Annotated in this window: 48 protein-coding genes; 21 read left to right on the forward strand and 27 right to left on the reverse strand. The window is 64.7% G+C overall.

What is annotated here, in order from left to right:
- Both FNJ47_RS14485 and FNJ47_RS14490 read right to left on the reverse strand, forming a co-directional pair.
- Positions 1-684 (reverse strand): response regulator (locus FNJ47_RS14485; RefSeq protein WP_163154096.1); only part of this gene is annotated, 684 nt, incomplete at its 3' end.
- 15 nt (positions 685-699) lie between these two features.
- Positions 700-1,065 (reverse strand): response regulator, encoded by a 366-nt coding sequence (locus FNJ47_RS14490; protein WP_016845968.1) that lies wholly within the window; start codon positions 1,063-1,065, stop codon positions 700-702.
- 228 nt (positions 1,066-1,293) lie between these two features.
- On the opposite strand from FNJ47_RS14490, the gene FNJ47_RS14495 reads away from it, so the two are divergent.
- Positions 1,294-1,593, forward strand: coding sequence for a DUF3572 domain-containing protein (locus FNJ47_RS14495; RefSeq protein ID WP_163154172.1), 300 nt, complete (start codon positions 1,294-1,296; stop codon positions 1,591-1,593).
- Positions 1,572-2,888: a DNA polymerase IV gene (locus tag FNJ47_RS14500; protein WP_163154098.1), complete on the forward strand. Its 1,317-nt coding sequence runs from the start codon at positions 1,572-1,574 to the stop codon at positions 2,886-2,888. The genes FNJ47_RS14495 and FNJ47_RS14500 overlap by 22 nt, the downstream gene beginning before the upstream one ends.
- 103 nt (positions 2,889-2,991) lie before the next feature.
- On the opposite strand, the gene FNJ47_RS14505 is transcribed toward FNJ47_RS14500, so the two are convergent.
- Positions 2,992-3,393, reverse strand: coding sequence for a RidA family protein (locus FNJ47_RS14505; protein ID WP_163154100.1), 402 nt, complete (start codon positions 3,391-3,393; stop codon positions 2,992-2,994).
- 254 nt (positions 3,394-3,647) lie between these two features.
- The gene (locus tag FNJ47_RS14510; protein WP_163154101.1) at positions 3,648-4,514 is read right to left on the reverse strand and encodes a cell envelope integrity EipB family protein; all 867 of its coding nucleotides are present in this window, start codon (positions 4,512-4,514) and stop codon (positions 3,648-3,650) included.
- Positions 4,515-4,778: 264 nt separating this feature from the next.
- Between FNJ47_RS14510 and FNJ47_RS14515 the strand changes: the two genes are divergently transcribed.
- The 5 genes from FNJ47_RS14515 to FNJ47_RS14535 are packed head-to-tail and all read left to right on the forward strand — an operon-like array spanning position 4,779 to position 7,911.
- Positions 4,779-5,246, forward strand: coding sequence for a RidA family protein (locus FNJ47_RS14515; RefSeq protein ID WP_163154103.1), 468 nt, complete (start codon positions 4,779-4,781; stop codon positions 5,244-5,246).
- Positions 5,247-5,248: 2 nt separating this feature from the next.
- A complete protein-coding gene (locus FNJ47_RS14520) occupies positions 5,249-6,001 on the forward strand; it encodes a glycerophosphodiester phosphodiesterase family protein (RefSeq protein WP_163154105.1) in 753 nt (250 codons plus the stop codon).
- Position 6,002: 1 nt separating this feature from the next.
- Complete coding sequence (locus tag FNJ47_RS14525) at positions 6,003-6,194, forward strand: hypothetical protein (RefSeq protein ID WP_163154107.1); 192 nt, start codon at positions 6,003-6,005, stop codon at positions 6,192-6,194.
- Positions 6,181-7,431, forward strand: coding sequence for a GNAT family N-acetyltransferase (locus tag FNJ47_RS14530; protein WP_163154109.1), 1,251 nt, complete (start codon positions 6,181-6,183; stop codon positions 7,429-7,431). Before FNJ47_RS14525 ends, FNJ47_RS14530 begins: the two co-directional genes overlap by 14 nt.
- A 54-nt stretch (positions 7,432-7,485) precedes the next feature.
- Positions 7,486-7,911, forward strand: a complete 426-nt coding sequence (locus tag FNJ47_RS14535) for an HIT domain-containing protein (protein WP_163154111.1) — start codon at positions 7,486-7,488, stop codon at positions 7,909-7,911.
- A gap of 139 nt (positions 7,912-8,050) precedes the next feature.
- Here the strand turns inward: FNJ47_RS14535 and tsaA are convergent, their stop codons facing one another.
- The 5 genes from tsaA to FNJ47_RS14560 form a co-directional block, all read right to left on the reverse strand.
- A complete protein-coding gene (tsaA, locus tag FNJ47_RS14540; RefSeq protein WP_163154113.1) occupies positions 8,051-8,542 on the reverse strand; it encodes a tRNA (N6-threonylcarbamoyladenosine(37)-N6)-methyltransferase TrmO in 492 nt (163 codons plus the stop codon).
- A 3-nt stretch (positions 8,543-8,545) separates the two neighbouring features.
- On the reverse strand, positions 8,546-9,526 hold the full coding sequence (locus FNJ47_RS14545; RefSeq protein ID WP_235999879.1) for a Bug family tripartite tricarboxylate transporter substrate binding protein: 981 nt from the start codon (positions 9,524-9,526) through the stop codon (positions 8,546-8,548).
- A 61-nt stretch (positions 9,527-9,587) separates the two neighbouring features.
- Positions 9,588-9,932 carry an AzlD domain-containing protein gene (locus FNJ47_RS14550; RefSeq protein WP_163154115.1) on the reverse strand — a complete coding sequence of 115 codons (345 nt, stop codon included), beginning with the start codon at positions 9,930-9,932 and terminating at the stop codon, positions 9,588-9,590.
- Complete coding sequence (locus tag FNJ47_RS14555; protein ID WP_163154117.1) at positions 9,929-10,681, reverse strand: AzlC family ABC transporter permease; 753 nt, start codon at positions 10,679-10,681, stop codon at positions 9,929-9,931. Before FNJ47_RS14555 ends, FNJ47_RS14550 begins: the two co-directional genes overlap by 4 nt.
- A gap of 230 nt (positions 10,682-10,911) precedes the next feature.
- Positions 10,912-12,024 (reverse strand): lytic transglycosylase domain-containing protein, encoded by a 1,113-nt coding sequence (locus FNJ47_RS14560; RefSeq protein ID WP_235999880.1) that lies wholly within the window; start codon positions 12,022-12,024, stop codon positions 10,912-10,914.
- A 91-nt stretch (positions 12,025-12,115) separates the two neighbouring features.
- On the opposite strand from FNJ47_RS14560, the gene FNJ47_RS14565 reads away from it, so the two are divergent.
- Entirely contained in the window at positions 12,116-13,045 is a 930-nt protein-coding gene (locus FNJ47_RS14565) for a glycine/sarcosine/betaine reductase selenoprotein B family protein (RefSeq protein WP_163154119.1), read from the forward strand.
- A gap of 220 nt (positions 13,046-13,265) precedes the next feature.
- Here FNJ47_RS14565 and FNJ47_RS14570 read toward each other — a convergent pair whose 3' ends face one another.
- Positions 13,266-14,270: a bile acid:sodium symporter family protein gene (locus FNJ47_RS14570; RefSeq protein WP_163154121.1), complete on the reverse strand. Its 1,005-nt coding sequence runs from the start codon at positions 14,268-14,270 to the stop codon at positions 13,266-13,268.
- Between the two features lie 105 nt (positions 14,271-14,375).
- Between FNJ47_RS14570 and FNJ47_RS14575 the strand changes: the two genes are divergently transcribed.
- Positions 14,376-15,227 (forward strand): LysR family transcriptional regulator, encoded by an 852-nt coding sequence (locus FNJ47_RS14575; RefSeq protein ID WP_163154122.1) that lies wholly within the window; start codon positions 14,376-14,378, stop codon positions 15,225-15,227.
- 333 nt (positions 15,228-15,560) lie between these two features.
- Here the strand turns inward: FNJ47_RS14575 and FNJ47_RS14580 are convergent, their stop codons facing one another.
- Positions 15,561-16,613: a phenylacetaldoxime dehydratase family protein gene (locus FNJ47_RS14580; RefSeq protein ID WP_163154125.1), complete on the reverse strand. Its 1,053-nt coding sequence runs from the start codon at positions 16,611-16,613 to the stop codon at positions 15,561-15,563.
- 37 nt (positions 16,614-16,650) lie between these two features.
- Positions 16,651-17,661 carry a carbon-nitrogen hydrolase family protein gene (locus tag FNJ47_RS14585; RefSeq protein WP_163154126.1) on the reverse strand — a complete coding sequence of 337 codons (1,011 nt, stop codon included), beginning with the start codon at positions 17,659-17,661 and terminating at the stop codon, positions 16,651-16,653.
- A 235-nt stretch (positions 17,662-17,896) separates the two neighbouring features.
- On the opposite strand from FNJ47_RS14585, the gene FNJ47_RS14590 reads away from it, so the two are divergent.
- The 5 genes from FNJ47_RS14590 to FNJ47_RS14610 all read left to right on the forward strand — a co-directional run bounded on the left by FNJ47_RS14590 (position 17,897) and on the right by FNJ47_RS14610 (position 22,009).
- Positions 17,897-18,853: an AraC-like ligand-binding domain-containing protein gene (locus FNJ47_RS14590; RefSeq protein ID WP_163154128.1), complete on the forward strand. Its 957-nt coding sequence runs from the start codon at positions 17,897-17,899 to the stop codon at positions 18,851-18,853.
- 39 nt (positions 18,854-18,892) lie between these two features.
- The gene (locus FNJ47_RS14595) at positions 18,893-19,309 is read left to right on the forward strand and encodes a hypothetical protein (RefSeq protein ID WP_235999881.1); all 417 of its coding nucleotides are present in this window, start codon (positions 18,893-18,895) and stop codon (positions 19,307-19,309) included.
- A 250-nt stretch (positions 19,310-19,559) separates the two neighbouring features.
- A complete protein-coding gene (locus FNJ47_RS14600) occupies positions 19,560-19,913 on the forward strand; it encodes a PilZ domain-containing protein (protein ID WP_163154130.1) in 354 nt (117 codons plus the stop codon).
- A gap of 126 nt (positions 19,914-20,039) precedes the next feature.
- Entirely contained in the window at positions 20,040-21,461 is a 1,422-nt protein-coding gene (locus tag FNJ47_RS14605; protein ID WP_163154132.1) for an MFS transporter, read from the forward strand.
- A 110-nt stretch (positions 21,462-21,571) separates the two neighbouring features.
- Entirely contained in the window at positions 21,572-22,009 is a 438-nt protein-coding gene (locus FNJ47_RS14610; RefSeq protein WP_163154134.1) for a hypothetical protein, read from the forward strand.
- Between the two features lie 100 nt (positions 22,010-22,109).
- On the opposite strand, the gene clpA is transcribed toward FNJ47_RS14610, so the two are convergent.
- Positions 22,110-24,518 (reverse strand): ATP-dependent Clp protease ATP-binding subunit ClpA, encoded by a 2,409-nt coding sequence (gene clpA / locus FNJ47_RS14615; protein WP_163154136.1) that lies wholly within the window; start codon positions 24,516-24,518, stop codon positions 22,110-22,112.
- A 272-nt stretch (positions 24,519-24,790) separates the two neighbouring features.
- Entirely contained in the window at positions 24,791-25,123 is a 333-nt protein-coding gene (gene clpS / locus FNJ47_RS14620; protein ID WP_106318898.1) for an ATP-dependent Clp protease adapter ClpS, read from the reverse strand.
- Positions 25,124-25,632: 509 nt separating this feature from the next.
- Here clpS and FNJ47_RS14625 point away from each other — a divergent pair.
- Positions 25,633-27,603 carry a pilus assembly protein gene (locus tag FNJ47_RS14625; RefSeq protein WP_163154138.1) on the forward strand — a complete coding sequence of 657 codons (1,971 nt, stop codon included), beginning with the start codon at positions 25,633-25,635 and terminating at the stop codon, positions 27,601-27,603.
- A 72-nt stretch (positions 27,604-27,675) separates the two neighbouring features.
- Here FNJ47_RS14625 and FNJ47_RS14630 read toward each other — a convergent pair whose 3' ends face one another.
- On the reverse strand, positions 27,676-28,011 hold the full coding sequence (locus FNJ47_RS14630) for a phasin family protein (RefSeq protein WP_163154139.1): 336 nt from the start codon (positions 28,009-28,011) through the stop codon (positions 27,676-27,678).
- A 420-nt stretch (positions 28,012-28,431) separates the two neighbouring features.
- On the opposite strand from FNJ47_RS14630, the gene FNJ47_RS14635 reads away from it, so the two are divergent.
- A complete protein-coding gene (locus FNJ47_RS14635; RefSeq protein ID WP_163154141.1) occupies positions 28,432-30,219 on the forward strand; it encodes a serine hydrolase in 1,788 nt (595 codons plus the stop codon).
- A gap of 243 nt (positions 30,220-30,462) precedes the next feature.
- On the opposite strand, the gene FNJ47_RS14640 is transcribed toward FNJ47_RS14635, so the two are convergent.
- On the reverse strand, positions 30,463-31,182 hold the full coding sequence (locus tag FNJ47_RS14640) for a DnaJ domain-containing protein (protein ID WP_163154143.1): 720 nt from the start codon (positions 31,180-31,182) through the stop codon (positions 30,463-30,465).
- Positions 31,183-31,311: 129 nt separating this feature from the next.
- On the opposite strand from FNJ47_RS14640, the gene FNJ47_RS14645 reads away from it, so the two are divergent.
- Positions 31,312-31,719, forward strand: a complete 408-nt coding sequence (locus FNJ47_RS14645) for a DUF302 domain-containing protein (RefSeq protein WP_163154145.1) — start codon at positions 31,312-31,314, stop codon at positions 31,717-31,719.
- 12 nt (positions 31,720-31,731) lie between these two features.
- Here the strand turns inward: FNJ47_RS14645 and FNJ47_RS14650 are convergent, their stop codons facing one another.
- From FNJ47_RS14650 to FNJ47_RS14660, 3 genes are all read right to left on the reverse strand, one after another.
- Entirely contained in the window at positions 31,732-32,472 is a 741-nt protein-coding gene (locus FNJ47_RS14650) for a vWA domain-containing protein (protein WP_163154147.1), read from the reverse strand.
- 89 nt (positions 32,473-32,561) lie between these two features.
- Positions 32,562-33,503 carry an alpha/beta fold hydrolase gene (locus FNJ47_RS14655; RefSeq protein WP_163154148.1) on the reverse strand — a complete coding sequence of 314 codons (942 nt, stop codon included), beginning with the start codon at positions 33,501-33,503 and terminating at the stop codon, positions 32,562-32,564.
- 319 nt (positions 33,504-33,822) lie between these two features.
- Positions 33,823-34,599 carry a helix-turn-helix transcriptional regulator gene (locus FNJ47_RS14660; protein ID WP_163154150.1) on the reverse strand — a complete coding sequence of 259 codons (777 nt, stop codon included), beginning with the start codon at positions 34,597-34,599 and terminating at the stop codon, positions 33,823-33,825.
- Positions 34,600-34,702: 103 nt separating this feature from the next.
- On the opposite strand from FNJ47_RS14660, the gene FNJ47_RS14665 reads away from it, so the two are divergent.
- The gene (locus tag FNJ47_RS14665; protein ID WP_163154152.1) at positions 34,703-35,788 is read left to right on the forward strand and encodes an alcohol dehydrogenase catalytic domain-containing protein; all 1,086 of its coding nucleotides are present in this window, start codon (positions 34,703-34,705) and stop codon (positions 35,786-35,788) included.
- An 82-nt stretch (positions 35,789-35,870) separates the two neighbouring features.
- Here FNJ47_RS14665 and FNJ47_RS14670 read toward each other — a convergent pair whose 3' ends face one another.
- Positions 35,871-36,794: a division plane positioning ATPase MipZ gene (locus FNJ47_RS14670; RefSeq protein WP_163154154.1), complete on the reverse strand. Its 924-nt coding sequence runs from the start codon at positions 36,792-36,794 to the stop codon at positions 35,871-35,873.
- 275 nt (positions 36,795-37,069) lie between these two features.
- On the opposite strand from FNJ47_RS14670, the gene panC reads away from it, so the two are divergent.
- Positions 37,070-37,921 (forward strand): pantoate--beta-alanine ligase, encoded by an 852-nt coding sequence (gene panC, locus FNJ47_RS14675; RefSeq protein WP_163154156.1) that lies wholly within the window; start codon positions 37,070-37,072, stop codon positions 37,919-37,921.
- Between the two features lie 145 nt (positions 37,922-38,066).
- Positions 38,067-38,813: a hypothetical protein gene (locus tag FNJ47_RS14680; protein ID WP_163154158.1), complete on the forward strand. Its 747-nt coding sequence runs from the start codon at positions 38,067-38,069 to the stop codon at positions 38,811-38,813.
- 43 nt (positions 38,814-38,856) lie between these two features.
- On the opposite strand, the gene FNJ47_RS14685 is transcribed toward FNJ47_RS14680, so the two are convergent.
- From FNJ47_RS14685 to FNJ47_RS14705, 5 genes are all read right to left on the reverse strand, one after another.
- Entirely contained in the window at positions 38,857-39,297 is a 441-nt protein-coding gene (locus FNJ47_RS14685; RefSeq protein ID WP_106318065.1) for a DUF1489 family protein, read from the reverse strand.
- Positions 39,298-39,426: 129 nt separating this feature from the next.
- Complete coding sequence (locus FNJ47_RS14690; protein ID WP_163154160.1) at positions 39,427-40,365, reverse strand: hypothetical protein; 939 nt, start codon at positions 40,363-40,365, stop codon at positions 39,427-39,429.
- Positions 40,366-40,517: 152 nt separating this feature from the next.
- Complete coding sequence (locus tag FNJ47_RS14695) at positions 40,518-40,721, reverse strand: hypothetical protein (RefSeq protein ID WP_175068379.1); 204 nt, start codon at positions 40,719-40,721, stop codon at positions 40,518-40,520.
- A gap of 206 nt (positions 40,722-40,927) precedes the next feature.
- Entirely contained in the window at positions 40,928-41,296 is a 369-nt protein-coding gene (locus FNJ47_RS14700; protein ID WP_163154164.1) for a YidB family protein, read from the reverse strand.
- Positions 41,297-41,412: 116 nt separating this feature from the next.
- Positions 41,413-42,066 carry a glutathione S-transferase family protein gene (locus FNJ47_RS14705; RefSeq protein WP_163154166.1) on the reverse strand — a complete coding sequence of 218 codons (654 nt, stop codon included), beginning with the start codon at positions 42,064-42,066 and terminating at the stop codon, positions 41,413-41,415.
- A gap of 116 nt (positions 42,067-42,182) precedes the next feature.
- Between FNJ47_RS14705 and FNJ47_RS14710 the strand changes: the two genes are divergently transcribed.
- Positions 42,183-42,860: a DUF599 domain-containing protein gene (locus FNJ47_RS14710; RefSeq protein WP_163154167.1), complete on the forward strand. Its 678-nt coding sequence runs from the start codon at positions 42,183-42,185 to the stop codon at positions 42,858-42,860.
- 13 nt (positions 42,861-42,873) lie between these two features.
- Here the strand turns inward: FNJ47_RS14710 and FNJ47_RS14715 are convergent, their stop codons facing one another.
- Both FNJ47_RS14715 and FNJ47_RS14720 read right to left on the reverse strand, forming a co-directional pair.
- Entirely contained in the window at positions 42,874-43,782 is a 909-nt protein-coding gene (locus FNJ47_RS14715; RefSeq protein ID WP_163154168.1) for a hypothetical protein, read from the reverse strand.
- A 176-nt stretch (positions 43,783-43,958) separates the two neighbouring features.
- Positions 43,959-44,681: aldo/keto reductase (locus FNJ47_RS14720; protein ID WP_163154170.1), on the reverse strand; the 723-nt coding region annotated here is incomplete at its 5' end.

A 44,681-nucleotide genomic window follows, 5' to 3' on the forward strand; every position in this document is an offset into this window, starting at 1 on the left:
CTGGCGCGTGCGCTCGAGCGAGCGGGCCTGGCTGCACAGGCGCAGGCCGTCGAAATTGTCGAGGCTGAGCGACACGATCAGCAGGTCGTAATTGCCCTCGGCGGCGTGGAACAGGGCTTCCGACGGATTGGTCTCGACGTCGACGGTGTGCTCGGCGGAGAGGATCGGCGCCAGCTTCTCATAGGACGACGGCCGGTCGTCGACCAGCAGGATGCGGCCGCCCGTGCCCTTGTCGGCGATCGCGCTGCGCTCGGGCGCCTGCATGCCGATCTCGAGCGAGGTGATGGCGCGCATGCGCAGCTCGTCGGTCATCATCTTCAGCCGCGTCAGCGAGCGCACGCGCGCGATCAGCACGACGTCGGACACCGGCTTGGTCAGGAAATCATCCGCGCCGGATTCCAGCCCGCGCACGCGATCGGCAGGACTGTCGAGCGCGGTGACGATGACGACGGGAATGAAATGGGTCGCCGGATTCGACTTCAGCCGGCGGCAGACCTCGAAACCATCCAAATCCGGCATCATGACGTCGAGCAGGATGATGTCGCATTCGGCGCGTGCACAGATTTCCAGCGCCTCGGTCCCGTTGGAAGCGGTCAGCACATCGAAATATTCGGCCGACAGACGGGCTTCCAACAGCTTGACGTTCGCCGGAACGTCATCGACGACGAGGATACGCGCGGACATTGCACCACAACTCCCCTATCCGATAAAGCGTCGGACAGTCTCAATAAATTTTCCGACCGAGATCGGCTTGGACAAATAGGCTTCGCAGCCGCCCTCGCGGATGCGTTCTTCGTCGCCCTTCATGGCGAAGGCGGTGACCGCGACCACCGGAATCGTGCGCAGATCGGGATCGTCCTTGATCCAGCGCGTGACTTCGAGGCCGGAAACCTGGGGCAGCTGAATATCCATCAGGATGAGGTCGGGGCGCAGCTTGCGGACGAGATCGAGCGCTTCGAAGCCATTGCTGGTACCCGAAGTCTGATAGCCGTGCGCTTCCAACAGATCGCGAAAGAGCTTCATGTTGAGCTCGTTGTCCTCCACGATCAGGACGGTTTTGGCCATCCCGTCCCTCCCAAACCCAGGAGACGGGCCCGGCTGCGGCACCTCACGCACCGCGCTCGGGACGCGTCGAAAATGTGAATTCAAACTAGCGCCAGAATCGCTCTAACCCGTTAACCCGAAGTCCAACTTCCGTAGCGTGGTTTCCGTTGCTTGAACACACGCGGAAGACTCGGGCATGATGGGTCTCTCAATAGAGACCATAAGTTAACGGAAAGGCAAACCGGCGCGTTGAAAAAGCCTGTTCACAACCCGCGGGAAGTCGCTGAAATCGTTGCGATTCAGGCGCTCGGCTTCATTGCCGGCGATCCCGAGCGGCTGGGCTTGTTCCTCGCTGAAACCGGAATCGGTCCGGAGACGCTGCGGAACGCGGCGTCCAATCCTCAATTTCTTGCGAGCGTGCTCGATTTCGTGATGCGTGACGATGCCACCGTGAAGGCGTTCGCCGCGGCCTCCGAACTGCACCCGACCAACATCGCCGCCGCCCACCAGGTGCTGGGCGACCCGAGATGGGAGCGCGACGTGCCGTGACGACGGCAGCGGCGGCATCCGACGGCCCCCTCAGTTTCTGCCGAGACTGCCTCGGCGATCTCGATATCAAGGTGAAGCGATGCGGCCATTGCGGATCGCCGCGGCTGGTGCGTCATCGCACCCTGCCCGCACTGGCGCTGGCCCATATCGACTGCGACGCGTTCTACGCCACCGTCGAGAAGCGCGACAATCCCGAGATCGCCGATCGCCCGGTCATCATCGGTGGCGGCAAGCGCGGCGTGGTGTCGGCCGCCTGCTATATCGCGCGCACCTACGGCGTCCGTTCGGCGATGCCGATGTTCAAGGCGCTGGAACTCTGCCCGGATGCGACCGTGATCCCGCCGGACATGGCGAAATATGTCCGGGTCGGGCGCGAGGTGCGGCACGCGATGCAGGCGCTGACGCCGCTGGTCGAGCCGCTGTCGATCGACGAGGCGTTCCTCGATCTCTCCGGCACGCAGCGCGTCCACGGCATGATCCCGGCCAAGGTGCTCGCCAAATTCGCCCGCGACGTCGAGCGCGACATCGGCATCACGGTGTCGGTCGGGCTGTCCTGCAACAAGTTCCTCGCCAAGATCGCCTCCGACCTCGACAAGCCCAGGGGCTTCGCCACGCTCGACCAGGACGAGGCGCGCGAGATGCTGGCGAGCAAGCCGGTCGGCTTCATCTATGGCGTCGGCCCTGCGACGCAGGAGAAGCTGGTGCAGCGCGGCTTCCGCATCATCGCCGACTTGCAGCGCGCCGACGAGAACGAGCTGATGAAGCAGTTCGCCAGCGAAGGCCGCAGGCTGTGGCGGCTGGCGCGCGGCATCGACGACCGCAGCGTGGTGCCCGACCGCGGCGCCAAGACCATTTCGAGCGAGACCACCTTCGAGACCGACATCCGCGATTTTGCAACCCTGGAAAAGCTGCTCTGGAAGCTGTCGGAGAAAACCTCGGCGCGGCTGAAGAGCAGCGAGCTCTCCGGCTGCACCATCACGCTGAAGCTAAAGACCGCTGATTTCCGCCAGCGTACCCGTTCACAATCGATCCAGACGCCGACCCAATTGGCCGCAAAGATCTTTGCGGTAACGCGCGAGATGCTGGTCAAGGAGATCGACGGTACCGCCTTCCGCCTGATGGGCGCCGGCGTCAGCGCGCTGCGCCCGGGCTCGCAGGCCAATGATTCCGACATGCTCGACCGCCGCTCGGCCCACGCTGAACGCGCAATCGACAATCTGCGCAAGAAGTTCGGCAATGCCGCCGTGATCCGGGGCATTGCCTATGAGGGACCGCAAAAGAACGCGGAGGAGTAAGACCTCCGTCATTGCGAGCGCAGCGAAGCAATCCACCGTGCCGCTTGCGGCGCTATGGATTGCTTCGTCGCTTCGCTTCTCGCAATGACGGAGAGTGTGCCTCTCAATCCGCGACCGCGATCGCCTCGATCTCGATCAGCCATTCCGGTGCAGCGAGCGCAGTGACGCCGACGAGCGTAGAGGCCGGCGGCTCCATGCCCTCGAAGAATACCGACCTCGCCTTGCCGATGATCGGGCGAAGCTCCGGCTTGTAGCCGACGACGAACGTCGTGATCTTGACGATGTTGGAATAGCTGGCGCCGGCCGCCTTTAGCGCCGTACCGAGGTTCTGCATCACCTGGGTCGTCTGCGCGGCAAGATCGCCGGCGCCGACCACCCGGCCCTCCTCGTCGGTGGATACCTGTCCGGAAATGTAGATGGTGCGCGCGCCCGAGGCGACGACGACGTGGGAGTAAGCCGGATTGTGATGCAGGCCGCTGGGGCGAAGATGGTCTGATTTGCTCATGATGTGCCTCCCTGAGACGCGTGTTTTGCGAAGCGTACTCGCGTCTGATGGTTCCGGCCAGAGCGGTCTCGCGGGGGCGTTGGCTTGCTCCGCTGTCGTCCCTGCGAAAGCAGGGACCCATAACCACAGGGAGCAGTTGTTGAAGCGCGCTGTAGCTCCGGCGTTGCACGACAATTGACGGTCGTGGTTATGGGTCCCGGGTCGCGCTTCGCTTGCCCGGGACGACGGCTGTGTATGTCGAGATGATCAGCCCCTCACTTGCAGGGTTTGGAATCCCTGACGTCGAACTTGTCGAGCGCGCCCGAGATCACGAAATCGTTGTAGTCCAGCACCAGCGCGCGGGAGACGCCGTTCTCGTACAGCTCGAACGACATCGCATAGACCGGCGTCTGCTCGCCGTCCTTCGCCCGCGCATCGCTGTCGTAATAGCTCACTGTCACCGGCCAGCGCGTCATGGTTTTCATCGCATCGCTCGCCGTCGACGGATCGGGCGATGAGGGCGCGCGGTCGCCTGCGAGCGGCCGGCCGATCACGGTCAGCGTGTTGTAGACCTTCTCACCATTGTCGGAGCCGTCATAGACGGTCTGCTCGAGCACCGATTTGCCGTCACGGGCGGCAGCGATGATGTGCTGGATCTGCTCGGTCGGGAACACGATCTTGCCGTCGAGATTGAACGTCTTCTTCACCGGCTGGGTCAGCTTCACGGTGATATGATCGCCGACGCGCTCGGCGGTGCCGTCGACCGGAGACGATTCACTGTCGTTCATCCGCGTGTCGATCTTGAAGCGGTAGCTCTTGCCCGACGCATCCTCCCAGGACGATGAGCGCAGATCTGACAGCGTCACCTTGCCCTCGCCGCTGTCGAGTTCGGAGACCTGGCGGAATTCGGAGGTGTAGCCTTCGCAGGAGTTGCCGGAGAAATTGTAGAGGATGCGCCCGCGCGCATCGCTGACCGAATTGGAGCCGCGCGATTTCACGAGGCTGAGATCGTACAGCGCCTGATGCGCGAGAAACGGCCCGCTTGCCGCAGCAGCGGCGGACCCATGAACCAGACCGGATCCTGCGGCTACCGCGATCGTGAGCACCAGGGCACGCGACGGATTCCCAAACGGCAAGGTCATGGTTTTTCCTCAAGGAGGCAGAGATTCGCCACAATAGTGACGGTGGTATTGCGCCGCAACTGGGGCAAGTTTTACAAAATTGCAATGTGCGCAGCGAAAATGCCGTCATTTTCGGCAATTTTTCGTGCGATTCCGCATGTCACGGCGGCACTCCGCGTACCCTTACAGTCGCTTGCAACCGGCGGCACGATGCGCGAAACAATCGAGACAAGCTTGGCCCTGACCTCGTTTCAGGCTTTCGTGCAATCCAATTGGGGAACAAAGATGGCGGGTACCGTCGAACAGAAACTGGCGTCACAGGGCATCACACTTCCTGAACCGACCGCCCCGGTCGCAAACTATGTCCCCTTCGTCCGCAGCGGAAACCTGCTGTTCGTCTCGGGCCAGGTCTGCTTCAACGCCGAAGGCAAGCTGATCGCCAAGGGCAAGTTAGGGGCCGGCGTCACGATCGAACAAGGCGTCGCCGCGGCGCAGGGCTGTGCGATCAACCTGCTGGCCCAGGTCAAGGCGGCGCTCGGCGATCTCGACAAGGTCGTGCGCGTGGTGCGGCTCGGCGGCTTCATCAACTCGGCGCCCGATTTCTTCGACGGACCGAAGGTCCTGAACGGCGCTTCCGACCTGATGGTCGCAGCGTTCGGCGACAAGGGTCGGCATGCCCGCACCACCGTCGGCGTTGCCTCGCTGCCGGCGGATGCCGCGGTCGAGGTCGAAGGCGTGTTCGAAGTCTCCTGATCGTGCGCGCCCCTGATTGGCTGACGAAACGGCCGGTCGCTCATCGCGGCCTGCATGATGCCGCACGCGGTGTCATCGAGAACATGCCGGCCGCGGCCAACGCTGCGGTTGCCGGCAACTTCGCCATCGAGTGCGATATCCAGCTCACTGCCGATGGTGAGGCGATGGTGCATCACGACGATGCGCTCGGTCGCCTCACCGAAGGTTCGGGCCTGCTGGCGACGAAGACGGCGGCCGAGCTGAAAGCAGTCAAGTTCAAGAACACGTCCGAGCAGATGATGACGCTCGGCGACCTCTGCGCGCTGGTCGCCGGCCGCATGCCGCTGGTGGTCGAGGTGAAGAGCCATTTCGACGGCGACCGCAAGCTGGTAGCCCGGATGGCCGAGGTGCTGGCATCCTATTCCGGCCCGGTTGTCGGCATGTCGTTCGATCCCGACCAGGTGCTGGCGTTGCGCGAGGTCATGCCGAACCTGCCGCGCGGCATCACCGCTCAGCGCACCTATGACGACAGTTCCTGGACCAAGCTGACGCCGGCCCAGCGCGACGGCATGCTGTACCTGCGCCACGGCTTCAAGACCGAGCCGCATTTCGTTGCCTTCTGGGTCAACCAGCTACCGGCGCCGGCGCCCTGGATCGCCCGCAACGTGTTCGGCTGTCCGCTGCTGGCCTGGACCGTGCGGACCGCGGAACAGCGCGAGCGTGCGGCCCGTTACGCCGATCAGATGATCTTCGAGGGGTTTGTGCCGGGAACCTGACATGTTCCTTCGCGGCCTTGAAGTCGTCGCTGCGATGCACGATCTTGGCAAGAGCTGGTTGGGCGTTGGTCAAAGCGTTGGTCGTCATCGGCGATGGCGGAATGCAGAGCATGATCCGGAAGTGGAGCCAGCTGTTCCGGCAAGATCATGCTCAAAAGAGGCACCGGTCTTCATTCTCGATGGCGTCTTCTGAAATTACCCTAGAGGCCGTGGCTGACATCGGCGGCATTCCAGCCGCCGAATGGGACGCCTGCGCCAATCCCAAGGCGGATGCGGACAGCATCCATAACCTCGACACGCTGGCCTCGCCCGCTGCCGCAGGCGATTGCCAGACCGCCGCAAGTTCGAGCTATAACCCCTTCGTTTCCCATGCCTTTTTCGCTGCCGCGGAAGCCTCCAATTCGGCCTGCCCGCGGACCGGCTGGGGGCCCCGGCATCTGGTGGCAAAACTCGACGGCCGGATCGTCGGCGTCGTGCCCTGCTATCTGAAATCGCACTCGCAGGGCGAATACGTGTTCGATCGCGGCTGGGCCGAGGCCTATCACCGCGCCGGCGGCAGCTATTATCCGAAGCTCCAGGTCTCCGTCCCCTTCACGCCCGCGACCGGGCCGCGGCTTCTGATCCGCGACGGCGTCGACCGCGAGGTGATCGGCTCGGCGCTGGCGCGCGGCCTGCGGGCGCTCTGCAACGCCACCGAAGCCTCCTCAGTGCACGTCACCTTTGCCCGCGAGGACGAGGCAAAATTCCTCGGCGCGCACGGCTTCCTGCAGCGGACCGACCAGCAGTTCCATTGGCACAATGAGGGCTACACGACCTTCGACGATTTTCTCGGTTCGCTGAACTCGCGCCATCGCAAGGGCATCAAGCGCGAGCGCCGCGAAGCCGTCACCGCCGGAATCACGATCCACTGGCTGACCGGCTCCGACATCACCGAGGACGCGTGGGACGCGTTCTTCGAGTTCTACATGGAGACCGGATCGCGCAAATGGGGCCGGCCATACCTCACCCGGGAATTCTTCTCGCTGATCGGCGAGAGCATGAGCCGGGATGTGCTGCTTGTCATGGCCAAGCGCAACGGCCGCTGGATCGCCGGCGCCATCAACTTCATCGGCTCGGACACGCTGTTCGGCCGCAACTGGGGCGCGATCGAGCACCACCCGTTCCTGCATTTCGAAGTCTGCTACTATCAGGCGATCGATTTCGCGGTTCAGCGCGGACTCAAGGTGGTCGAGGCCGGCGCACAGGGCGAGCACAAGCTGGCGCGCGGCTACCTGCCGCAGACCACCCACTCGGCGCATTTCATCGCCGATCCCGGGCTGCGCCGCGCCATCGCCGATTACCTCAAGCGCGAGCGCGATTACGTCGCCGAGGTCGGCCGCGAGCTGACCGAGGCCGGCCCGTTCCGGAAGACCGTCGACGACGACGCTTGACGTTTCAGCCGCGACCGGGACATTAGCCTTCTAAAAAATCGAGGAGCCGCCGCCATGCCCGCCGCCTATGACAACAACAATCCCTTCGCAAAGATCCTGCGCGGCGAGTTTCCCTGCTACAAGGTCTATGAGAACGAGCACGTGCTCGCCTTCCTCGACATCATGCCGCGCTCGCCCGGGCATACGCTGGTAATCCCGAAGGCCCCCGCCCGCAACATCCTCGACATCACGCCTGATGACTACGCCCATGTCGCGCGCGCCGCGCACAAGATCGCCGCCGCCGCGATGAAGGCCTTTGAAGCCGACGGCATCACCGTGCAGCAGTTCAACGAGCCGGCCGGCGGCCAGGTGGTCTTCCATCTCCACTTGCACGTGATGCCGCGCAAGGATGGCGTCGCGCTGCTGCCGCCCGCGAGCCACAAGGAAGACGGCAAGGTGCTGGAGGCGAATGCCGCGAAGCTGATCGCGGCGTTGAAATAGCGGCCTTTCCCCGTCATTGCGAGCGAAGCGAAGCAATCCATCGTTCGGCACATGCGGAACGATGGATTGCTTCGTCGCTGCAGCGCAAAATTGCTTTGCAATTTTGTCGCGAGCTCCTCGCAATGACGACGGTGAGATCCTACTCCGTCTCGAAATCCCCCGACTGCGGCGGCGCCAGTGGCGTGAACTCGCAGCGGTCGGGCTTGACGTCGATCAGCGGCGTCTCGTCGAGGCAGTCGAGGCCGCGCACCAGGATGACGTTGCCCTCGACGCCGACCAGCTTGACGATCGAGGTGCCGATCGGATTGGGACGTACCGGCGAGCGCAGCGAGAAGGTGCCGCGGGTGTTGCCGTTGTTCTTTGGGCTTTGCAGCACGATGTCGCGGCGCGACTGGTGCAGCCAGTACAGCACTTCGAGATTCGAGTAGAAATCGACGCCCTTGATCGCGGCGACCCACGGCTCGAAAATCTCGAGCCGGCATACCGGACCGTCATGACGCCCCTGTCGCGGCGTCGCCAGCCGTGAGGTCCAGGGCGTTCGGATGCGGCCGATGAACACAAGCCCGGCGTCGCGCGCCGACGGCATGTCGACGGAAACCTCGCCCTGGCGCAATTCCATTTCACGTACCATGTGTCAATCCAATGATAGATTCAGCGCCTTGACCACATCAGCCCATCGCGCGCGATCGGCATCCACGAATTTGTCGATCTCGGCCTGGCTCTTCGCGCGCAGCGGCGGAAAACCGATCCTGACCAGCGAAGCGCGGAACGCCTCGTCGTTCAAGGCCCGGTCGAGGCTCGCCTTGATCTTGCCGGCGATCTCGTCAGGCACTTTCGACGGCGCAGCGATACCATACCAGACGCTGACCGCATAATCGGGATAGCCGCTCTCGGCGATGGTCGGCAGATCGGGCAAATCGGGGATGCGCGCGGTCGAGCTGACGCCGAGCGCCCGCAGCATGCCTGACTTGACCGGCGGCAGCGCGGTGCCGAGCGTGTCGAACATCAGCTGGATGTTGCCTGACAGCAAATCCTGCAGCGCGGGTCCTGCGCCCTTGTAGGGCACGTGGGTCATCTCGACGCCGGCCATCTGCTTGAACATCTCGCCGGCGAGATGAACCGTGCCGCCGGTGCCGGCCGAGCCGAAATTGAGCTTGCCGGGATTTGTCTTAGCGTAGGCGACGAACTCCGCGATCGTCCTGGCAGGTACGGACGGATTCACCTCCATGATCATCGGCGCGTCCGTGATGACAGACAGCAGGCGAAAATCCTTCGCCGGATCGTAGGGCAGCTTCTTGTAGAGCAGCGGATTGAGCACGAAGATCGAGGCCGCCGTCACGAACAGCGTGTAGCCGTCGGGATCGGAGCGCGCCACGGCCTCGGCGCCGATCGCGCCCTGCGCGCCTGCCTTGTTCTCGACCACGACCACCTGCTTGAGATCGCGCCCGAGATATTCGCCCACGATGCGGCCCAGCACGTCGGTCGGCCCGCCCGCAGCATAGGGCACTATGAGCTTGATCGGTCGCGTCGGATAGTCGGTGGCATGCACCGGCAACGCCACCGTCAGCAACGCTGTCAGAGCAACAATGAATAGCGATGATGCGCGCCGCTGCATGCCGTTTCCCCATTGTTTTGTTCTTGGGGAATGAGAGTAGCGGATAATGCGCTCGCCGCAATCAGCCGAGCCAGTATTTGCCCGCAATCACGACGACCTCGCCCACGATCACGCCGGCGAAGATCGATTTCCGCGCCAGCAAGAACGCCACAAAGCCTGCGGCGACGGCGCTGTAGCGCAGCCAGTCCGGCACGCTGGCAAGCGCGCCCGGCGGCTGCACCACGATCTGCGCAATGATCCCGGCGAGGATCGCGGTGGCGACCGCCCTTACCCAGACCAGCAGCTCGGAATTCTCGTCGATGCCGCCGCCGAACCACAGGCCGAGCATGCGCCAGATCTGGTTGGGGATGACGCCCGCCACGAACAGGATAGCAAGCGCGTGCCAGTCTCCGATGAAGCCAGTCACGCGCGCGCCCTCACGATGCCCGCCCTCGCCCGGTGCACGGCATAGGCGATGGTCCCCGCGGCGACGCCGCTGACCAGGATATCGACGCCGCTGTTCAGCATCGCGGCCAGCGGGAACAGCAAGAGCCCAAGCACCAGCGCGATGACGTCGGCCAGCTCGCGGCAGTTGCGCGCGGTGGAGAACAGAAACGCAAGCGGCGTCAGCATCAGCATGCCGGCGGCCAATAGCGGTGTGAGGTTGGCCGCGAGCGCATAGCCGATCGTGTTGGCGATCAGGCAGACCGAGACCAGCCCCAGGCCGAGCCCGTGGATGAAGGCGATCCGCCGGTTGCGCGGCACCTGCGGCAGGAAGCGGTAGCATTCGACCCACAGCGTCACCGCGGTGAGATGTGCCACCAGGATCAGATGCCGGCGCTTGGTCTGCTCGGTGCGCATCAACGGCAGCACCGAGACCACCATCGGAAACAGCCTGATCGCGCTGACGGTGACCGCGATCGCCGATTGCAGCACGGTGGCGCCGGAGCCGAGCGTCGTGATCACGATGATCTGCGCTGGGCCCGCCCACACGAACGCGGTGCTCGCCAGGGTCCAGCCGAGCGAGAAGCCGGAATCATGCGCCAGCGCGCCGATGCCGAGATAGGTCGCAAACAGCACGAGGGTCAGTACCGTCGCGCCGATCGATCGCGCGCCCCACAGGAAGGCGCGGAACGAGGTCTGCCATTGCGGAGAATCGAGCGAAGGAAGCGCCACGGGGAGCCGGATGATTTTGCAATGTCGGCGGCTTAGGGCGCTGGCAACGCAGGGTCAAGCAAGAGACGGCACAGCGCTGCTATGCAGTAGCCCCAAGCGTCATTGCGAGGAGCGTAGCGACGAAGCAATCCATCTATCTATCCGTTCCGCGGAAGCATGGATTGCGTCGCGGAGCCTGTCATCCGGCGGCGCTCTGCGCCGACAGGGTGGCTCGCAATGACGCGGAGAGATCACACCCGGTTCTTCAGCACGAAGCACGCGCCGCCCGCCTTGCGGATGCGGCTGCACAGGCCGTCGGCTTCGGGGCGCGTGTCGGCGCCGATGCGCACCTGGTAGAACGTCGCGCTGCCGCGGCTGCGCAGCCGTGAGCCGAGCAGGCTCGGATCCTGATCGCCGATCACGTTCGACAGCCGCTTCATCGCACGGGCATACATCGCAAGCGCCTTGTCGCGGCTGAAGCCGGCGGCGAGTTGCACGCCCCATACCTTGGCCGCCGACAGCGTGATGTGCTGCTCGAGCTCGGCCACGAACGGATTGGGCGCGCGCTTCAACAGCGCCATCAGCTCGCGGCAGCTCGCGGTCGGCGCACGCTGCGGCATCCTGCCGTTGCGGCCGGCCGCAGCCCAGTCGTCGACGCTCGAGCCGGTGATCGCGGAGACGTAATTGCGCGTCTCCTGCGGCATGTATCCGGAGCCGGCGAGCCAGTCCTGGATCCGGCGCGGGCCGGCATTGTAGGCCGCCGCCGCGAGGCCGAGATTGCCGAACTGATTGCGCAGCTCGCTGAGGAATTCCGCCGACTTCGGCAGCGCCTGGACGGGATTGAAGGGATCAAGAAGCCCACGCTCGTTTGCCGTGCCCGGCATGAACTGCGCGATGCCCTGCGCACGCTGGCCGCTCCGGGTCATCGGCCCGATCGCGTCGGCCTGGAAGCGGCTCTCCTGCCAGATCACGCGCGCGAAGAATTCGAGCGGCAGGTCGTTGGCCCGCGCCGCCGACTCGATCATCAGGCACATCGCCTCGCGGGTGTCGCTCTCACGCGCATCATCCGCGGGCTTGTCGGTTGCCGCGGCAGGCTTCTCGGCAGGTGCCGCGGGCTTCTCGACAGGTGCCGCGGGCGTCTCCGCAGAAGGCGCAGCAGGTTTCTCGGCCGATGGAGAGGCCTGCCCTGCCGGCGGTGGCGCAGGCGGCTCGGCCGGCACCTCCGCGGGTTTTTCGGTGGGCGCAGCCGACTTGTCCGCAGGCGGCGTCGCCGGCGCCGCGGCAGGCGCGTCGTCCGCGCCGGCGCCGATCGGCGGCACCAGCGTCAAAAGCAGGACCAATGCGGCACAAAGACCTGTTCGCATCGCAAATCTGTTCCCGCGCTGCGCGGCTTGACACCGCAAGCTCGTGGTCTAGCTATGGACTGAAATGATGGCGCGCAAAAGGGAGCGCAAAATGGCCGCAGCTTCGGACGATCAAACAGGCTTCGCGCCCGACGACGACGCCCCGATCGGCTACATGAAGCGGACCCGCGATTATTACGCGGCGATCGGGTACACCACCCCCTACCGCTGGGCTCATTACACCTCCGCCCCGTTCCAGCCGCTGACGAAGCCGCTGAACCAGTCCCGCATCGCCCTCATCACGACGGCGGCGCCGTTCGATCCCGCCCGAGGTGACCAGGGCCCCGGCGCGAAATACAATGGCGGGGCAAAATTCTATTCGGTCTATGACGGCGATACATCGCAGCAGCACGACTTAAGAATTTCGCACATCGCCTATGACCGCATCCACACCACGGCGACCGACAACGGCACCTGGTTCCCGTTGGCGCAACTCAAGCGCCTCGCCGCGGCCGGCATGATCGGTGAAGTCGCCCCTCGCTTCTTCGGCGCCCCGACCAACCGCAGCCACCGCGTCACCATCGAGACCGACGCGCCCGAAATCCTCAAGCGCTGCCGCGCCGACAATGTCGATGCCGCGGTGCTGGTGCCGAACTGCCCGGTCTGCCACCAGACCGTCAGCCTCGTCGCGCGGCATCTCGAGGCGAACGGCATCCCAACCGTCGTGATGGGCTGTGCCAAGGACATTGTCGAGCACGCCGCAGTGCCGCGCTTCCTGTTCTCGGATTTCCCGCTCGGCAACTCCGCCGGCAAGCCGCATGACGAAGCCTCGCAGGCCATCACGCTGGAGCTCGCGCTGCGCGTGCTGGAGACTGCGCCCGGTCCACAGACCACCGTGCAGTCACCGCTGCGCTGGAGCGAGGACGCGTCCTGGAAGCGTGACTACAGCAACGCCGACGCGCTGAGCGCCGAGGAGTTGGCGCGCCTGCGCCGCGAGTTCGACGCACAGAAGGAAATCGCGAAGGGTCTGCGCGTCGCGTAAGGCTGCGCTAAGCACGATCACTTGCCCACTCACGGTGTCATCGCCCGGCTCGACCGGGCGATCCAGTATTCCAGAGACAGCAGTCAATCACGGAGAGGCCGCGGCGTACTGGGTCCCCCGGTCCCGTCTACGCCAAGGCTTCGACGCGGCCCTGATTCCCTGGCGCGCCGAAGCTTTAGCGAAGGCGGCAAGCCGGGGGACGACAGCGGGGGCAAAATGCCTACGCGTGCACCGGCGCTGCATCATGTGACGCCCCTTCCTCACCACCCGCGTAATGCCGCGCGAGCGCCGCACATGTCATCAGCTGGATCTGGTGAAACAGCATCAGCGGCAACACGATCAGACCGACCGACTGGCCGGCCAGCAGCACGCTCGCCATCGGCAACCCGCTCGCCAGACTCTTCTTCGAGCCGCAGAACATGATGGCGATGCGGTCGGCGCGCGAGAAGCCGAGCAGCTTACTGCCGAAGTTGGTGACCAGCAGCACAGTCGCCAGCAGCAGCGCGTCGAGGCCGAGCACGATGGCCATCTGGGTCGCGTTGACCTGATGCCAGATGCCGTGGCTGACGCCGTCGCTGAATGCGGTGTAGACGATCAGGAGGATCGAACCGCGGTCGACCAGCCCGAGCATCGCATGGTGCCTGGCGACAAAGCCGCCGATCAGCGGCCGCGACAATTGCGCCGCCACGAACGGCAGCAGCAGCTGCACGACGATGTCGAGCGCGGCATTGCCCGAGAACCCGCCATGGCTGGAGAGCAGCACGCCCGCCAGCAGCGGCGTCGCGACGATGCCGAGCAGGTTGGAGGCGGTCGCCGAGCACAGCGCCGCCGACACATTGCCGCCCGCGATCGAGGTGAAGGCGACTGACGACTGCACCGTCGACGGCAGGATGCAGATCAGGATCACGCCCGCCCACAGCGCCGGCGTCAAGAGATGCGGCGCCAGCGCATGCGCGGCGAGCCCGAGCAGTGGGAACAGGGCGAAGGTCGACAGGAAGATCACGAGGTGCAGCCGCCAGTGCCGGGCGCCGACCAGCGCCTCCGTCGTCGACAGCCGTGCGCCGTGGAGGAAGAACAGCAGCGCGATCGCGGCATCGGTGGCATAGCCGCCGATCACGGTGCCCTGCCCGTGCAGCGGCAGCAGCGTGGCGAGGCCGACCATGCCGACGATGGCGGCGATGTAGGGGTCGACGGGCACGAACGAGCGCAGGCGGCTGAGGGTCATGGTGGCTTCCTTTCCTTGATCGGAAGGTGCTCCTCCCCATACCGATTGTGAACCGCGCTTACCGATGTTATTGTCATTACATTATGTAATTACGGATCGTCGGCCATGCTCGACCCGACCCAGCTCGAAACCTTCCTCACCGTGGTGCAGACGCAGAACTTCACCGAGGCCGGCCGCCGCCTCGGCCTGAAGCAGTCGACGGTGAGCCAGCACATCCGCAAGCTCGAGGCTGCCGCCGGGCGGCGCCTGTTCGTTCGCGACACCCATTCGGTGGTGCTCACCGCCGACGGCGAGGCGATGACGGGCTTTGCGCGCCCGATCCTCGAGGCCAATGCGCGTGCCCGCGACTACTTCGCGGGGTCGCAGGTGCGTGGAAAAGTCCGGTTCGGCGCCGCGGAGGATTTTGCCAGCTCGCGCCTGCCCGACCTGCTGCGCGACTTCGTCCGCCGCCACCCGCAGGTCGATCTCGAACTGACGGTCGGCCTCAGCGCCGTGCTGTACCAGCAGCTCGATGCCGGCGAGCTCGACCTCGTGCTGGGCAAGCGCCGACCCGGCGACGCACTGGGACAGCTGGTGTGGCAGGACCGCCTGGTGTGGACCGGCGCGCCCGGCACGCGGCTCGATCCCGACGGGCCGCTGCCCCTGATCCTCTACGCGCCGCCGAGCGTCAGCCGCAGCGTGGTGCTGGAGGCAATGGAACGGTTCGGGCGGCCCTGGCGCATCGTCTGCTCGAGCGGCAGCCTGAGCGGCCTGCGCGCAGCAGCACTCGCCGGCCTCGGCATCACGCCGCAGGCGCAGGGCCTGATCCCGGACGGGCTGGAAGCGATGCCGGCGTCAGGCCTGCCGCCGCTCGGCAGCGTCGAGTTTGTGGTCCGCACCGCCCGCCGGACCAGACGCGGCCCAGCCGTCGAACTGGCGCAGGCGATCGCGGAACGCGGCGGCCGGCTGCGGCCGTAGAAGTTCGACGATGTTCGGCCAAAATGCCCTGATGCGCGCTAAGTGGACCACCGCCGTCATCGCCCGGCCTGTGCGCAATTGCGCACATGGACCGGGCGATCCAGTACGCCGCGGCGCTTCGGCTCAAGCGCTGCGGTCTCTGGAATACTGGATCACCCGCATGCGCGGGTGATGACACTGAGCAAGCTGAGGGTGCCTGCACGATTTCTGGATAATAGAAGAATGCCGCTGAGTTGCCCGACGAGTCAAGTTGCGTCTCGACGCCGGCTACTTTGCATGGGGTTGTTTTCGATATTTTGGTAGTGCGCCCCTGCTCGGACCGAGAGGCCCGCGTCAGGCGGCTGGTGCTGCCGCGACCTGCACCGCGTTGAGCATGCCGGTGGACTCGTGACACCCGAGATATTCGAAGAACTGCTCGTCGGCGGCCGCCACCGTGACCTCGTGATACAGCCTGAGTTTCGCAGCTGGTCCCAGGGTCGACAGATACTTCATCGCCGCACCGAAGATCCTGACATGGGTCGGATGCGATTCCGCCCAGCGCTCCAACGCCGCAAGGCTCTTCCACCAGCTCTGGCCGTAGGATTTTTCCGTCGGCCGTCCCTGCGCATCGACGACACGCATGTAGCGATTGGCGTAGCAGCCGATCGGCACGCCGTCGTCGCGCAGGAAGTCCATGCCCTCGCGCAGCACCGGCTCGACATCGTCGAGATACATCTTGCGCTCGGAGGTCTCGGTGTCGCTCCAGTCCTGGCCGGACCGGATCAGGCAGAGATTGTCATGCGCGACCACGCGGATCCGTGCGCCATCGCGGATCACCCGCGGCTCGCCGCCCGGCGTCATCGCGTCGGTCTGCGACAGCGGGATGCGATCGCGCATGCCGCCCCAATAGGCGTGCTCCTGCACCTCGCCGCTCATGCCGTCGGCAAGCACGGCGACGCCCTCTGGACGGCCAAGCGACGAGAACAGCGTCTCGTAGCGCGCAACATGCGGCCGCAGCACCTCGATGAAGCGGCCGACGGCATCACCGGCATTGCCGCCGGTCCAGGCCTCGCGCGCGCCGCCAAACCAGGCGTCGAAACGCCCGGCATCGTCCCAATAGGCAACTGAGACGACATTGGTGAAGCCGGCCTGGTCGACATATTGCGCGCGGTCCCAATGGGTCGGGCCGTTCTCGCCGGCGAAGCGCGTTGCGATCCGCGCCAGCGCCTCGGTGGCCGCGGCGGTCGGCTCGCCGCGAAACTGGACGCCGAAATAGGCCATGATCACGCTTGCGACCGCGGGCTTGTGGCGCGCGACGAAGGACGGATAAGGCGGCGCGTAGTCGTCGGGCACGCGGCGATGACGGGAGCGCGCCGTTTGCAGATGGGATGGAATTGCGGATTCCATGGCAGTCGCCTCCGGTTTGGATGTCGTCCTGGTGCGTTCAGCTCGCGGCCGCGTCGATCTCCTCAAGACTGTCGAGCGGCAGCGCGAAATGCTCGACGCGCTTGGAGGGCTTCTTGTTCAGCAGCAGGCGCGTGACGTCGGGCCGCGAATAGTGTCCGGCCGGATCGGCGGCGTTCTTGGCGATCCCGATCGCGCCGAGATCGATATCGGCGAGCAGCAGGCCCTCCTGATCGGGCGGCAGCTTCTCGGCGATCGAGCTGCCGTCGGGCCCGTAGATCGCGGCGTGCCCGCCGCCGACATGCAGCAGCCCGTGCTTGTCGTCGCGGTCGCACATCTCGTCGATCATCGCCTGTGAGACCGTGGCGCAGGGCGCCAGCACGAAGCACGAGCCTTCGACGGCATAGACGCGCGAGGCCGCGTTGTTGACCTCCCAGCCGAGCGCCGGCGCGAACGGATCGTACAGCGAGAAGCTCGGCCATGCCGCGACGTGCACCTGTTCGTTCCGGGCATACATCGCGTATTTCGAGAGCGGCTGAAGGTGCTCCCAGCAGCACAGTGCGCCAAGCCGGCCGATGCCGGGGCGGTCATGCACCGCAAGGTCGCTGCCGTCGCCCTCGCCATAGACGGTGCGCTCGGCATGGGTCGGCCGCAGCTTGCGCCGCTTGGCGATGGTCTCGCCGTCGGGCCCGATCAGCCATTGCGCGAGATAGAGGCTGCCGCCCTCGCGTTCGGACAGGCCGAGCACCGCAGTCATGCCGGCCTTCTTCACCGCGAGCCGCAGCTTCTCGGCCTGCGGACTGTCGTAGGACAGGGAATTATCGAAATAACGCTGCACGAAGCCGCGCCCGATCGCCCAGGCCGGCGAGTCCAGCCAGATATACCAGGGATAGCCGGGGATGAAGGCCTCGGGGAACGCGATCAGTTTGGCCCCCTTGGCGGCGGCCTCCTCGATCAGGGAAATGCTCTTGGCGATGGAGGCGTCGAGGTCGAGCCAGGCAGGGGCCGCCTGCACCACCGCAACGCGATATTTCGGATGTTCGATGCCCATGATGTCCTCCTCGTGACCGGCCGCTCCGGCCGGTTCGGTCGTGACCGGCCGCTCCGGCCGGTTCGGTCTTGATCGGCCGCAGCCGCTTCTGACATCATGCTGCCTTGGGACCGGGAACGCCGTTCGACCAGGACGGAAGGAAAATTCGACTGCGGAGGAGATTCCCCCGGCCGTCACCGGTACGAAGCTTGCTTTGTTTGCGTGGCCAGCGTTGCACTCGTGAAGGGAGGAAATCATGCCGGCCCTGTTCACCACGGAAGACGCGCCAACGCATCGGCGCCTCGCGCTCTGGCGGGACATCGTCTGCGACGTGTTCGTGCAGCTCGATTGCAAGTCCGATCTCGGCACCGCCTTCCACGGCGCGATCACCAGCGCGCAACTGGGCGCAGTGAAGTGTTCAACGGTGTCGTCAGGCCGCCAGCGGGTGCTGCGCACGCCGTCGCGGATCGCGCGCACCAGCGAGGACTTCGTCCTGATCGCGCTCGGCCGGCGCGGCTGTGGCGCCGTATTGCAGGACGGCCGCGAGACCGTGATCCAGCCCGGCGAGTTCGCGTTCTACGACACCACACGGCCCTACGAGCTGCGCTTCGACGACGACTTCACACAAACCATTTTCCAGGTGCCGCGCGAGATGCTGCACCGGCGCTTTGCCGGCACCCAGGGCCTCACCGCGACCGCGTTCGCATCGGATCGCCCGGTACAGCGGCTGGCCTTTCAGTTCATCTCGGGGCTCTCCGAGATCGCCGACAGGCTCGATTCCGACAATGCGATCCGCCTCGCCGATCAGGCCGCCGACCTGCTCGCGATGGCGATGAGCGAGCGACTCGGCGGCGCCGCGCTGCCCGCCTCGACCCACCGCTCCGCGCTGCTGTATCGGCTGAAGGCGCACGTGCTCGCACATCTGCCGAACCCCGAGCTCGGCCTCACCGAGACCGCCGCCGCACTCGGCATCTCGCCGCGCTATGTCAACAGCCTGCTGGCCGACGAGGACACCTCGTTCCAGCGCTTCGTGCTGGCGCAGCGGCTGGAGCGCTGCAAGCGCGACCTCGCCTCGCCGACGCACGCGCATCGCCACATCGGCGAGATCGCGTTTGCCTGGGGCTTTAACGATCTTTCGCATTTCGGCCGCGTGTTTCGCGACCACTACGGCCTGTCGCCGCGCGATTGGCGGCAAAGCCGGCTGCCGAACTGACGACGAGAGCTTTCATTGGACAAGTTGATGAGGAGCTCGATGAGCAATAGAGGTCTCGTCGCCAAGTTCGACTCACCGTTTGATCAGAAAGCCGTCATCATCGAGGATGATGGTCGGGTTGCTTATGCCTATCTGCTGGACTGCGACGGACGTATTCGTAGCGACGTTTGGCTCTACAATCGCTGTCAAACTCCAGTCGAGCCTGAGTGGCACGATCAGACAAGAATGCCGTTTGCCAATCCGGCGCCGTTCGCCACTGATGATCTTTCCTTCTCTCCCCCGGATTCTCCAGGAGATATCACCGTTGAGTGGGGCGATTCTGATAGCCCGGATGACGCCAACGTCTTTATTTCGGGGAAGCATTTCGCGAGATTGAGAGTTGGGATGAAGCCAGGCTGGTCGGCCTTGGCCGCGAAAGACGGCCCGTTAGCACAGGTGTTGAAAGAGCCGTTCTAGACGAACTGCCGCGAAATTCTCGCCCATCGCGGCCGCGTCTTCCGCGACCATTACGGCCTGTCCCCGCGCGATTGGCGGCAAAGCCGGCTGCCGAACTAGCTCACGAGGCCGTTTGCGGCGCAAAATAGCCGGGAATCCGGACCTTCCGACATGCAAACAATTTACACTAACTGCAACGGGTTCCGCTGGTGCCCTTCTTTTCGCTGACGCGGACCGGTACAGTCCTGCCGTTCATTTAGGAGGATTTCCCATGCAGGACCGGCGCCAAAGCCCGCGTGACAAGGTGTTTTACGGTGCGGTTGCGGAGATCAATGAGCGCGGCTCGACGATGGATTGCGTCGTCCGCAACATCAGCGACCACGGCGCGTGCGTTGAATTCGGTGACGCCACGCGGCTGCCCGAAGAGATGAATCTCAACATCGCGCGCAAGGGCCGCTCGTTCCTCGCGCGCCTGGTCTGGCGCCAGGCCAACAAGGTCGGCCTCGCCTTCCGGATCATGACCTCGGACACCCCGGTCAGCGATCTCGACGAGCGGGTCCGCCGCAGCGAGATCAAGAAGCGGCAGTTGCAGCAGCGCATCAAGGAGTTGCTGGGCCAGGGCTGAGCCGCTTTTCGTGTTCCCTGGCCCCGTTTCGATGCACCCGGGACGGACATTTCGGGGGTTGCAAAGGCCCGGCTAATCCAGCATGCGGTAAGCCCGCAATGCCGGAACCGAGAGCCACTCCACGACATGTCGCCCGCGATCATTGAGCATCCCGACGGGCTGCCGCAACCGCAGCGCAATTGGGCCATTCTCACGATCGCGCTCGGGCTGGTGATGGCCGTCGTCGACGGCTCGATCGCCAACGTCGCGCTGCCGACCATTGCCAGGGATCTGAACGCCAGCCCCGCGTTCTCGATTTGGATCGTCAACGGCTATCAGCTGGCGATCACGATCTCGCTGCTGCCGCTGGCCTCGCTCGGCGAGATCATCGGCTATCGCCGCGTCTATCTGGCAGGGCTGTTGCTGTTCACGCTGGCGTCGCTGTTCTGTGCGCTGTCGCATACGCTGCCGCTGCTGACGATCGCACGCATCCTGCAAGGATTTGGCGCCGCCGGCATCCTCAGCGTCAACTCCGCGCTGGTCCGCTTCACCTATCCGCATTCGCTGCTCGGCCGCGGCATCGGCGTCAACGCGCTGGTGGTCGCGATCTCGGCCGCGGTCGGCCCGACCATCGCCTCGTTCGTCCTGGCGGTCGGGACCTGGCCGTATCTGTTCGCCATCAACGTTCCGCTCGGCATCGTCACGCTGGCGCTGGGCTGGCGCTTCCTGCCCCATACCAGGCCCGCGGTGCACGCCTTCGACTGGCAAAGCGCCGCCATGAGCGCGATCGCGTTCGGATTCGGCATCAGCGCGATCGACAGCGCCGGCCATGGCGAGGCGCTTTATGTCTGCGCATTGGAGTTCGCGGTCGCGGCAGTCGCATCGCATCTACTGTACCGGCGGCAGCAGCATCTGCCCTCGCCGCTGCTGCCGGTCGACCTGTTGCGGATTCCGATTTTCGCGCTATCGATCGGCACCTCGATCGCCTCGTTCTGCGGCCAGATGCTGGCCTTCGTCGCGATGCCGTTCTATCTGGAAAACCATTTCGGCTATTCGGCGGTGCAGATCGGCCTGCTGATCACGCCCTGGCCGATCGCGGTCGCATTCGCCGCGCCGATCGCGGGCTGGCTGGTCGAACGCTATCCGGCCGGCCTGCTCGGCGGCATTGGCCTGCTGCTGTTCGCATTGGGGTTGGGCACGCTGGCCTTCATGCCGGCCAACGCCGCGCCGATCGACGTGGTCTGGCGCATGGCGCTCGCCGGCGCCGGCTTCGGCCTGTTCCAGACCCCGAACAACCGCACCATGATCGCCGCCGCCCCGCGCGAGCGTTCCGGCGGCGCCAGCGGCATGCTGGGGACCGCGCGTTTGCTCGGACAGACCGTCGGCGCCGCCCTGGTGGCGATGCTGCTCGCGCGCTATCCGGCCGACGGCACGCGGATATCGCTGATGGTCGGCGTCGGCTTTGCCGTCGTCGGTGCCTTGCTCAGCACGCTGCGGCTGTCGTCAGCCGGCAGCCGCGGCGCCGAGCGGGTGCGGGTTCAAGAGGGCCAGCGTTTGAAGGGCGAGTAAGGCGGATCGGGTTAGCGTTATGCTCGACAAACACGCGCGCCCGCGCGACGTTTCCTGGGGGCCAGTCGCCCGCAGGCTCGAGCTTGGTCACGATTGACGGGTGCGCAGCAATGCCGAACTTCAACCAAAGTGAGTATACGCAACTCAAGAATTTTTTGTCGTTCTATGTTCAACGATACATGCCGATGGATTTCTTGCCGCCAGAGAAGCAGCCGTTGGCTGTCTTGGAGGCAATGGAAAAGACGAGTCCACGAATGGCTTTCCAGGGGCTGCGCCACGCGATCAATGATTGCGTGGAACGTTCTTCGCGCTTCGATCCAGCGGAGGTTGCGAATTTGGATGCCGAGCTTGCCAACCGCAGGATCATTACGCTCTCTGAATTGCGCAGACGATATTCGCGCGGTTACGCCAAGGTTCTAAAGCGAGGGCGCATTAAAAACGACACCGAGTTCTATTTGCTTCAGAACGTGATCAATGACCCGACCGAAAAATCTCCTGAAGAGCGTGAATTGCTTGCAAAGCTGATATCCGACTATGAAGGTGTCTAGCCGACGCGGTGTCGTTTGGCCCCGGCCGTACCATCGCCGTCGTCAAACAAAAAGGCCGGCTGAACAGCCGGCCTTTTCATTTGATTGCTTGGCTCGCGCCTCAGACCTTGACCATCGGCCCCTTGGAGGCCGGCCCCTTGGTGCCGCCTCCGCCGCCGTTGTTCGGGCCACCCTTCGGCGGCTTGCGCTTGCGCGGCGGCAGGCTCTCGGGCTTCGGGGTGACCGGGCCCTCGACATATTCGAAGCCGATCTTGTCCTTGGCGGCCGCCTCGTCCTTGACCAGCACGACGCGCACGTGTCCGCCGCCCTTGAGCTGGCCGAACAGCACCTCATCCGCGAGCGGCTTCTTGATGTGCTCCTGGATGATGCGCGCCATCGGACGTGCGCCCATCTGCTCGTCATAGCCGTGCTCGATCAGCCAGGCCTTGGCGGGCTCGGACAGTTCGATCGTGACGTCGCGGTCGGCGAGTTGCGCCTCGAGCTGAAGCACGAACTTCTCGACCACCATGCCGATCACCTCGGCATTGAGGTGCGCGAAGGAGACGATCGCATCCAGCCGGTTGCGGAACTCCGGCGCGAACTGGCGACTGATGGCCTCGTGATCGTCGCCCTCCCGCTTCGAGCGGGTGAAGCCGAAGGCCTGCCGCGCAAGATCGGCAGCGCCCGCATTCGTGGTCATGATCAGGATCACGTTGCGGAAGTTGACCTGCTTGCCGTTGTGGTCGGTGAGCCGGCCGTGGTCCATGATCTGCAACAGCACGTTGTAGAGATCCGGATGCGCCTTCTCGATTTCGTCGAGCAGCACCACGCAATGCGGATGCTGGTCCACGCCGTCGGTGAGCAGCCCGCCCTGGTCGAACCCGACATAGCCGGGAGGCGCGCCGATCAGGCGCGACACGGTGTGCCGCTCCATGTATTCGGACATGTCGAAGCGCAGCAGCTCGACACCGAGCGACGCCGCCAGTTGCTTCGCCACCTCGGTCTTGCCGACGCCGGTCGGACCCGAGAACAGATAGCTGCCGATCGGCTTCTCCGGCTCGCGCAGGCCGGCTCGCGCCAGCTTGATCGACGCCGCCAGCGACTCGATCGCCTTGTCCTGACCGAACACCGTGCGCTTCAGCGTCTGCTCGAGATGCTTGAGCACCTCGGCATCGTCCTTCGACACGCTCTTCGGCGGGATCCGCGCCATGGTCGCGATCGTGGTCTCGATCTCCTTGATGCCGATCGTCTTCTTGCGCTTGCTCTCGGCGACCAGCATCTGCGCCGCGCCGGACTCGTCGATCACGTCGATCGCCTTGTCGGGCAGCTTGCGGTCGTGGATGTAGCGCGACGACAGCTGCACCGCCGCCTCGATCGCCTCATTGGTGTATTTCAGCCGATGGTAATCCTCGAAGTAAGGCTTGAGGCCCTTGAGGATCGCAATCGCGTCTTCCACCGTCGGCTCGTTGACGTCGATCTTCTGGAAGCGCCGCACCAGCGCGCGGTCCTTCTCGAAGTGCTGACGGTATTCCTTGTAGGTGGTCGAGCCCATGCAGCGGATCGTACCCGAAGCCAATGCGGGCTTGAGCAGATTGGATGCATCCATCGCGCCGCCCGAGGTGGCGCCGGCGCCGATCACGGTGTGGATCTCGTCGATGAACAGGATGGCGTTCGGATGCGCCTCCAGCTCCTTCAGAACCTGCTTCAACCGCTCTTCGAAATCGCCGCGGTAGCGGGTGCCCGCGAGCAGCGTGCCCATGTCGAGCGAGAACACGGTCGCGGCCGCCAGCACCTCCGGCACATCGCTGTCGACGATGCGCTTGGCGAGGCCCTCGGCGATCGCGGTCTTGCCGACGCCGGCTTCACCGACGAACAGCGGGTTGTTCTTCTGGCGGCGGCACAGCACCTGGATCGCTCGGTTGATCTCGGCATTGCGGCCGATCACCGGATCGATCTTGCCGTCACGCGCCTTTTTGTTGAGGTTGACGCAATAGGTCTCGAGCGCCTCGCCCTTCTTCTTGGCGTCCTCGTTGCCCTTGGCCTCGGTTTCCTCGTCGACGCCGCGCACCGGCCGCGCCTCGGAGACGCCGGGCCGCTTGGCGATGCCGTGGCTGATGTAGTTGACGGCGTCGTAACGCGTCATGTCCTGCTCCTGCAGGAAATACGCGGCATGGCTCTCGCGCTCGGCGAAGATCGCGATCAGCACATTGGCGCCGGTCACTTCCTCGCGACCGGACGACTGGACGTGAATCACCGCGCGCTGGATCACGCGCTGGAACCCGGCGGTCGGCTTCGCGTCGTCGGCGCCGTCCGTCACCAGGTTTTCGAATTCGGTCTCGAGATAATTGACGAGGCTCGTCCTGAGCTTGTCGAGATCGACGCTGCAGGCCCGCATCACCGCCGCTGCATCCGAGTCATCGATCAGCGACAGCAGCAGATGTTCGAGCGTCGCATACTGATGATGACGCTCGTTTGCGATCGCCAATGCACGGTGCAGTGATTGTTCAAGGCTTTGGGAAAAAGTTGGCATTCGCGTCCTCTATGGCCCCCTGCCATCATGATCGCCATTACCGGGTCAGGCAATAACAACCTTCGTGATCGCCATTGATATAGTTACGACGGATCGTGGCGAAAGACCGGTCTTGCGATGATGGTTTTCTTCTAAATTCGGGGCATCGGAACGTCGCCTGGCAACGTCGCTTGCCCGCGCCCCGTGATCATACGGGAACGCCGTTCGCCACCACACAAAACGCGATGCAAGACCCGTTCCGCTCCCCGCGGCAGGTCAATCGTTCCCGCGCGCTATTTCTTTTCCATCACACATTGCAGTGGATGCTGGTGCTTGCGCGCGAAGTCCATGACTTGCGTCACTTTGGTCTCGGCGATCTCATAGGTAAACACGCCGCACTCACCGATCCCGTGATGGTGAACGTGCAGCATGATCTTGGTCGCCGCCTCGGCGTCCTTGTTGAAGAATCGTTCCAGCACGTGAACGACGAACTCCATCGGCGTGTAGTCGTCGTTCAGGATCAGGACACGATACAGGTTCGGCCGCTTGGTCTTCGGCTTGACCTTGGTGATGACCGAGGTCGACGGACCGCTGCCCGCACCATTGCGGTTGTCGTCATTGCTCATTTTCGGCGCCGCCGCGGCGGGCACCGCCGGCATGGACGAAACCGGCTCGGAGATCGGGACTGTCAACTTGGATCGCAACATGGCTCAGGCGTTCGAATTCCCCAAAGGAAGCCGGCGGGAAACCGGATGGCGATTGGAAGGTGGTCGCGATTGCCGCAAGACTGATCGCGGAACCCCCAGCAATGCTTTCCAGATTGCCGCTCCCGGTCCGATCCGGCGGCCGGATCGACCTCCCGAATATGGGCCTCGCGAGGCCCTGCCGCAAGCTAAGACCCGCCGCGGGCCACCGGTCCGATTCCCGGTACGGCAACCCCTGGAAGGTTAATCATTTCTGCCTGATTTGACAAAGGAGCCGGATATCCAATTTAGGGGGTGTTCAGGATAGCGAGGGCTTTTGCCCTGCTTTTGATCCTCTATCGGGCCACCTGTCAGGTTTCCCTTGCCCGATTCACAATCTGTTTAGCCGCGCACGTGGAGATGGCCGCGCAATCCATTTCCATGAGAGCGCCATGCTTGGTTCAGCCATTTCCAATCGCGTCCGCGCGGCTCTCCGCCGGTTTTCCAGATCAACCGACGGCAATGTCGCGGTAATCTTCACCTTCGCAATCCTGCCGATCCTCGCCTTCATGGGTGCAGCGGTCGACTATACCCGCGCCAACAACGCCCGCACTGCGATGCAGTCGGCGCTCGATTCCACTGCGCTGATGCTGTCCAAGGATCTAACCATGGGCACCATCACGACCGCGCAGATCCCGAGCAAGGCGCAGACCTATTTCAACAGCCTCTTCACCAACAAGGACGGCCAGGGCATTGCCATCTCGGCCACCTATACGACCCCGACAGCGAGCGCAGCTGCGACCATTCTCCTGAGCGGGTCCGGCTACATCAACACCTATTTCATGAAGTTTGCCGATCTGTCCGGCGGCAATTTCCAGAAAATGAATTTCGGCACCTCGACGACCACCACCTGGGGCAACGCCAAGATGCGCGTCGCCCTTGTCCTCGACAACACGGGATCGATGGCGGACAACGGCAAGATTACCGCGCTGCGCAACGCGGTGGCGGGATCCGGCGGCCTGATTGATCAGCTCAGCGCGCTGAGCAAGAACAACGGCGACGTCTATATTTCCGTTATCCCGTTCGCCAAGGACGTCAATGTCGGCTCCAGCAACTACGGCCAGAGCTGGATCGACTGGACCGACTGGCTGAATCCGCCCACGACCCAGCCGGCCAACGGACAGAGTGTTGCGACGCTTCCCATCAACTGGCATGCCGTGGGACCTGGTGCGAGATGCCCGTTCACCAACACCACCGGCAATACGAATGGCGCCGCAAACGGTGGCTTCGTTTGTAAAACGGGCCCCACAGCAAGCAACAGTTCGACTACGTCATGGATCCCGTCGACGACGATCACACTGAACGGCGCATCCGTCCAAAATCCAATTTGCCCGACCGCCGATAACAACACCCAGACAAAGTACAACGGCTGTTGGAGCAGCGAACCAACCGGCGTCCAGGAGAAATTCTGCAGCGGAAGCTCGAACTGCAGCTGCCCAAAGAACGCCTCTGGTTCCAGCGTCTTGGGTTGCACTTGCAGCGGCACCGGCAGCGGCAAGTCCTGTACCGGATGGACCTATGTTCATAACTGGACACAGCCTGGGCCTAACGACCTGACGGACAATCCGAATCAACCCAGAGTTTCCGCCATCGTCGGTTTCAAGGATCCCAGCAATACCCCGAACCAGAACCACGTCTGGACCCCCAACGCTGTGGGGGTCGCAAATGACTGGCGCCAGCCTTCCACCAACCCGATCAGCACTTGGACCGGCTGCGTCGCAGACCGCACCCAGCCGAACGATGCGACGGGCGTGCTGCCGACGTCATCCGACGTCACGACGCTGTTTCCGGCCAACGAGTATTTCGACACCTGGGGTGGCAACGCCTTTTGCAGCAGCACCGCATCTACACCGCTCGAGCCCGTCATTCCGCTGAGCTACAACTGGAGTGCGCTCAAGACGGCGGTCAACGCCATGCAGCCGACCGGCGGCACCGACCAGTCGATCGGATTGGCCGTGGGGTGGCAGTCCCTTCTGGTGGGCGGTCCGCTGAATACACCGGCGGAGGACTCCAACACCACCTACAACCGGGTCATCATCCTGCTGTCCGACGGTTTGAATACCCAGGACCGCTGGCCCGATTACGGCGACGGCAGTTCGCAGGCCTCAGGCAACCCAATCGACGCAAGGCAGACCCTGCAGTGCCAGAATCTGCAGAACGCGAAGGATTCCAGCGGAAATCCGATGTACACGATCTACACCATCCAGGTGAACACGAGCTCGCCCGCCGATCCGACCTCGACCGTCCTCAAGAACTGCGCCAGCAGCCCCGACAAGTTCTACATGCTGACCAGCTCGACCCAGATCGTGACGACGTTCAACACGATCGGGACCGCGCTCAGCAAGCTGCGGCTGGCGAAGTAATCGTCCCCTGAGGCACAACAAAAAAGCCCGGCCGAAACGGCCGGGCTTTTCGTTTGTCTTGGTCAGCGGCGCTTACTGAGCGGGCGCGAACTTGGTGACCAGGCCCTCATAGGGCTTGAAGGTCTGCTTGGCGCAGTCGCTGTACAGGCCGGCGATCTTCTGCGATTCCGCGACGAACGTCTCGTAGGACGAGCGCAGATACTCGGTCTGCGCCTCGAGCGCCTTGTCCAGCGACTTCACGCCCGACAGCTTCTCGACGAACGACTTGGTGTCCTCAAACGACTTCTTGGCGTAGTCGCCATAGGCGGTGGCGATCGCCTGGACGCCGCTCTGCAGGTTGTTCGCAGACGCAGTGACCGACTCGAAATGCTCTTTGCCGTAGTTCTGAATGTCTTCGATCTTGACCATGGAATTCCTTTTCCCAGACTTTGAAGGCGCAAATTCCCATTGCCGGGAAGCTCCCGGCCTCCTGACGCCGATACAAATATCGCATCGCACAATAAAGTCAACGAATATTGTGCAACGCACAACGACATTTGCCCGAATCCTGGGCATTTGCCATAAACCCCGGGGGACTACGCAACGGTTGCTTAATCTTTTGGAAACTCGGGCCGCCTAACCTGATTCCCGGACTTTGTTCGCCTTCCGACAGGCAGCCTCGAAAGCTGTTTGTGAACAACACCTTAGCTAGAAGAGCGACCTGAGCCGCCACCAGGGCCGATGGTTCTGCCCGAAGTGGTCTGTTGCGCAGGCAAGGATCGACGGCCGCCGGGCACAATTTCGCCTCACGAGCCAGTGATCTAGATAGAAATTGGGACGGGGAAGTAGATGCTTCGAACAACCTTGGCTTCCTCGCGGGCGCTGCGAGTTGGCGTTCTTGGGCTCGTGACCGTCACGACGGCGATCCTGATCACCAGTGATAGCGCCGAGGCGCGTCGCCACCGGCGCCACACCGCCCGCCACCATCACAGCGAGTCCGCGTCCGCGCGCGAAAGCTACAGCCCGCAATTCGCGTCGATCATCGTCGACGGCAATACCGGTTCGGTGCTGACAGCCAACAGCCCCGACGGCCTGCGCCACCCCGCCTCGCTCACCAAGATCATGACGCTCTATCTGCTGTTCGAGCGCCTCGATTCCGGAAAGATGAAACTCGACACCGAGATGCCGGTTTCCGAGCATGCCTCCGAACAGGACCCGACCAAGCTCGGCCTGCGGCCCGGCCAGACCATCAAGGTCGAGGACGCCATCAAAGGCCTCGTCACCCGCTCCGCCAATGACGCCGCGGTGGTGATCGCCGAGGCGATCGGCGGCAGCGAAGATGACTTCGCCCGGATGATGACCCGCAAGGCCCGCGCGCTCGGCATGAGCCGGACGACCTATCGCAACGCCTCCGGCCTGCCCAACGACGAGCAGATCACGACGGCGCGCGATCAGTCGACGCTCGGCCGCGCCATCCAGGATCGCTTCCCGCGCTACTATCGCTACTTCTCGACGACGGCGTTCAATTTCCGCGGCCACACGATCACCGGCCACAATCGCCTGCTCGGCAGCGTCGAGGGCGTCGACGGCATCAAGACCGGCTACACCCGCGCCTCCGGCTTCAACCTCGTGACCTCGATCCACCGCGGCAATCGCTTCCTGGTCGGCGTGGTGCTCGGCGGCCGCAGCGGCGGCTCCCGCGACGCCATCATGCGCAACCTGCTGGCCGAAAACATCGGCAAGGCCGGGACCACCCGCACTGCCGCCGCGATCACCGAGCGCAATCCGGCCGACGCCAATGTCGAGGTTGCCGATGCCGACAAAGCCCGCAACGCGGACACCTCGCCGGTCGCTGCCTCGGAGCCCGCCGCCGCAGCTGCCGCGATCCAGGCGCCGCGCCCGGCCAGCAAGCCGTCGCTGATGGCGGCCGTCGCCGCCGCCCTGCCGCCGCCCCCCGCCAAGCCGGAACCGCAGGCCAAGCCCGAGCCGGCACCGCTGACCTCAGGCGTGATCCAGACCCAGCCGATCGCCGCAATCCCCGGCTCGGCTGAACCGATGAAGCCGGTCAAGGTGAAGACCGTCCAGGTCAAGGCCGGCCAGATCAAGCTCGCCGCCGCCGGCCCGGCACAGTCCGCGCCCCCGATCACCAACGCGATCCCGTCGCGCGGCGAAATCCCCGAGACCTCCAATGCGATGATGGCGCGGGCCGTCGAGACCTCGAAGCCCGAAATGCCGCCGCAGCCGGCCAATTTCGGTACCGGCAACGGCGTACTCGGCGTGCTGCCGGCCTCGGCCGTGCATGCGCCCGCCCAAGCCGTGGCTTCGATTGAACCCTCCACCCGCAGCCTGCAAGCCGCCCCGCAGACCAGCGCCGTCAAGCCGGGCGCAGCCCACAGCGGCTGGATCATCCAGGTTGGCGCGCTGGAGTCCGAGGGCGAGGCCAACAAGCGCATCGACCTCGCGCGCAGCTCGGCCCGCGGCCTGCTCAGCAAGGCGGACCCGTTCACCGAAGTCGTCGCCAAGGACAATCGCAAGCTCTACCGTGCCCGCTTTGCCGGTCTCGAACGCGACCAGGCCGAAGCGGCCTGCAAGACGCTGAAGCGCGCAGAGATTTCCTGCATCACCGTCCGCAACTGATCGACGCCATCTGCTGATCGCAAAGGGCCGGCGCCGCAAGCGCCGGCCCTTTTGCTTTGCGTGTCGCCTGCGAAAACAGTCGGCCCGTCAGCGCGGCGCGATTATGAAAACTTCTCGTCAAGATTTTACGGTTAAGTTTTCCCGAAAGAATGATCGGCCACGCCGGACAGCGGCGGGTCAGGCGGGGCATCAATCAGAAACGGAAGGCAGCTCTCGGCTGTGGCGTTGGTAGCGTAGCCGGAGTTAGAGATGCGCACGAAGCAGAGTATCCTTGGCCTCGTTCACACGGGCAGCGAGGTACGTCGAGCCCCCTTGGTCGGGATGGAGTTTCTTCATCAGGGTGCGGTGAGCCCGGCTGATGTCGTCACGCGACGCGCCCGGCTGCAGGCCAAGGATCTGATAGGCCTCCTCGTTCGTCATTTTGCCGCTCGCCGCCGGACGGCCCTGCCCCCTTGCCCGGTCGCCCTGTGCGTCCTGACGCCAGGCGGGAAAACGGCGGTCCAGATAGCTTTCAAGTAGCGCGACGCTTTCGGCGTCGAAGCTCGGGACCATCTCCAGGAGCTGCGCTAGGTCGAACTCATCGAGCATGCGGCCGGCCTGCGGTCCGGCCACGATCTGGCCCTTGAGCACGCCGCTGCCGTGATCGAGGCTCATGTCGAGATATTGCGAGCGCACCCGCGAGCTTTGTCCTTGAGAGCGCGAACCGCCGAACATGCCGCCGAGATTGGGAAAGCCTGACGTCCCGAATGGCGACCAGCCAAGCAGCCCGGCGCCGAAGATCCCGAGCGGAATTGCCACCGCGAGCTCGCCCCGCACGCCGGTAAAGGCCGCAACGGCAAGCGCGAGCACGCCGCCGACGATCTTGATCGCGCGCGCAAGCACGGCGGGATTGGCCGCACGAAACATCTGCAGCGCGGAATAAAGGACGACAACGGCAACGACGCCGGCGATCAGGGTTGGCATGCGCGGAATATAAGCGGCCCGGCGGCAAAATGCATGCGAAGCTTCGTCTCACCGGAGCGTGAGGCGCACCGGCGTGGCGCTGATCCCCGCGATTGAGTAGCTTGCGGCAACAGTGCTGGAGGAAGCGCGATGACGATTGACGGACTGATCAGCCTCCGCAGCAATGCCGGGCCGAAGCAAACCGCTGACCGGCTCAAGGCCGAACTTCAGGCCAGCGGGCTGACCCTGTTTGCACAGATCGATCATGCCGCGGGTGCAGCCGGTGCCGGTCTTGCGCTCCGCCCGACCGAGATCTTCGTGTTCGGCAATGCGAAGGGCGGCACGCCGCTGATGCAGGCCGCGCAGACCATCGGGATCGACCTGCCGCTCAAGGCGCTGGTGTGGCAGGACGAAGCCGGCGACTGCTGGCTGTCCTACAACGACCCGGCCTGGCTCGCCGAACGCCACGGCATTGCGGAGGCGACAAGGCAGGTCACGGCCAACATGTCGACGCTGCTCGGCGCGCTCGCGAAAGCCGCAACGTCAGGCGAGGCCTGACGCAAGGCGGCGCTAGCTCATCTGGCCGATCAGCCGCGCTGCACTGCTCGTGGTCTTCGCCAGCTGCAGCAGCGCCTCGCGGCCACCGGCAGCGTAGGCTGCGGCGGCACGCAGCAGTTCGCGGAGCTGTGCGGCCGCGCCGGGATCGAACCTGCACCATGCGCCGCCGGTCAGCCGCGCGATCTCGCGAAACGTCCGTTCGGCAGTCGTATCCGCGCCTTCCTGGAACATGAATACCGGCACCTTGAGCAGCCCGAGCTCGCCGGCCTTCGCGCAGAGCTCGTCGGCGCTCTCCTCCATTGCGTCGCCGACGAACACCAGCGCGCGCACACCTGAGGCGACCGCCTCGCGTCGCGTCTCCGACAGCACCTTGCCGATCTGGGTATTGCCGCCCCGGCAATCGATCTTGCTCATCAGCCGCGCGAGCTGCGCGCTGTCTGATATCCAGCCCGAAGCACGGCACTCGTTGAAGCCGCGATAATAGACGAGGCGAATATCAAGGCTACCGAGCGCGCCGGCTTCGCGGAACATGTCCGCCTGCAGCGTGCACGCCATGTCCCATGTCGGCTGCCGGCTCATCGTGGCATCGAGGGCGAACACCAGCCTGCCGCGTGCGCCGGCGCGATGCGGCGACATCGCCCGCGCCTTCGCCACGAACGCGGCGATGTCGTTCGAACTCGACGTCGGCACGCCAGGCGCATTGGCCGGACGTACATCGCCTCCGGATGTCGGTTTGATCGTCTTGCCGGCCATCAGCGCTTGCCTCGTACAGCAAACACTATGTGGGCCGCCGGATCGGATTGGTCAACGTGACGGGCTTGCCGGCATCCCGGGCGGCTCCGTCAATTGGTGACCGACGGGTCCTTCTTGGTCTCGGTCTTGGTCAGCGAGAGCGACTTCTTGAGTTTCTCGGTGAAGGTCTGCGGCTTCTCGACCGGCACGTAGAGCGAGACCGGACCGGGCTCCAGAATCTTCGGCGGCGCATTCCTGGTATCGACCGGCCCGACAGCGCTGTCGGTATCGGCCAGGAATTTATCGAGCATGGCCTGGATCGAGTCCTTGGCCTTCTCGGGTCCGGTGTCGCGCATGTCGTTGTGCTGGAAGTTGGTGTTCACAACGGTGATGCCGGCCTTCTCGCACTCTTCCTCGTCCGGCACCACGCCGGGATCCGGCTTGAAGTGAGAGTCATGCGAACGGAACGACAGGATCTTGAACTTGCCGTCGGTCATGAACGGCACGCGCAGATTGTCCAGCGTGACGACCTTCTTGATCTCGTCCGGATACTGCTTGGCGAAATACATCGCGATGTCGCCGCCATTGGAATGGCCGACCATCGTCAGCTTGCTGTAGTCCGCGTTCGGCTGACGCTTCTTCATCTCCTCGATGGCGAATTTGATGTTGGTGATGCCGCGCTGATACTGCGGCAGGCGCCCGACATAGAGCTCGCCTTCCTTGGTCACCATCGGTCCGTCCGACGGCAGGTCGTTCTGAATGCTAACGGTCAGATAGCCGCGCGCCGCGAACACGTTCGCGAGGAAGGAATATTCGGTGAATTTGACGGTATTGCCATGATTGAGGATCGCAACCGGCAGCGTGATCATGCCAGCGTCGGCCTGCATCTCCTTGTCGAAGCGCACGGCGACGTCGACCGCGACCGGCCGCTCATCGCGCGTCGGATCCTTGAACATGAGGGTTTCGTGACGGATCGCCCACTTGCTCGCGGTGAAATAAGCCGCCGTGATCACCACGGAGAGAGACAGCAGAACGAGAATTCCACGCTTCATGACGTCCTCGAGGTGCCCGCCTTTTCAGGGCTATTTTGGCGGGAGGCTCTTCGGCCTCCTTTTGAGAATATATGTCACAGCGCCGTGACAGGAAGTCCAAATATTGTGGCTTTGGTGGCATAACGTTGTGCGCCGCACCTATAGTTTGTGCAGTTGCACAGGACCGCCGCGCCGGCGCATGCTCTCCTCTGACCCTTCGACGTAAGCTCCCAAGGTTGTGTTCGAGCCTTGGATAGACGTTGAGGGGAAACCGGATTTCGGTCCCTTTGTTCCACCTTTTGGGCCGCTCTGTGGCGAAAATCACCGGAAAACACGGTTTTCAGCGAATTTCTGTGTAGATGATCAGTTTAAGTTCTGGATCGTCATTGGCCTGGAAGGTGGCATATTCAAAGGTCAGCCGGCCGCGCTTGGGGTGGCTGAGCACTTTTCTGCCGGCGACGCTGACGCTGACGTCGTGGGTGCCCCACCAGCCGTCGAACTCCGGACAGCCTCTGCGCAGCCGCGCTTGCAGATCGAGGAAGGCCGGATCTCCAGGCCAGAGGTCGTGCGTCCGCCGAAACTGCGTCACGATGCGCCGCGCCTCCTCGGGCCAGTTTGCGCCGAACAGCTGCCGGCTTTTGGGGTTGGTCAGCACGTACATCAGCGTATTGCGCTCGTCCTCGGGCAGGCGGCCGAACGCGAAGACATCCTCCGCGGCTGCGTTCCAGGCCAGCACGTCCCATCGCCGCCCTGTGACATAGGCCGGTTGGTTGAGGCTTTCGACCACGCGCCGGATCGCAGGCGGCACGGTCTCGGTGGCGAATGGTCGGCGGTCGCCATCCTTTGCTAGCGCCCGCAGATGCGCGTGCTCGGCCTTGCTGAGACGGAGTGCCCGCGCCAGCGCGTCGATCGTGGTGGCGGACGGGCTGACGGAGCGGCCCTGCTCGAGGCGGATGTACCAGTCGACCCCGATACCGGCGAGTTCGGCCACCTCCTCGCGGCGCAGACCGGGCGTTCGGCGTCGTCGCCCGGCCTGGGTGCCGGTGAGCTTGGGCGTCAGCTTTTGCCGCCGCGACCGCAGGAAATCGCCGAGTTCGCTTTGCCGCGCAGTGGCCATCACCGGGCTCCTGACTGGGTTTGATAATCCTAGGATAATACCAGGTCTTCCTGGGCGCAACGGAGCGCAGCATGATGCCGATCTCAGCCAGGGATGAGATCAGATGAAAGCAGCAGTTCTAAAATCGTTCGGCTCGCCGCTCGCGATCGAGGAGGTCCCCGCACCCAAGATGGGAACGGGCGAAGTCCTCGTCGACGTGATCGCGACGCGCGTGCTGTCCTACGCCAACGAGGTCTTCAGCGGCGAGCGCAGCTACCTGCTCGAGTTGCCGGCCGTTCCCGGTCCCGGCGCCATCGGGCGAGTTCGCGCTGTCGGGCCGGATGCGACCCACCTCGCCGCCGGCGATTGGGTGTACTGCGATCCGACCTTCCGCTCGCGCGACGACAGCATCTCGCCGGACATCACCTTGCAGGGCTGGAGCGCGCGCGGAGAAGGCGGGCTGCGCTTGCAGCGGCACTTCCGGCACGGCTCGTTCGCCGAGCAGACGCTGGTGCCGACCGAGAACGTCAAGCGGATCGGCAGCATCGATCCGGCCGATGCGCCGTCATGGTGCGCGCTCGGCACCTGCCTCGTGCCCTATGGCGGCTTGCTGGCGGCGCGGCTGCAGCCCGGCGAGACCGTGCTGGTGAGCGGCGCCACCGGCAATTTCGGCAGTGCCGGGGTTGCCGTCGCGCTGGCGATGGGCGCTGCCTGCGTGATCGCGCCCGGCCGCAATGAAAAGGTGCTGTCCGATCTGGTCCGCCGCTTTGGCCCGCGTGTGCGCCCGGTCGGGCTCAGCGGCAACGAAGACGACGACCGACAGCGCATGTGGCAGGCCGCGCCCGGCCCGATCGACTGCGTGCTCGACCTGATGCCGCCGTCGGTGACGACACCGACGGTTCGCGCCGCGATCATGACGGTGCGTCCCTATGGCCGGGTCGTGCTGATGGGCGGCGTCGGGATGCAGGGTGGACCAGGGCTCGACCTGCCCTATCCCTGGATCATGCGCGAATGCATCAGCATTCACGGCGCCTGGATGTATCCGCCGGAGGCCACATTCGGCCTCGTCAACCTCGCCCGTGCAGGGCTGCTGCGGCTCGATCAGTTCGAGGTCACGACCTTTGACCTCGACCACGCCAACGACGCGGTCACGCATGCCGCCGCCAATGGCGGGCCGTTCAAGATGACGGTGCTGGAACCGAATCGATAGGCCGACCAGACGCCGACGCTGGAACTCTTCCGTTCCGATTGAATCGGAACGGACTCCAGTCCCCACTACGCGCGAAAGCACCCTAGTTGCCGATGATGTCGTGGACTTCGAGCGGCTTGTCGACCTGGCTGAACCACTCGGCCCGGTTGGCGGCCCGGCGGCGGCCGCGCTCGTCGAGCGGCAGCTTGAGCTGGCGTAGCAGGCTCATCACCTCCTCGCGCGCCGTGACGTGGCCCAGGCTTGGACGGGTGCCGAGCGTCGCCTCGTCGATGTCGTCGAGCGCCGTCAGCCCCCGCGGGAAGAATTCGCGATAGACCACCCGCTCGGCAAAGCCGTCGACCGAACGGAACCCGAGCCGCAGCGACAGCTGCTTCAAGCCGTCGGCGACCAGCTGCTTGTTGCGCGAGCCGAGCATCGACAGCCGATTGCGCACCACGATCCAGTCGGTCGAGGCGCCGTCGAGCTGGCGGCGCTTGCGGCGCACGTCGCGCACCATCTCCGCGTAGTGGCTCTCGCCGACCACCGCGTAGGTCGCGGGGTCGACGGTGCCCAGCACGTCGAAATCGAGGAAGCTGTCGTTGATCGGCGTCACCAGCGTGTCGGCCATCGAATGCGCGAGCCGCATCAGGTAACTATCGGAACCCGGGGTATCGATGACGATGAAGTCATAGGCGCGTTCCACCGTGCTCACCGCAGCCATGAACTGCTGGAATTCGGCGTTCTCGTTCTCCTCGATCTGCATCGTCTCGCCGTACTTGATGCAGTGGTGCGCCGGGAGCTCGAGGTCGAGCCCGGTGCGCCGTGCCCAGGCCTGGCGATTGCTGATATAGCGGGTGAAGCTCTGCTGCCGGCAGTCGAGATCGATGCTGGCGACGCGCTGTCCAGCCTTCATGAGCGCAACGGCGATGTGCAGGGCGGTGGTCGACTTGCCCGAACCACCCTTCTCGTTGCCCAGCACCACGACATGTGCGGAGCCGGATTGACCCTGACTTGCCTGCACCAACATGATTCAATCCCCGACAGCGATCTTCAAATCGAGCGCCGCTGCGGTCAAGTGAAATGCATCACTGCGACACGAAATCAATTGCAGCCGTCCTTAATGATGAATCGAACGAGCAAGCGCGCTGCGTCGATCAACGGAATGCGGCCCACGATCCATGCGCATTCGAGATCGGGTAATGCATGCGCGGTGGTTTGCCGATAGCGGCCCGGACTTGGTAAGGTACGCCACCTGCCGAACGCCAAAAATCCCACCCCGATTGCCCCACGAGCCGAGACCAGATGCCGAGAAATCCCACCGTCGTCCGTACCGTCCCTGCCCTTCGTCGCGCCGTCGACGCCCTGCGCGCCAAGAAGGCGACCGTCGCGCTGGTCCCAACCATGGGTGCCCTCCATGACGGCCATGTGTCGCTGGTGCGGCTCGCCAAACGCCGTGCCAAGCGGGTCGTCGTCTCGATCTTCGTCAACCCGACGCAGTTCGCGCCGACGGAAGATTTCGGGTCGTATCCGCGCACCTGGAAGGAAGACGTCGCCAAGCTCGCGGCCGAAGGCGTCGACCTGATCTGGCACCCCGAGGTGAAAGCGATGTATCCGGACGGCTTCGCCACCAGGATCGTGCCGGAAGGGCCGGCCACCGCCGGGCTCGAGGATCGCTTCCGTCCGCACTTCTTCGGCGGCGTCGCCACCGTGGTCGGCAAGCTGTTCACGCAGGTCCGGCCGGATGTCGCGATCTTCGGCGAGAAGGACTTTCAACAGCTCCGGGTGTTGACCCAGATGGCCGCCGACCTCGACCTCGGCGTCAAGGTGATCGGATCCAAGACGGTGCGCGAACGCGATGGGCTCGCGATGTCCTCGCGCAACGTCTACCTCTCGGCTGAGGAGCGGCGCGCCGCGCCCGAGCTCAACCGGGTGATGAAGGAAGCGGCAGGTCGCCTGCGCGCCGGCGAGGACACCGCGACGGCAATGGCCGCCGGCGCGGCGCTGATCACGAAGGCCGGCTTCGTGCTCGATTATCTCGAGGTTCGCCACGCCGCCTCGCTGGCGCCGATCGGCTCGCTGAAAGACGGCCCGATGCGGATGCTGGTCGCAGCACGGCTCGGCAGCACGCGCCTGATCGACAACATCGCGGTTTAGGCAGCCTCCGGAAAAGTGTGATGCCGTTCATGCACGGTCCCGACGCGCGCGTGTAATGAGGGCCCGGCCTCATCCGTGCGGCCGGGTCGTGCTTGCGCCGCGCCCGTGACGCAGGGATGATCGCGCCTTTCAGAGGGCGATCGGAATGAGCAGGTATTTCACGCACGGCATTGTTCTCGGCATCGCACTGGCGGCCGCCACCGTGGTGCAGGCGCAGACCCGGCCGCCGGTCGGCGGGGTCAATTCGGCGCCCGGCGCGATGATCTTCTATGTCGCGCATGGCGCGCCCGATGCCTGCGGTCCAGGCTGCTCGGACTGGATCGCCGCCGAGGGCGCCGTGCAATGGGACACCTACAAGCGCCTGCTGGCGATCCTCGACCGTCAGAACGGACGCAAGCTGCCGGTGGTGATCAATGTCAAACCGGGGTCCGACCTCACCGTCGCTGCCAGCCTTGGCCGGATCCTGCGCGGACGCGGCATCGATGCTGCGGTCGCAGCGACCGAGGTCGAGGCCTGCGGCGGGAAATCCGAGGAGGAATGCTTTGCGCTGAAGCGGCCCGGCGGCCCGCTGGACGCGAAGGAGAAGCTGTCCAGCGTGGCCTGCGAGCTTGCCTGTGTGTTGATGCTTGCGGGCGGCGTCCATCGCATCGTGCCGCCCGGCAATCGCGTCGTCCTGACCGCCAAAATGCAGATCTACGACCGGCTCGCCCCCAACGTCTCGGCCGAGCACCGCGAAAGCCTGACCTCGATCTTCACCGAACAGTTCCGGCGATATCTCGGCGAGATGGGGATCGACCATGAACTGCTCGACGTCACCGTCAGCAAGGCGGGCGGCCGCTATGTCGAGATCCCGGCGTCCGAATGGAGCCGGCTGCATCTCGTGACCCAGTGACCCGCGGCAACTGCCGCCCGATCGACGAGAGCTGTCCGATTGCTCAGAGCAATCCGAGGTCGCGCAACTCGCGGCGCATCGGCTCGGGCATCGAAGCCACGCTGGCGGCGCTCGACTTGGTGAGATCGGCCGGAGCGGAGTCGGCCGTCAGATAGCGCCAGCCCTGGAACGGCCGCATCGGCCGCGGCGAGACGGCGATCACCTTGGGCTGCATGACGATGCGGCAGCGTCCGATGCCATCCTTGTCGCGGAACGGCTCGATCGCGATGATCTTCTCGCGCGCGGCGATCTCGCCACGGATCACCCAATACAGCGAGCCGCCGGCAAGGAGCTCCTCCTCGCGCTTCGGCGTCATCCGCGTGATGTGGACGTGACGGAGCGGCAGGCCCTTTTTCTTCGCGGTCGCCATCCGTTCGGCGACCCAGCCCTTGAGTTCCTTGACGGAGTCGCAACCGACGGCGAGCTTGATGAGATGTAGCGGCATGCGTCGGATGTAGCGGCCGGCGCGCGCTTTGAAAAGGGAGCGCCGTAGGCAGCGGTGGATATCGGGACTGCCGTGCAAACGGTGCGATGACGACGGCTCACGCCGCCGTCATTACCCTCAGTGTCAGGCTCAATCCTGGCTCGCGGCCGCCGGCGCACTCGCCGCCGCGGGTGGCGGCGCCGGCGCCGCAGCCGGCGCGATCTGCACCGGACGCTTGGCCACGGGCGGCCGCTTCGGGGCAGCGGGCGGTGCGGCGGCAGCGCGCGCGGCCGGCGGCGGTGCCGCTGCGGCCGGCTTCGCCGGTTCGGGCGTCATGATGCTGACCGGCGGCGTCGACGACGCGCTCGGAAACTCGGCATTGGTCGGCTTGCCCGTGGGCATCGACGGCGGCAGCGCCGCGACCAGACCGGCTGCCGACGGCTGCGCGGACGGCGCGTTCCAGGCCCCCGCATAGCGCGTGACGAGGTTCTCGTAGGTCCGCTCGTTCATGTTGGCGATGATCTGATGGTTGTCGCCGAGCGAGCGGAACGCTGGGCACGCGGTCGGTGTGCAATGGTCGCGCGCCATCAGCGCGTAGGCGACGAGGCCGTACCGGTCATGCTCGATGGCGCGGCGCAGCGCCTGCAACTCGGTGGTCGAATTGCGCTCCGCGGCGGCGAGGTCGCCCAGTGCAGTCAACCGCGAAATCTGTGCCGCGGCATAGCTGACCGCAGCAGCGGCGGTATCCGATGAACCGAACAGCACCTTCTCGCAGGCATTGAGAACGGCATCTCCGGCGAGGTCGTCGACGCAGGCCAGCGCCGGCACGGTCTGGCCAGTCAATTGCGCCGTCCGTGTGTCGGCCGGCGACGCCTGCCCGCCTGGCCCGAAGCCGCGGATCGTCGCGGCGACCGCGACCGCGATCGACAGCAACGTAATGACGGTCAGCGCGCCGTTGGCGACGGATTTTTCCGCACGCAGCAGCGTGACGAGAACGACAACCCCAAAAAATCCTGCCGCGGCCAGCGTCAGCCACATCGGGAAGGTCGGTGAGCGCCAGATCTGATCCAGCGAGGAAGCCCAATTCATGCGCGATGTCCCTCAACGCAGCGTAAGCACAATCGGCGGCGGCGAACGCCGCCATCCCGACGTCCAACCTTCAGCACAATGGGTCTGCGAACAGGGCCTTTTGACGGCGGCAGCGCGGAACCCGCTTCAGCCACCGGCTTGCGCACAACTCATCAGGACAGCGCGAGCTGGCTCTCCTTGGCCACCCGTTCGAAAGCTTCGGTCGAGCTCTTGATGCGATATTGGCAGTCATCACCATCGGTCGGCAGCAGGCGGATCACCTGATAGGTACCGCTCGCAGCGGGGCGCGCCACGTTGCTGGCCGTGAAATAGACGACTTCGCCAATCGAGTACTTATGCTTCAACGCCCTCTCCATTTTCTTAGAGATTGCTGGCCGAGCTGACAGTCCCGATAGCTCTGGCCGGCATTTTGAGAACCCTGCGGCAAGCTAGCACATCGCACCGCCCCAAATCCAGCAAGATTGGGGCATGGCGAAGGTACGATTTTTGCAGGTTTTTCAGGGCGATAGGCAGCAATTTACGTGCCAGCCGGAAATTGCCCGCGGAACCCGGTTCCACCCGCTCAGGCGGTATGCGGCAGCTTGCCGTTGGGGCTCGCGCCATCGACCGCAGCCGGAAGCTGCTGGGCGAGCACCTTAGAGAGCTGGTCGACCGGAATATTGAACCTGGCGGCGAGTTGCCTGACCGTGTCGCTGCCCAGCACCTGCTGGAGCTGCTCGGCCGTGATCGGCAGGTTCTGGCCGGTGCCGATCCAGGATTTGACCTGGTCGCCGAGCCCGGCCTGCTCGAGCTTGGCAACGATCGCGGACAAGCCGCCCTGCCCGCCATTGCCCATCACCTCGCCGAGCACAGCGGGAATCACCGCCGCGCCGAGCTGGCCAAGCATGCCCTTCAGCTCGGGCGAATTCTCCAGGGAATCCAGAATACCCATGGTCTAAGTCCTTTCACGACTTGAAGATCCGGCTTTTCGGATTCGACGCTTTCGGCCCCGCGACGTCAAGCCGCGATCTTTGCGAGCCTTGTCACAAATCGGAAGCGCTAGAACCGTCAGACGTCCTCGAATCGGGCGATCCGCAGCGTCTCGGCAACGCCGTCGCGGGTCCATTCCTGGAACGCCGGAAGCTGCATCATGGCATCGACATAATGCTGCGCCTCGGCCCTCACCGGGATCGCGTAGGTGCGGAAGCGATGCACCACGGGAGCGTACATCGCGTCCGCCCCGGAGAAGGTACCGAACAGGAACGGGCCCTGCTTGCCGTAACGCGCGTGGCATTCGGCCCAGATATCCTCGATCCGCGCCACATTGGCCCGCGCATCGTCCGACAGTGCGATGGCGCGGATCGGCCGGTGCAGGTTCATGCCGCATTCGCTACGCAGCGGCACGAAGCCCGAGTGCATCTCCGCCGAGATCGCGCGCGCATGTGCACGCGCGGCGCGATCCGAGGGCCACAGCTTGGCCTCGGGAAACTTCTCGGCGAGATATTCGATGATCGCAAGCGAATCCCACACCGTGACGTCGCCGTCGATCAGCGTCGGCACCTTGCCGGCCTTGCTGAAAGAGAGGATGCGATCCTTGTCGGCCTGATCGGTGTAGAGCGGAACGAAGATTTCCTCGAACGGGATGTCGTTGGCGCGCAGCGCCAGCCAGGGCCGCATCGACCATGACGAATAGTTCTTGTTGCCGATGACGAGCTTGAGCATGTCCGGGAATCCTGTTGTCACGCCAGTTTGCCATAGTGCATTGCACGCGTTCAACCTGTACATGACGCAGGATGCGGCGCGGAGCGGCAGGCCGCGCGTTCACGAAGGAAGGCACCATGACCGGCTATTGGGTCGACATCCTGGCCGTCGGCTTCTTTGCGCTGGAGTGGCTGGTCTACGCCATCACGCTGGAGCACACCGCCTATGGGCGCGACAGCCTGTCGGCGCGCATGCATGTCTACCGCGAAATCTGGGTGAGGAATCTGCTCAACCGCGATGCGCGGATGGTCGACATGCAGATCATGGCCAGCTTGCAGAACGGCACCGCATTCTTTGCCTCCACCAGCCTGATCGCGATCGGCGGCGCGCTGGCGCTGCTGCGCGCGACCAATGACGCGCTCGCCGTGCTCGGTGCGCTGCCGGTCAACCTCACGCCCTCGCCTGCTCTGTGGGAGGTCAAGTGCATCGGGTTGATCCTGATCTTCATCTACACCTTCTTCAAATTCGCCTGGGCCTATCGCCTGTTCAACTATGTCGCGATCCTGTTCGGCGCGATGCCGCCGGCCGGCCAGCGCGACACACCGGAGGCGGAAGCCCATGTGATCCGCACCACCCGGCTGTTCGAGACCGCGGGCCGGCACTTCAACCGCGGTCAGCGCGCGTTCTTCTTCGCGCTCGGCTATCTCGGCTGGTTCGTCAGCCCCTGGGTGCTGTTCATCACCACCGCCGCCGTCGTGATCGTGATCTGGCGCCGGCAGTTCGCCTCGAACGCCTGGCGGGCGATGGGCAGCTGACGCTCGTCCTGGCTCACGACGCGAAATCGCGCGGGCTGAAATCGAGATCGAGCACCTTCCATTCGCCGTAGCGGTCCCGCGGCAGCATCGCATAGGGCTGGCAGGCCTGCAGCGCCTCGGTCGCGCTTTTCAGCAGCAGCGGCCCCTTTTCCGATGCGGTGGCCTCGATCAACAGCGGCGGCGAGGCGAGCTTGCCGTCGGGCTTCAGGAACACCCGGAGCTTGATCCTGACATCGTCGCTCGTGCTCACCGTCGCCGGGAGTTTCATGCAGGTCTTCAGGTGGCGTCGGAATTCGGCGGCCACGCTGGAGCCGACATCGGCCTGTTCGGTGGCCGCCGCGTCGAAATTGTCCTTGCCGGGACCGGGACCGGACGGCGCGTTGGCGGGCGGCTTCACGGAGATGTCGGGCGGCAGGCCGAGCATGACATTGTATTTGACGGACAGGTCAGGCTCGGGCTTCGCGTAGGCAGGCTGAGACGACGCCGGTTGCTGCGCCATCGGCTGGGGCATCGGCGGCGCCTGAGGTGCTGGCATTGCCGGCGGCGGTTCAGCCGCGGCATGTTGCGGAGCCGGGCTCGGCTTGGGCGTCGGGGGCGTCGCCTGCTTCTGCTGAGGCTCCGGCGCGGTCTGCTGCGGCTTCGGCGCCGGTGCCTGCGCCGACGATTCGGGCCTGGCTGAGTCCACCGGCTTGTCGAGCGACGGCAGCTGCAGCTCGGGGGTCGGCGACGGGCTCGGCACCGGATCGGGCTCGGTCTTGATCTCGGACTTGGCGACCTCCTGCGGCGTCACGATCTCGACCGGCACCGTGTCAGCGGCGACGGGATCGAACTGATGGACCTCCGAATACAGGAAAATCAGCGCGAGCAGCATCAGGTGCACGAACACCGATGCCAACATGTCCGCGTTTGGCCGAAACTTCATCCCGCTCGATCACATCAGTGATGTCTCCCCGCCGGCAACATTACCGGTCGGAACCCGCCTGCCTCAATCCCCCTTCGGTTCAAATCCGCAAGCGGCCAGCGCGCAATAGCATGATCCGGGCCGCCGCCCAGCGATTTTCCGCGCAATGATGCCCAGGCAAGTGGCGCATCGGCCGATCAACATGCGCCGGCACCAGCCATCGCGGAAATCTCGCGCATGTCCTGATCCGACAGCTCGAAATCGAAGATGTCGATGTTTTCCTGGAGACGCTCGAGCTTCGAGGTGCGCGGGATCGCGGCCACATTTTGTTGCACCAACCAGCGCAGGCAGACCTGGGCAGCCGTCTTGCGATAGCGGTCGCCGATCCGCGCCAGCGCACAGTCGCTCTTCACCCGCCCCTTCGCGATCGGGCTGTAGGCGACGAACGCCATGCCTTGGCGTGCGCAGGCCTCGATCACATCGGCCTGGTCCAGGTAAGGATGGTACTCGACCTGGTCACAGGCGAGCGGCTCGGGACACGTCGCCACCGCCTCCTCGATCAGTGCGACGCTGAAGTTCGAGACGCCGATGTGCCGCGCCAGTCCCGCCTGCCTGACCCGCGCCAGCGCACCGAGCGTCTCGGCGAGCGGCACCTGCGGATTGGGCCAGTGCAGCAGCAACAGATCAACCTCGGTCATGCGCAGCCGCGCCAGGCTCTCCTTGGCGGACCGTTCGAGATCCTTCGCCATGAAGTGCGTGGTCCAGACCTTGGTGGTGACGAACACATCGACGCGCTTGACGCCGGATGCGCGCAGCCCCTCGCCCACCTCGCGCTCATTGTCGTAAATCTGCGCGGTGTCGACGTGCCGGTAACCGAGCCGCAGCGCCTGCTCGACGATACGAGCGCAGGTCCGCCCGCG

The sequence above is a fragment of the Bradyrhizobium uaiense genome, from assembly GCF_010811875.1.
Classification (GTDB): Bacteria; Pseudomonadota; Alphaproteobacteria; order Rhizobiales; family Xanthobacteraceae; genus Bradyrhizobium; species Bradyrhizobium uaiense.

Excerpts from the sequence above, each read along its gene's own strand:
- FNJ47_RS14490 (WP_016845968.1), bottom strand. The coding sequence starts at position 1,065 with ATGGCCAAAACCGTCCTGATCGTGGAGGACAACGAGCTCAACATGAAG.
- FNJ47_RS14500 (WP_163154098.1), top strand. The coding sequence starts at position 1,572 with ATGGGAGCGCGACGTGCCGTGACGACGGCAGCGGCGGCATCCGACGGC.
- FNJ47_RS14505 (WP_163154100.1), bottom strand. The coding sequence starts at position 3,393 with ATGAGCAAATCAGACCATCTTCGCCCCAGCGGCCTGCATCACAATCCG.
- FNJ47_RS14510 (WP_163154101.1), bottom strand. The coding sequence starts at position 4,514 with ATGACCTTGCCGTTTGGGAATCCGTCGCGTGCCCTGGTGCTCACGATC.
- FNJ47_RS14515 (WP_163154103.1), top strand. The coding sequence starts at position 4,779 with ATGGCGGGTACCGTCGAACAGAAACTGGCGTCACAGGGCATCACACTT.
- FNJ47_RS14525 (WP_163154107.1), top strand. The coding sequence starts at position 6,003 with ATGTTCCTTCGCGGCCTTGAAGTCGTCGCTGCGATGCACGATCTTGGC.
- FNJ47_RS14530 (WP_163154109.1), top strand. The coding sequence starts at position 6,181 with ATGGCGTCTTCTGAAATTACCCTAGAGGCCGTGGCTGACATCGGCGGC.
- FNJ47_RS14535 (WP_163154111.1), top strand. The coding sequence starts at position 7,486 with ATGCCCGCCGCCTATGACAACAACAATCCCTTCGCAAAGATCCTGCGC.
- tsaA (WP_163154113.1), bottom strand. The coding sequence starts at position 8,542 with ATGGTACGTGAAATGGAATTGCGCCAGGGCGAGGTTTCCGTCGACATG.
- FNJ47_RS14545 (WP_235999879.1), bottom strand. The coding sequence starts at position 9,526 with ATGCAGCGGCGCGCATCATCGCTATTCATTGTTGCTCTGACAGCGTTG.
- FNJ47_RS14560 (WP_235999880.1), bottom strand. The coding sequence starts at position 12,024 with ATGCGAACAGGTCTTTGTGCCGCATTGGTCCTGCTTTTGACGCTGGTG.
- FNJ47_RS14565 (WP_163154119.1), top strand. The coding sequence starts at position 12,116 with ATGGCCGCAGCTTCGGACGATCAAACAGGCTTCGCGCCCGACGACGAC.
- FNJ47_RS14570 (WP_163154121.1), bottom strand. The coding sequence starts at position 14,270 with ATGACCCTCAGCCGCCTGCGCTCGTTCGTGCCCGTCGACCCCTACATC.
- FNJ47_RS14575 (WP_163154122.1), top strand. The coding sequence starts at position 14,376 with ATGCTCGACCCGACCCAGCTCGAAACCTTCCTCACCGTGGTGCAGACG.
- FNJ47_RS14580 (WP_163154125.1), bottom strand. The coding sequence starts at position 16,613 with ATGGAATCCGCAATTCCATCCCATCTGCAAACGGCGCGCTCCCGTCAT.
- FNJ47_RS14585 (WP_163154126.1), bottom strand. The coding sequence starts at position 17,661 with ATGGGCATCGAACATCCGAAATATCGCGTTGCGGTGGTGCAGGCGGCC.
- FNJ47_RS14590 (WP_163154128.1), top strand. The coding sequence starts at position 17,897 with ATGCCGGCCCTGTTCACCACGGAAGACGCGCCAACGCATCGGCGCCTC.
- FNJ47_RS14595 (WP_235999881.1), top strand. The coding sequence starts at position 18,893 with ATGAGCAATAGAGGTCTCGTCGCCAAGTTCGACTCACCGTTTGATCAG.
- FNJ47_RS14600 (WP_163154130.1), top strand. The coding sequence starts at position 19,560 with ATGCAGGACCGGCGCCAAAGCCCGCGTGACAAGGTGTTTTACGGTGCG.
- FNJ47_RS14605 (WP_163154132.1), top strand. The coding sequence starts at position 20,040 with ATGTCGCCCGCGATCATTGAGCATCCCGACGGGCTGCCGCAACCGCAG.
- FNJ47_RS14610 (WP_163154134.1), top strand. The coding sequence starts at position 21,572 with ATGCCGAACTTCAACCAAAGTGAGTATACGCAACTCAAGAATTTTTTG.
- clpA (WP_163154136.1), bottom strand. The coding sequence starts at position 24,518 with ATGCCAACTTTTTCCCAAAGCCTTGAACAATCACTGCACCGTGCATTG.
- clpS (WP_106318898.1), bottom strand. The coding sequence starts at position 25,123 with ATGAGCAATGACGACAACCGCAATGGTGCGGGCAGCGGTCCGTCGACC.
- FNJ47_RS14625 (WP_163154138.1), top strand. The coding sequence starts at position 25,633 with ATGCTTGGTTCAGCCATTTCCAATCGCGTCCGCGCGGCTCTCCGCCGG.
- FNJ47_RS14630 (WP_163154139.1), bottom strand. The coding sequence starts at position 28,011 with ATGGTCAAGATCGAAGACATTCAGAACTACGGCAAAGAGCATTTCGAG.
- FNJ47_RS14635 (WP_163154141.1), top strand. The coding sequence starts at position 28,432 with ATGCTTCGAACAACCTTGGCTTCCTCGCGGGCGCTGCGAGTTGGCGTT.
- FNJ47_RS14640 (WP_163154143.1), bottom strand. The coding sequence starts at position 31,182 with ATGCCAACCCTGATCGCCGGCGTCGTTGCCGTTGTCGTCCTTTATTCC.
- FNJ47_RS14645 (WP_163154145.1), top strand. The coding sequence starts at position 31,312 with ATGACGATTGACGGACTGATCAGCCTCCGCAGCAATGCCGGGCCGAAG.
- FNJ47_RS14650 (WP_163154147.1), bottom strand. The coding sequence starts at position 32,472 with ATGGCCGGCAAGACGATCAAACCGACATCCGGAGGCGATGTACGTCCG.
- FNJ47_RS14655 (WP_163154148.1), bottom strand. The coding sequence starts at position 33,503 with ATGAAGCGTGGAATTCTCGTTCTGCTGTCTCTCTCCGTGGTGATCACG.
- FNJ47_RS14660 (WP_163154150.1), bottom strand. The coding sequence starts at position 34,599 with ATGGCCACTGCGCGGCAAAGCGAACTCGGCGATTTCCTGCGGTCGCGG.
- FNJ47_RS14665 (WP_163154152.1), top strand. The coding sequence starts at position 34,703 with ATGAAAGCAGCAGTTCTAAAATCGTTCGGCTCGCCGCTCGCGATCGAG.
- FNJ47_RS14670 (WP_163154154.1), bottom strand. The coding sequence starts at position 36,794 with ATGTTGGTGCAGGCAAGTCAGGGTCAATCCGGCTCCGCACATGTCGTG.
- panC (WP_163154156.1), top strand. The coding sequence starts at position 37,070 with ATGCCGAGAAATCCCACCGTCGTCCGTACCGTCCCTGCCCTTCGTCGC.
- FNJ47_RS14680 (WP_163154158.1), top strand. The coding sequence starts at position 38,067 with ATGAGCAGGTATTTCACGCACGGCATTGTTCTCGGCATCGCACTGGCG.
- FNJ47_RS14685 (WP_106318065.1), bottom strand. The coding sequence starts at position 39,297 with ATGCCGCTACATCTCATCAAGCTCGCCGTCGGTTGCGACTCCGTCAAG.
- FNJ47_RS14690 (WP_163154160.1), bottom strand. The coding sequence starts at position 40,365 with ATGAATTGGGCTTCCTCGCTGGATCAGATCTGGCGCTCACCGACCTTC.
- FNJ47_RS14695 (WP_175068379.1), bottom strand. The coding sequence starts at position 40,721 with ATGGAGAGGGCGTTGAAGCATAAGTACTCGATTGGCGAAGTCGTCTAT.
- FNJ47_RS14700 (WP_163154164.1), bottom strand. The coding sequence starts at position 41,296 with ATGGGTATTCTGGATTCCCTGGAGAATTCGCCCGAGCTGAAGGGCATG.
- FNJ47_RS14705 (WP_163154166.1), bottom strand. The coding sequence starts at position 42,066 with ATGCTCAAGCTCGTCATCGGCAACAAGAACTATTCGTCATGGTCGATG.
- FNJ47_RS14710 (WP_163154167.1), top strand. The coding sequence starts at position 42,183 with ATGACCGGCTATTGGGTCGACATCCTGGCCGTCGGCTTCTTTGCGCTG.
- FNJ47_RS14715 (WP_163154168.1), bottom strand. The coding sequence starts at position 43,782 with ATGAAGTTTCGGCCAAACGCGGACATGTTGGCATCGGTGTTCGTGCAC.